Here is a 57,671-nt window from a genome sequence, read left to right on the forward strand (position 1 = left end):
CACACCGTATACGTCCACTTTCGTGTTTGCACAGTGCTGTGTTTTTAATAAACAGTTGCAGCCAGCTGGTATCTTCGACTGATTTCAGCTCCGTGAGCAAGTCACTTCACCTACCATCAGCGTGCCTTCTCCCGAAGTTACGGCACCATTTTGCCTAGTTCCTTCACCCGAGTTCTCTCAAGCGCCTTGGTATTCTCTACCTGACCACCTGTGTCGGTTTGGGGTACGATTTGATGTTACCTGATGCTTAGAGGCTTTTCCTGGAAGCAGGGCATTTGTTACTTCAGCACCGTAGTGCCTCGTCATCACACCTCAGCGTTGAATGACGTTCCGGATTTACCTGGAACATCCGCCTACATGCTTAAACCGGGACAACCGTCGCCCGGCTAACATAGCCTTCTCCGTCCCCCCTTCGCAGTAACACCGAGTACAGGAATATTAACCTGTTTCCCATCGACTACGCCTTTCGGCCTCGCCTTAGGGGTCGACTCACCCTGCCCCGATTAACGTTGGACAGGAACCCTTGGTCTTCCGGCGAGCGGGCTTTTCACCCGCTTTATCGTTACTTATGTCAGCATTCGCACTTCTGATACCTCCAGCAACCCTCACAGGCCACCTTCAACGGCTTACAGAACGCTCCCCTACCCAACAACGCATAAGCGTCGCTGCCGCAGCTTCGGTGCATGGTTTAGCCCCGTTACATCTTCCGCGCAGGCCGACTCGACCAGTGAGCTATTACGCTTTCTTTAAATGATGGCTGCTTCTAAGCCAACATCCTGGCTGTCTGTGCCTTCCCACATCGTTTCCCACTTAACCATGACTTTGGGACCTTAGCTGGCGGTCTGGGTTGTTTCCCTCTTCACGACGGACGTTAGCACCCGCCGTGTGTCTCCCGTGATAACATTCTTCGGTATTCGTAGTTTGCATCGGGTTGGTAAGTCGGGATGACCCCCTAGCCGAAACAGTGCTCTACCCCCGAAGATGAGTTCACGAGGCGCTACCTAAATAGCTTTCGGGGAGAACCAGCTATCTCCCGGTTTGATTGGCCTTTCACCCCCAGCCACAAGTCATCCGCTAATTTTTCAACATTAGTCGGTTCGGTCCTCCAGTTAGTGTTACCCAACCTTCAACCTGCCCATGGCTAGATCACCGGGTTTCGGGTCTATACCCTGCAACTTAACGCCCAGTTAAGACTCGGTTTCCCTGCGGCTCCCCTATACGGTTAACCTTGCTACAGAATATAAGTCGCTGACCCATTATACAAAAGGTACGCAGTCACCCAACAAGTGGGCTCCTACTGCTTGTACGTACACGGTTTCAGGTTCTGTTTCACTCCCCTCGCCGGGGTTCTTTTCGCCTTTCCCTCACGGTACTGGTTCACTATCGGTCAGTCAGGAGTATTTAGCCTTGGAGGATGGTCCCCCCATATTCAGACAGGATACCACGTGTCCCGCCCTACTCTTCGAGTTCACAGCCTGTGCGTTTTTGTGTACGGGAGTATCACCCTGTACCCTGCGACTTTCCAGACGCTTCCACTAACACACAAACTGATTCAGACTCTGGGCTCCTCCCCGTTCGCTCGCCGCTACTGGGGGAATCTCGGTTGATTTCTTTTCCTCGGGGTACTTAGATGTTTCAGTTCCCCCGGTTCGCTTCGTTAAGCTATGTATTCACTTAACGATAGTGTGTCGAAACACACTGGGTTTCCCCATTCGGAAATCGTCGGCTATAACGGTTCATATCACCTTACCGACGCTTATCGCAGATTAGCACGTCCTTCATCGCCTCTGACTGCCAGGGCATCCACCGTGTACGCTTAGTCGCTTAACCTCACAACCCGAAGATGTTTCGTAAAACACTTCATGATTGCAAAAATTTGAGAGACTCAAACACACCGTCATGCTGTTCTTATTACGGAGAACAGACGCAGCGTGTCGTTTCAATTTTCAGCTTGATCCAGATTTTTAAAGAGCAAATATCTCAAACATAACTCACTGAGTTAGTTTTGAGATATCGGTGGGTTGTGTCTTTCACTCACAGCCAGCAAGTGGCGTCCCCTAGGGGATTCGAACCCCTGTTGCCGCCGTGAAAGGGCGGAGTCCTAACCGCTAGACGAAGGGGACACGAGGTGTCGCGACTTCGCAGCCGTCTTGCTTCTTTACATTCATCAGACAATCTGTGTGGACACTACAAAGGCAGGTTCTTTAAGGTAAGGAGGTGATCCAACCGCAGGTTCCCCTACGGTTACCTTGTTACGACTTCACCCCAGTCATGAATCACAAAGTGGTAAGCGCCCTCCCGAAGGTTAAGCTACCTACTTCTTTTGCAACCCACTCCCATGGTGTGACGGGCGGTGTGTACAAGGCCCGGGAACGTATTCACCGTGGCATTCTGATCCACGATTACTAGCGATTCCGACTTCACGGAGTCGAGTTGCAGACTCCGATCCGGACTACGACATACTTTATGAGGTCCGCTTGCTCTCGCGAGGTCGCTTCTCTTTGTATATGCCATTGTAGCACGTGTGTAGCCCTACTCGTAAGGGCCATGATGACTTGACGTCATCCCCACCTTCCTCCAGTTTATCACTGGCAGTCTCCTTTGAGTTCCCGACCGAATCGCTGGCAACAAAGGATAAGGGTTGCGCTCGTTGCGGGACTTAACCCAACATTTCACAACACGAGCTGACGACAGCCATGCAGCACCTGTCTCAGAGTTCCCGAAGGCACCAAAGCATCTCTGCTAAGTTCTCTGGATGTCAAGAGTAGGTAAGGTTCTTCGCGTTGCATCGAATTAAACCACATGCTCCACCGCTTGTGCGGGCCCCCGTCAATTCATTTGAGTTTTAACCTTGCGGCCGTACTCCCCAGGCGGTCGACTTAACGCGTTAGCTCCGGAAGCCACTCCTCAAGGGAACAACCTCCAAGTCGACATCGTTTACAGCGTGGACTACCAGGGTATCTAATCCTGTTTGCTCCCCACGCTTTCGCACCTGAGCGTCAGTCTTTGTCCAGGGGGCCGCCTTCGCCACCGGTATTCCTCCAGATCTCTACGCATTTCACCGCTACACCTGGAATTCTACCCCCCTCTACAAGACTCTAGCCTGCCAGTTTCGAATGCAGTTCCCAGGTTGAGCCCGGGGATTTCACATCCGACTTGACAAACCGCCTGCGTGCGCTTTACGCCCAGTAATTCCGATTAACGCTTGCACCCTCCGTATTACCGCGGCTGCTGGCACGGAGTTAGCCGGTGCTTCTTCTGCGAGTAACGTCAATCACTAAGGTTATTAACCTCAATGCCTTCCTCCTCGCTGAAAGTACTTTACAACCCGAAGGCCTTCTTCATACACGCGGCATGGCTGCATCAGGCTTGCGCCCATTGTGCAATATTCCCCACTGCTGCCTCCCGTAGGAGTCTGGACCGTGTCTCAGTTCCAGTGTGGCTGGTCATCCTCTCAGACCAGCTAGGGATCGTCGCCTAGGTGAGCCATTACCCCACCTACTAGCTAATCCCATCTGGGCACATCTGATGGCAAGAGGCCCGAAGGTCCCCCTCTTTGGTCTTGCGACGTTATGCGGTATTAGCTACCGTTTCCAGTAGTTATCCCCCTCCATCAGGCAGTTTCCCAGACATTACTCACCCGTCCGCCGCTCGTCACCCAGGGAGCAAGCTCCCCTGTGCTACCGCTCGACTTGCATGTGTTAGGCCTGCCGCCAGCGTTCAATCTGAGCCATGATCAAACTCTTCAATTTAAGTTTGATGCTCGTGAATTAAACTTCGTAATGAATTACGTATGTTCACTCAGAGACTTTGGTATTCATTTAGCGTCTTGCGACGTTTAGAATCCATGTCACTTTGAGTGCCCACACAGATTGTCTGATAAATTGTTAAAGAGCAGTGCAACGCGGCTTTCGCTCACCGTTGCGAGGTCCCGTATAATACGTTTTCCTCATTCAGAGTCAAGCGTTTAATTTCGCTTTTCTCTGCCGGCGTTCATCGCTGAACCCCGCTAACCCGGCGGCCTGTAAGCCGTTGTTCCGTGTCAGTGGTGGCGCATTATAGGGAGTTATTCCGATGTGACAAGAGGAAATTTCAAATTTTCTTTTGTTCGCTCAACTTTCCATCATCAAGGTGTTTTAACACCCTATTTGCTGGTCATTTGTGCGATTTCCCGGGCAAAAAGCGTGACCTGCTGCCAGTCGGTATAGACAACCTCTTTAGTGATATCCGTTTCGCCTCCGGTCATCTTCATAATAAGACGAATCATAAAGCGGTCATACCAACGATAACGTGGGTAACGGAGTGCCCCAGCAAATACGGCACTACGTTGAGGTTGCCACGGAGAGTTGAGCAGAAACTTACGCGTGTAGCTGTTCGTCTGCGGCGTTCGCTTCTCTGGCTTACGCGCCACGAGATTGACCGAGAAAAAAGCACCCGGCAGCGCCTGCAGCGCCTGAAGGTGTTTTTTCACGAACCGCTCCAGCGCCGGATGAAAATGGCCATAACGGATTGATGCACCAATCACTACGCGATCGTATAAAGGCCAATCGATCTCATTGGTGCGATTAAGGTCAATCGTATCCGTATCAATTCCTTGCTCTTTTAATTCAGATGCCAGAAAGGAGGCGATTTCACGCGTTTGTCCGTCGCGGGTAGAGAATAGAATCAAAGTTTTCACAGGCACTCCTGTTATTCGCGCCAGAAAGTCGGAGTAAATAGCACCAGCAAGGTGAACACTTCCAGACGACCAAACAGCATGTTAGCAATCAATATCCATTTCGCGACCGGGTTCATCGTCGCAAAGTTATCCGCCACAACGCCCAGCCCAGGACCAAGGTTGTTTAACGTCGCGACAACTGAAGCAAAAGCAGAGAAGTCATCCACGCCGGTAGCGATGATCGCCAGCATACTGATGATGAATACCAACGCATAAGCGGAGAAAAATCCCCAGACGGCTTCCAGAATACGTTCCGGCAGCGCTCGGTTACCCAACTTAATACTGTATACCGCATTAGGGTGTACCAGACGTTTAAGCTCACGGTTACCCTGTTTAAAGAGCAGCAGAATACGAATAACTTTCAAGCCGCCGCCCGTCGAACCGGCGCAACCGCCGATAAAAGCCGAGCATAGCAGCAACACCGGCAAGAATAACGGCCAACGCGCAATGCTGTCGGTAGTGAAACCTGCAGTCGTCGCCATCGACACCACCTGGAAGAAGGCCTGGTTCAGCGTGGTAACCGCCGAGGCATAGACATCATGTAGCCACAGCACCAGGGTACAGATCACTACCAGCGTCAACTGCACCCCGATAAACATGCGGAATTCCGGATCGCGCCAGTAAACCTTCAGGTTGCGGCCACTAAGTAAAGAGAAGTGCAGACCATAGTTACAGCCGGAGATCAGCAGAAAGACTGCAATAATGGTGTTGATCGTCGGGCTGTCAAAATAGCCGACGCTGGCATCATGGGTAGAGAACCCCCCAATCGCGATAGTAGCGAAGCTATGTCCAATAGCGTCAAATGCCGGCATTCCGGCAAACCACAGCGCCAGCGCGCAGGCCACAGTCAGCAAGACATAGATAAGCCACAACGTTTTCGCCGTTTCCGCAATTCGCGGGCGCATCTTGTTGTCCTTCAACGGTCCCGGCATCTCCGCCCGATATAGCTGCATACCGCCGACGCCAAGGATTGGCAGTATCGCTACCGCCAGCACGATGATCCCCATACCGCCAAACCATTGCAGCATCTGACGATAAAAAAGGATGGCATGGGGTAACGAATCGAGCCCCACCAGCGTAGTCGCCCCGGTTGTTGTCAGGCCCGAGAAGGATTCAAAAAACGCATCCGTTACCGTCAGGTTCGGCTGTTCAGCGAAAATAAATGGCAGCGCACCCACGCTGCCCAATACGGTCCAGAAGAGGACGACTATCAGAAATCCTTCGCGGGATTTCAGTTCGCCCTTTTCACGACGGTTAGGCCACCACAGAAGTGAGCCGATCGCCAGCGCGACAAAAAAGGTCTGGGTAAACGCCCGCCCCGCACCATCGCGGTATATTAAGGCTACTAATCCCGGGAGGATCATAGTTCCCGAAAATAGAATGACCAGCAGTCCAACGATTCGGGTTATCGCGCGAAAATGCATCTCTGGCGCTTCCTTTGGTATGCAAAAAAATCAGGTGGGGATTATTCGTCAATCTTCAGTAATTGCAACGAACCACGACTAAAATCAGCCAGCCTTGCTGAAAATAGCGCCACTTCAGCTTGAGGAAGCGCCACGCGCAGCTGAACAGAGGCTTGATATTCGCTTTCGACAATTTTCCCTGAGAACTGAGCTAACAGCGTTTCAATCCCGGCCAACTGCCCATATTCACACTGCAAAGTATATGCGGTCAGCGGCGTCTTGCGCTGCGTTGTTAGCTGAGCAAGCGCCTGATGGACACCGCCGCCGTAAGCTTTCACCAGGCCGCCGGTGCCCAGCAGAATACCACCGTAGTAACGCACGACAACAGCGGTTATCTCCCCAACGCCGCTGCCCATAAGCTGGGCCAGCATCGGTTTCCCCGCCGTGCCAGCCGGTTCGCCATCATCAGAAAAGCCCAACTGTTGTGAGTCGTTCGGCGGCCCGGCTACCCATGCCACGCAATGGTGGCGGGCGTCCGGGTGCTCAGCTCTGACGGATTCAACAAACGCCTTTGCCGCCGCTACGCCGTTGGTATGCGCCAACAGCGTAATAAAGCGGCTTTTTTTGATCTCTTCAACAAAGGTCACCGGCGCAGCCGGTATCAACCAACTTTCCATTACGCCAGTTTCAGGTCACGCGTCATATTTTCGACATTATTCTCGTGGATAACCACGTTGTCTTCGATACGAATCCCGCCAAACGGCTTCAATGCGTCGATTTTCTGCCAGTTGAAGTGCTTGCTGAACTGCCCTTCGCGCCACGGGGCCAGCAGAGATTCGATAAAGTAGATGCCCGGCTCAATGGTCAGTACCATTCTTGGTTGCAGCACGCGCGTGCAGCGCAGGTAGGGATATTTTGACGGCGCCGCCAAATGGGTGCCAGTATCATCCTGCATAAAGCCCGCAACGTCATGAACCTGCAAGCCCAGCGGATGGCCAATGCCGTGTGGCATAAACGGCCCGGTCAGGTCGTTCTCCACCATCGCCTCTTCGCTCATATCTTTGACTATCTGATGCTTACGCAGCAGTTTGGCAATACGCTGATGGAACTGAATATGATAATCCACATAGCTGGTGCCCGCCTTCATGGTACTAATCAGCGCCAGCTGTTCGTCATTGACGTCTTTAACCAGTTGAGCATAGTCATTATCACTATGCGCCGCCCAGGTGCGCGTCAGATCGGCCGCGTAACCATTATATTCCGCACCAGCATCCAGCAGAAAACTACGCGCTTCAGCCGGCGCGCGATGATCCAGTTTGGTGTAGTGCAGCACGGAGGCATGTTCGTTCAACGCCACGATATTGCTGTATGGCACGTCGGTGTCACGATGGCCGGTCGCCGTCAGATAGGCAAGGTTAATATCAAACTCGCTCATCCCTGAAAGGAATGCTTCATGCGCTGCACGATGGCCATTAACCGCCGATTTCTGTGCTTCACGCATACAAGCCAGCTCATAATCGGTTTTATAGGAGCGATAGTAGTGCAGATAATCGATAACGCCTTTCGGGTTGATCTTATCCGCCGCAATCTCCAGACCCAGCGCACGTTCCGGAACCGGACCGATATAGCCAATATTGCCGCGGGCTGCGGGCAGTTGGCTGCCAATACCGTCAGCTTTCGGCAGGGCAATCACTTCCACCTCTTCGGTCCAGAATGAGGTCGGCAGCGGTTCTACGTTGTGCCAGTAATCAACCGGCAGATAGAACCACAGTTTCGGTTTGTTGACGCCGTCCACCAGCAGCCAGCAGTTAGGGACTTGCGTTACCGGTACCCAGGCTTTGAACTGTGGGTTGACCTTGAACGGATACGGATGATCGTCAAGAAAGACATTAACCAATTCACCAGAGTGAATCAGCAGCGCATCCAGCTTAAAACGGGCCAGAACATCGCGAGTACGTTCTTGTAGGGTAACGATATGATTTTTATAGAGACCGGCCAGTGATTCCATCTTTTATCCTTTGATTTTATTGGATCGTGATTCTTCGCATCTTAGCACATTGGCCTCAGGCGGGGTGATTTCTACCGGGTGTGATCCGACCAGCATTTATTTAAAGATTTATTTGCAATTTATTAACATAAATTCCACACTCCATCTCATCTGGTACGACCAGATCATATTGCTGGATTCAGGAGACTGACATGCTCTACAAAGGCGACACCCTGTACCTCGACTGGCGGGAAGACGGCATTGCCGAATTGGTGTTCGATGCCCCCGGTTCGGTCAATAAGCTCGATACCGCAACCGTAGCCAGCCTCGGCCAGGCGCTGGATGTGCTCGAAAAACAAAAAGATCTTAAAGGGTTGCTGCTCCGCTCTGAGAAAGCAGCCTTTATCTTCGGCGCGGATATCACCGAATTCCTTTCACTGTTCCTGGTTCCTCAAGAACAGCTCAGCCAGTGGCTGCATTTTGCCAATAGTGTCTTCAATCGTCTGGAGGATTTGCCGGTCCCTACCATTGCCGCAGTTAACGGCTATGCGTTGGGCGGCGGCTGCGAATGCGTTCTGGCAACCGATTATCGCCTGGCGACGCCTGACCTGCGTATTGGTCTGCCGGAAACGAAGCTGGGCATTATGCCGGGCTTTGGCGGCTCGGTGCGTATGCCGCGGATGCTTGGTGCGGACAGCGCACTGGAAATTATTGCCGCCGGGAAAGATGTTGGTGCCGATCAGGCGCTGAAAATCGGTCTCGTCGACGGTGTGGTAAAGCATGAGAAGCTGATCGATGGCGCGATAGCCATTCTGCACCAGGCGATTAACGGCGATCTCGACTGGAAGGCCAAGCGTCAGCCGAAGCTGGAGCCTCTTCACCTCAGTAAAATTGAAGCCACGATGAGTTTTACCATCGCCAAAGGCATGGTCGCACAAACCGCGGGTAAACATTATCCAGCTCCTGGTACCGCAGTGAAAACCATTGAAGCTGCCGCACGCTTTGGTCGTGAAGAAGCGCTGAACCTGGAAAACCAGAGTTTTGTGCCGCTGGCGCACACCAGCGAAGCTCGCGCATTGGTCGGCATCTTCCTCAACGATCAGTACGTCAAAGCGAAAGCGAAGAAGCTCACCAAAGATACCGAAACGCCAAAACACGCTGCCGTACTGGGCGCGGGTATTATGGGCGGCGGCATCGCTTACCAGTCGGCCTGGAAAGGCGTACCGGTGGTGATGAAGGATATCAACGACAAATCGCTGACGCTCGGTATGACCGAAGCCGCCAAGCTGCTGAATAAACAGCTGGAGCGCGGCAAGATCGACGGTCTGAAGATGGCTGGCGTCATTTCAACCATTCAGCCGACGCTTGACTATGCCGGTTTTGAACGCGTGGACGTGGTGGTCGAAGCGGTCGTTGAGAATCCGAAAGTGAAAAAAGCGGTGCTGGCGGAGACTGAAGATAAAGTGCGTCCGGACACCGTGCTGGCGTCAAATACTTCCACCATTCCGATTAGCGAACTGGCCAGCGTCCTGAAGCGCCCGGAGAACTTCTGCGGCATGCACTTCTTTAACCCGGTTCACCGGATGCCGCTGGTTGAGATCATTCGCGGCGAGAAAAGCTCGGATGACACTATCGCCAAAGTGGTCGCCTGGGCAAGCAAAATGGGCAAGACGCCGATTGTGGTTAACGACTGCCCCGGCTTCTTTGTTAACCGCGTGCTGTTCCCCTATTTCGCTGGTTTCAGCCAGCTGCTGCGCGACGGCGCGGACTTCCGCAAAGTCGACAAAGTGATGGAGAAGCAGTTCGGCTGGCCGATGGGCCCGGCGTATCTGCTGGATGTGGTCGGTATTGATACCGCACATCACGCCCAGGCCGTCATGGCCGCAGGCTTCCCGCAGCGGATGCAGAAAGATTATCGCGACGCGATCGACGCCCTGTTCGAGGCTAACCGTTTCGGTCAGAAAAATGGCCTCGGCTTCTGGCGTTATAAAGAAGACAACAAGGGTAAGCCGAAGAAAGAAGAAGATGCGGTTGTGGATAGCCTACTGGCAGACGTCAGCCAGCCGAAACGCGACTTCAGCGACGAAGAAATCATCGCCCGCATGATGATCCCTATGGTTAACGAAGTGGTGCGTTGTCTGGAAGAAGGCATTATTGCCAGCCCGGCGGAAGCGGATATGGCGCTGGTTTACGGCCTCGGCTTCCCTCCATTCCACGGCGGTGCATTCCGCTGGCTGGATACGCTCGGCAGCGCAAAATATCTCGATATGGCGCAGCAATATCAGCACCTCGGCCCGCTGTATGACGTGCCGGAAGGCCTGCGCAGTAAAGCACGCCATAACGAAGCGTACTATCCCCCGGTTGAACCTGCCCGCCCGGTAGGCGACCTGAAAACGGCTTAAGGAGTCACAATGGAACAGGTTGTCATTGTCGATGCAATTCGCACCCCGATGGGCCGTTCGAAGGGCGGCGCCTTTCGCCACGTGCGCGCGGAAGACCTCTCTGCGCACCTGATGCGTAGCCTGCTTTCGCGCAACCCATCGCTTGAAGCAAGCGCGATTGACGATATTTACTGGGGCTGCGTGCAGCAGACCCTGGAGCAGGGCTTTAACATTGCCCGCAATGCCGCGCTACTGGCGGAAATCCCGCACTCGGTACCGGCCACCACGGTCAATCGCCTTTGTGGTTCTTCGATGCAGGCGCTGCATGACGCAGCGCGCATGATCATGACCGGTGACGCCAGCGTATGCCTGATTGGCGGCGTGGAACATATGGGCCACGTGCCGATGAGCCACGGCGTGGATTTCCACCCGGGCCTGAGCCGTAACGTCGCTAAAGCCGCCGGTATGATGGGGCTGACAGCAGAAATGCTGGCGCGTCTGCACGGCATCAGCCGGGAAATGCAGGACCAGTTCGCCGCCCGCTCCCACGCTCGCGCCTGGGCCGCCACGCAGTCGGGTGCGTTCAAGACGGAAATCATTGCCACCGGTGGTCACGATGCTGACGGCGTGCTGAAGTCATACAATTATGATGAAGTTATTCGTCCTGAAACGACGGTAGAGGCGTTGGCTGCGCTAAGGCCCGCGTTCGATCCGGTCACGGGTACGGTAACGGCGGGAACCTCTTCCGCACTCTCCGACGGTGCTGCCGCAATGCTGTTAATGAGTGAAAGCCGCGCTCGCGAGCTGGGCCTGAAACCGCGTGCGCGAGTGCGTTCTATGGCTGTCGTCGGCTGTGATCCATCAATCATGGGTTATGGTCCGGTTCCAGCTTCAAAGCTGGCGCTGAAAAAGGCCGGACTCTCTACCAGCGATATTGACGTTTTCGAAATGAACGAGGCTTTTGCCGCGCAGATCCTGCCGTGTATTAAAGATCTGGGGCTGATGGAGCAGATAGATGAGAAGATCAACCTCAACGGCGGCGCGATCGCTCTGGGCCATCCGCTCGGCTGTTCCGGCGCGCGCATTAGCACAACGTTAATTAATCAGATGGAGCGCAAAGACGCGCAGTTCGGCCTGGCTACCATGTGTATTGGTTTAGGCCAGGGCATCGCCACCGTCTTTGAGCGGGTTTAATCGTTGCCGTTCTTCCCGCCTGTCAGGGGCGGGTTTTTTATTTCTGCTATTCAGTTATGATCACCAGGAAGGTAACGATTATTAAGGATAATAACAACTTATGAAAACACTCCCACTCATTCTTCTGCTTGCTACATTCTCTGGTGCAGCCCTCGCCGATGAGCAAGATAACGCTCAGGCATGTCTCTCCTGGGGAATGAATAAAATGGTGCAGAATCCGGAAAGCGAACAGCTAAAGAACCTGGTCATCACCAATATCAATACCGAACGCTACGATGAGAAGATAGGTAGCCAGCATATCGCGACGCAGTTAGCCGCTACGCTGGAAAAAGAGGGAAAAACCGTCGGAAAAATGCTCTGTTTGCTGGAGAACGATCGACCACTGTACGTTTACTTTAGCGATGCCAAATAAATAAAGCATCTGGGCCAAAAGCCCGGATGCTTTTATAATAACTATCAGATAAACGCAAAAGCATCGCCAAACAGACGATCTTCACGCGCGCCGCGTTCATTACAGAACAGGTCGCGGGCAATCTTAGCCATCTCGAAGCGGCCAGCAATATAGATATCATGCTCGGCCAGCGTTCCGTAATCCTGTAAAACCGCCGTAAGTACGGTCCCGGTACGACCACGCCACTCTTCTTCAGGCTGTTCAACAACCGGCTCAACGCGTAAACCAGGGTGTCTCACGCTTAACGCTTCCAGCTCGGACAGATCATAGAGATGCTTGGCTTCGCGCCCGCCCCAGTAGATAGCGATATCACGGTTCGGATTGCGCGCCAGCGCGGTGAGCAGAATGGAACGCACATAGGAGAAGCCCGTCCCCCCGGCGATCAGAATCAGCGGACGATCCTCATCATCGCGCAGCCAGGCTTCGCCATGCGGGATATCGACCTCGATTTCACGTTCTTTCAAAATGCGATCCATCACCGCCATCGCATACAAGTTGAGTTCAGATGCGCCGATATGCAGCTCGATAAACTCGTGTTCCGACGGCGTAGAGGCCATAGAGAACGGACGCTTGTCGCGCTCGTCCATCACGACCATCAGATACTGACCAGCACGGAAGGAAAACGCCGCTTCCGGCACTAATCGAACGCGATACACAGTATCGGTAATCGCCTCCACCGAGGTCACTTTACAGCTTAAGGTTGTCATGCGTCCCCTCTATCGGGTCTATTGTGCAAAACAGCGGCGTTAGCCCCGCTTACTGTTATTTGAAGATGGCCAGTTCATCCCAGATGGCGTCAATACGTGCCGTCACCTCGGGATCTTTCTTAATGGGACGACCCCACTCGCGCTGGGTCTCACCAGGCCATTTATTTGTGGCATCCAGCCCCATTTTTGAACCCAAACCGGAAACCGGTGAGGCAAAGTCCAGGTAATCAATTGGCGTGTTTTCTACCAATACCGTATCACGCGCCGGGTCCATACGGGTAGTAATCGCCCAAATCACGTCATTCCAGTCGCGCGCGTTAACATCGTCATCGCAGACAATCACGAACTTGGTGTACATGAACTGCCGCAGGAACGACCAGACGCCCATCATCACGCGCTTAGCGTGACCAGCGTACTGTTTCTTCATGGTGACCACCGCCAGGCGATAGGAACACCCTTCCGGCGGCAGGTAAAAATCGACAATTTCAGGAAACTGCTTTTGCAGAATCGGCACGAAGACTTCGTTCAGCGCGACGCCCAATACTGCTGGTTCATCCGGCGGGCGTCCGGTGTAGGTGGAGTGATAAATCGCATCTTCCCGCTGGGTGATATGTGTGACGGTAAACACCGGGAAGCTATCCACTTCATTGTAGTAGCCAGTGTGATCGCCATACGGCCCTTCGGGAGCCAGTTCCCCGGATTCGATATAACCTTCCAGCACGATCTCCGCGCTGGCCGGCACTTCCAGGTCGTTAGAAACGCACTTCACGACTTCAGTTTTTGTTCCCCGTAGCAGGCCCGCAAACGCATACTCAGAAAGGGTATCCGGAACGGGCGTCACCGCACCGAGAATGGTCGCCGGATCGGCACCCAGCGCCACGGAGACCGGGAAACGTTCGCCAGGATGCGCTGCGCACCACTCCTGGAAATCCAACGCGCCGCCGCGATGGGACAGCCAGCGCATAATCAGCTTGTTCTTGCCAATCAGCTGCTGGCGATAGATGCCCAGATTTTGCCGCTCTTTATGCGGACCACGAGTGACCGTGAGCCCCCAGGTAATAAGCGGTGCGGCATCTTCCGGCCAGCAGGTCATGATCGGGATTCGGGTCAGGTCTACATCATCGCCCTGGATAATTTTCTGCTGACATGGCGCGCCGCGCAGGCGCTTAGTCGGCATGTTCAGTACCTGTTTGAACTGCGGCAGCTTATCGAACAGATCGCGAAAGCCTTTTGGCGGTTCCGGCTCTTTCAGGAAAGCCAGAAGTTTACCCACTTCCCGTAGCGAGCTGACGTCCTCCTGACCCATCCCCAACGCAACGCGTTTCGGCGTGCCGAACAGGTTGCACAACACGGGCATGGAGTAGCCTTTCGGGTTTTCAAACAGCAGGGCTGGGCCGCCAGCACGCAAAGTGCGATCGGCAATTTCGGTAATTTCCAGGTGAGGATCGACCGGCAGGGAGATCCGTTTCAATTCCCCCTGCTGCTCCAGTAATGTCAGAAAATCGCGTAGATCGTGGTATTTCATGGAGTTGTTATTGACCTCTATACAGGCGGCTGATTATACGGCGTTCATCAGGGCGATGCTGTATTTTTGTTAAATTAGCGTGAAAGAACGCTGAAATTTCGTTTTCATCCGCAATGATTTCGCGATCGCATCGGGCTTTTGTTATGCTTGCTACCAGTAGCTGTGGAAAGAGTCATTATGCAAGCCTGGTATTTACTTTATTGCAAACGTGGGCAACTTGAACGCGCCCAGGAACATCTCGAACGGCAGGCCGTCAATTGCCTGATGCCAACGATCGAACTGGAAAAAATTGTCCGCGGTAAACGCACGACGGTCAGCGAACCCCTGTTCCCAAACTATCTGTTTATCGAGTTTGATCCAGAAATTATTCATACCACCACCATCAACGCGACTCGCGGTGTGAACAGCTTTGTGCGTTTTGGCGCACTGCCCGCTATCGTGCCATCCGCCGTCATTCATCAGCTCTCCATCTACAAGCCGGAAGGCATTACCGATCCGGAAACGCCCCATGAAGGCGACAACGTACTAATCACTGACGGTGCCTTTGAAGGTCTACAGGCAATCTTTACCGAACCGGATGGCGAAGCCCGTTCTATGCTGCTGCTAAATCTACTTAACAAGCAGGTATTGCAGAGCGTCAAAAATACGGACTTTTATAAAATCTGACGACGCGCTTAAAAGCGCACGCCAAAGAGTCTTCTGACGTTAGCATCGGTGACTTCTTCCAGCCACTTCGCGTCTTCCCCACGCCACCCTGCGATACTCGCCAAAATATGCGGCAAATAAGCAGGTTCATTACGGCGGGAAGAGGGTTTCGGGCGCATATCGCGCGGCAGTAGATAAGGCGCATCGGTCTCAACCAGCAGACGGTCGATCGGAATATCAACCAGCAACTCTCGCAGCTCCATCCCTCGACGCTCATCGCACACCCAGCCGGTGATACCAATGGATAAACCTCTATCCACACATTCACGCATCTCTTCGCGCGTACCGGTAAAACAATGCACCACTGCCCCCGGTAATTTATCGAGCCAGGGCGTCAGCAGGGCCAGGAAGCGCTCGTGCGCATCGCGGCAGTGCAAAAACACCGGCATCGACAGCTCCGCCGCCAGAGCCAGTTGAGCGCTAAACGCCGCTTCCTGCTCCTGCGGCGTCGAAAAGTTACGGTTAAAATCCAGTCCGCATTCACCAATCGCGACGACTTCCTGCTCGCGGGCCAACGCAAAGACTGCCGCCGCGACGGATTCCGTCCAGGTGCTACTGTCGTGTGGATGAACCCCGGCGGTTGACCAGCAGCCAGAGTAGCGGCGTGCCATCTGCTGCGCCTGAGCGCTTTCATGCAGGTTCGTTCCCGTCAGCAGCATGCCGGTGACTCCTGCCGCCTGCGCACGGGAAACAACCTCATCGCGATCGCGAGAAAACTGCGGGCTGGTCAGATTTACACCGATATCAAACATCACTACTCCCATATGACAACCGCCCTTGCGGGCGGCTGGTATTTATTCTTCTTTGCCCTGCGCCTCTTCGGCGGCGGCATCTTCATCACGCGTCATGCGCTTGCCTGTATAGAACCGGGCGAAGAAAACCCCGACTTCGAATAGACAGTACATCGGGATCGCCAATAGCGTTTGCGAGAATACATCCGGCGGTGTCAGCAACATCCCAACGACGAATGCGCCCACCAGCACGTAAGGCCTTTTCTTACGCAGATCGTCCGGGGTTGTTACCCCCATCCAGCACAGCAGCACGATGGCCACCGGCACTTCGAACGAGACGCCAAAAGCGATAAATAACGCCATGACAAAATCGAGATAGCTGCGAATATCGGTTGAAACCTGCACCCCTTCCGGCGCTGCGTGCGTCAGGAAACCAAACGCCAGCGGGAACACAACGAAGTAAGCAAAGGCCATACCGATGTAAAACAGCAGCGTGCTGGAGACCAGCAGCGGCATCACCAACCGACGTTCATGCTTATACAGCGCAGGCGCCACAAAGGCCCAGACCTGGTACAAAATGACCGGCACCGACAAAATGATCGACACCATAAAGGTCAGCTTGATCGGCGTAAAGAAAGGCGAGGCCACGTCCGTGGCGATCATCGTTGCGCCAACCGGCATCTGCCGAATAAGCGGCGCAGAAACCAGTTGATAGATATCGTTGGCGAAATAAACCAACGCCAGGAAAATCACCAGAATCGCGAGAATGCTGTTGATCAAGCGTTTACGCAGCTCAATCAGATGCGTAATTAGCGGTTGTGTATCGTCTACGCCCATGTTTACTGTTTATCACTCGATGCGGGAGAGGAATCGGAAGCTGTCACGGCGACTTTCTCTTTCGCAGACGGAAGTTCTACCTGCGAAACAAGGGGTTCTTCAGCAACGCTTTCTGGGGCATGCTCTGGCGCGCTGGCCTGATGTTCAGCCGTCGCTGGCGTGATGTCTTTGCGCTGCTCTTCACTACCCTGCACTACCGGGTTATGAATCGTGTTGGCTTCGTCGCTGGCTTTTTCAGGATCGTTGGCGGTATAGGAGCGCTTCATGGATTCAGCCGCTTCGCGCAGTTCGTCCATCGATGCCTTTAGCTCAGGGGTCAGATTATCCAGGCTGGCCTTTTCCACTTTCTTCAGGCTTTCCTGGAACTCCTGCAGCTTTAATTCCTGGGTTATTTCATTTTGCACGGTAGCCGCCAGAGACCGCAGCGTGCGGATCCAACTGACTACCGTTTTTACCGCGACAGGCAGTCGCTGTGGCCCCAAAACGATGAGGCCAATTACGAACACCAGCAGTAGTTCACTAAAACCGATATCGAACACGAATTACACCTGCTCTTTGTCGTGGCGTTTGGTCTCGTCTTTCTTTGCTTCATCCGGTTTTTCAGCGAGGGTTTTCGCCGCAAAATCGGCATCAGGCGCGGATTTCTCCGGTTTATCTTCGTCGCTCATGGCCTTTTTAAAGCCTTTGATCGACGCGCCTAAATCCGAACCGAGCGAGCTCAGCTTTTTTGTCCCGAAAAGCAGAACCACGATGACGACAACAATGAGTAACTGCCAAATACTGATACCACCCATACACATTCCCCTATGACAGATGATGAATTAATAGGACGCATTATACATATTATGCGCAGTGATAAAGGCGACTGCCGTCAGTTCGTCTTTCGCCAGCCGATAAGCCAGGTTACGACGCCAGCGGCCATCAGCCAGCCGGGCATCATGCCCCATTCCGGACGGTGGACGAATAGCAGCGTACCACTCAGCAGTAAAACCGCACCTATACCAAACAAGTAACGAGACTGCCCCTGGCGTACGTGCCGCACCTGGATGTCACGCACGATGGTATCGACGCTATTCTGCAACTGCTTGCTTTGTTGCAAGCTTTGGTACACCAGCTCAGGTATTTCCGGCATTCTCTCAATCCAGAACGGCGCTTTTTCTTTAAACGCGCGCACCAGCGCTGGAATGCCAACCTGATCCTTAATCCACGACTCAAGGAACGGTTTCGCCGTTTTCCACAAGTCTAACTGAGGATAGAGCTGGCGACCTACACCTTCTACGTAAAGTAATGTCTTCTGTAGCAGAACCAGCTGCGGCTGCACTTCCATATTGAAGCGTCGCGCGGTGTTAAACAGGTTCAGCAGCACATGGCCAAAGGAGATTTCCGCCAGCGGCTTTTCAAAAATAGGCTCGCAGACTGTACGGATGGCAAACTCGAACTCTTCAACGTTGGTATCCGCAGGTACCCAGCCGGAATCAACGTGCAGCTCCGCAACTTTGCGATAATCACGGTTAAAGAAGGCGATGAAGTTTTCCGCCAGGTAGCGCTTATCTTCTTTGTTCAGCGAGCCGACAATACCGCAGTCGATACCGATGTACTGCGGGTCCTCCGGGTGTTCATAGCTGACAAAAATATTGCCCGGATGCATATCGGCATGGAAGAAGCTGTCGCGGAAGACCTGAGTGAAAAAGACCTGCACGCCACGCTCGGCCAGCAGCTTCATGTTGGTATTTTGCGCTTCCAGAGCAACGACATCGGAAACCGGGATGCCGTAAATCCGCTCCATCACCATCATGCCTTCGCTGCAGTAGTCTGAATAAACCTCAGGGACATAGAGCATTGGGCTGTCTTCAAAGTTGCGGCGCAATTGAATGGCGTTGGCCGATTCACGCAGCAGGTTGAGTTCATCCAGCAGCGTTTTCTCGTATTCGCGAACCACTTCCTGTGGGCGCAGACGACGACCGTCCGGCAGCAGACGCGGTACCCAGCGCGCGAGGCGATAGATGAGTTTCATATCCGCTTTGATAACCGGCACAATATCCGGGCGGATCACCTTGATGACCACCTCTTTGCCATTCTCTTTCAGGCGCGCAGTGTGTACCTGGGCGATAGAGGCAGAAGCCAGCGGCTCGATGGAGAAATCGTCAAACCAGGCCTCCACCGGCAGGCCGCCCATCGCTTGCTCAATTTGCTTTTTGGCCTGCAGGCCGTCAAACGGCGCGACGCGATCCTGCAACATAGCAAGCTGATCGGCGATTTGCGGCGGAAACAGGTCACGACGAGTTGAGAGCATCTGACCAAACTTAATCCACACCGGTCCCAGCTCCTGCAACGCCAGACGCAAGCGCTCGCCGAGAGGTTTTTCTTTGTGGCGGTTTGGCATCCAGAACAGCATACGTCGCCAGATTCGCAGTGGCAGCGTGATGCGCATTTTGGGAATGAGCTCATCAAGCCCGTAGCTCAAAAAGGTGCGGATGATGAAATACAGGCGCCGTAGTTCTCCTGGCGTCATTTGCCCTCCAGCGTTTCCAGCCGTTTTTCCAGCGCGGCCAGGGCTCGTTCCACAGCAGCGGTTTCCTCAACAAACCAGGCCAGCTCCAGCGGTCCCGGTGCCAGACGCCACTCTTCGGTGATCGCCTCCGCGACATAACGCTGCTGGCGCTGAGTGCCCTGTAAAAGAAAGCGAGTGCCGCCGCGTAATACTTTACTGAAGCCTTCCGCAACGATATCGCCAGTATACGGGGCCAATAGTTCAGCCGGGTCGAATTCAGCCAGATCGCACAGGGTGACGGTATTTTGCACCACCTGCAAATCCCCCTGCACTTCGAGATCGCCGCTGCGAATCAGCGCCGTCAGCTGCTGGCGGTTACGTAATTGCGGGAGCACGCTTAGACGAGTAATCACGGTACAATCGGCTTCACCTTCCCATGCGCCCAGCACGTCTACCTGACGCTCGCTAAAAACCAGCACCACGGGTGCGGAAAGTTCTTGCAACTCGACGCGCAGCACTTTCCCCAGCAGCCGCTGCCGGGCGGGTTTAAGCGCCTGGTCGCGCCAGAGGAAAGTATTCAGGACCGTCTCAATACCGGCGGAAACCAGTGATTTGAAAGGCATAGCGTCCCTCCTGTCAGAACTTATAACCACGGTGCAGCGCAACGATACCGGCCGTCAGGTTGTAGTAATCGACGCTTTCGAAACCTGCGTCCTGCATCATGCCTTTCAGAGTGTCCTGATCGGGGTGCATTCGAATAGATTCAGCAAGATATCGATAGCTTTCGGCATCTTTCGCAACCAGCTCGCCCACGCGCGGCAGGATATGGAAGGAATAGGCATCGTAGGCTTTGCTCAGCGGCTCCATTATTGGCTTCGAGAACTCCAGTACCAGCAGGCGACCGCCCGGTTTGAGCACGCGATACATAGAGCGCAGCGCTTTTTCTTTATCGGTGACATTACGCAGGCCGAAAGAGATGGTGATGCAGTCAAAGGTGTTATCTGCAAAAGGTAGCGCTTCGGCGTTAGCCTGGACATATTCCACGTTACCGATAATGCCGATATTACGCAGCTTTTCGCGGCCCATCTTCAGCATAGAATCATTAATATCCGCCAGCATCACGCGGCCGGTTTCGCCCACCAGACGGGAGAATTTCGCCGTCAGGTCGCCGGTACCGCCGGCCAGATCCAACACGGTCTGCCCACGACGGACGCCGCTGCAATCGATGGTGAAACGCTTCCACAAACGATGAATACCGAACGACATCAAATCGTTCATCACATCATATTTTGCAGCTACAGAATGAAATACATGCGCCACCATGTCAGCTTTCTGTTCTTTGGCGACAGTCTGAAAGCCAAAATGCGTCGTTTCTTGTGAATCCTCAACCATCTCAATGCCTGCTTGCTTATCAAGAAAATGTTCGTCGAGTGTAACAGGTTTAGCGCGCTTCCCATACGCTTCAACGCGGCTGAGAGCGACCATCGTACACTGCAGCAGCTGCGGAATCTGATGAAAAATCGTTATCTTCCCGTGGGTTGTCTTCGTCCTCAAGACGGTATTCATCATCCTGCGCGGTTGCTTGTTCGACTAAGTCAGGGTTAATCCCACGTTTGACTTCCACGCCCAGGCCACGGAACGATTCTGCCTGAACGAGCAAATTGCCACGCCCGGAAGCGAGCTTTTTCATCGCCTGACGATAGTTATCCTGTGCTTTATCCAGGCTCTGGCCGATAGCGGACATGTCGTCGACAAACAGGCGCATTTTGTCATACAGGCGCCCCGCTCTTTCGGCAATTTTCTGCGCGTTACGGCTCTGATGCTCATAGCGCCACAGGTTGGCGATGGTACGCAGTGCGACCAGCAGCGTAGTCGGGCTAACCAACATAATGTTGTTCTTCAGCGCTTCGCTAATCAGCTCCGGCTGACGGTCAATCGCCAGCAGGAAGGCGGGTTCAACGGGGATAAACATCAGGACGTAGTCAAGTGAACGTAGCCCCGGCAGCTGTTGATAGTCCTTACGCCCCAGCAGACGCATATGATTGCGTACGGAAGCAATATGCTCCTGTAACGCCGTTTCGCGGGTGTAATCATCATCGGCATTAAAGTAGCGTTCATAGGCGACCAGAGTCATCTTGGCATCAATAACCACGTCTTTGCCCTGCGGAAGACGCACGATCACATCCGGCTGCATCCGTGAACGGTTGTCGGTTTCGATACTCACCTGCGTTTGATATTCGTGACCCTCCCGCAGCCCGGAAGCCTCCAGCACGCGGGTCAATACCACTTCCCCCCAGTTGCCCTGAGTTTTGTTATCACCCTTCAGCGCGCGCGTCAGGTTTAGCGCTTCCTGCGCCATTTGCGCATTAAGCTGCTGAAGGTTGCGGATTTCATGAGCCAAGGTATGACGCTCCCGCGCCTCCTGACCGAAGCTATCCTGAACCTGGCGGCGGAAACCATCCAGTTGCTCACGTAACGGGGTCAGCAGCCCGTGCAGACTCTGGCGATTCTGCTCATCCACCCGTCGGTTGCTGTGTTCGAATATTCGGTTTGCCAGATTCTCGAACTGCTCGCTAAGGCGCTGCTCGCTGTTGACCATCTGGCGAATTTTATCTTCCGCATGCATTTGCGTGGATTCAAGGCGGGTGGTCACTTCACGGAGATCGGCCTCCAGCGACGTATTGATATCGCGCAGGCTGCGCAATTCGTTATTGAGCAGCTCGCACTCTTTGCGCCAGTGGGACTCCTGCACCAGTTGTTGGCGGGCGGCGCTCAGCTCAATATCCAGCTCGCGACGCTCTTCGATGAGGTCGGCTCGGATTTGGTCGGCGCGCGCTTTGGTCGCCAGCCAGCCCACAATCAGCCCAGCGGCCAGCGCCACAACGGCACTAATAATAATCGAGATATCCACAACGCCCCCTGCGGCAACCACTTACGGCACAAAATAGAATTGTGCTGTACAAACGTCCAGTTGGAAAGGTTTTTCCTGCGAGGAGCAACGCAAAAAAGAAAGGCCGGAGAGCCCGGCCTTTTACAGAAAGGATAAGAACTACAGCAGGCGGCGCGCTGCTTCCACGACGATTTTCACCGCATGGCTTTCGGTTTGCTTCATGGTTTCCGCGTTTGGAATTTCCTGCTGGGTACGGTTGACGATAACCCCGGCAACCATCCCGGCACGCAGACCCTGGCTGGCGCACATGGTCAGCAGAGTGGCGGATTCCATTTCATAGTTCATCACGCCCATCGACTGCCACTCTTCCATCGAACCTTTAAAGCGGCTCACCACGCGGCCAGAGAAGGTGTCGTAACGCTCCTGGCCCGGATAGAAGGTGTCGGAAGAGGCAGTGACGCCGACATGCGTGGTCGCACCAATGGATTTCGCCGCTTCAACCAGCGCGGTAGTACATTCGAAATCGGCTACCGCCGGGAATTCCATTGGCGCGAAGTGCAGGCTTGCACCGTCGAGACGAACGGAAGCGGTGGTCACCAGAACGTCGCCCACATTAATGTGCGGCTGAATAGCGCCGGTGGTGCCAATGCGCAGGAAGGTACGGATACCCAATTGGGCCAGTTCTTCCACGGCAATAGAGGTAGATGGGCCGCCGATACCGGTAGAGCAGACAATCACTGCTTTACCATCCAGTTCAGCACGCCAGGTAGTGAATTCGCGATGAGATGCCAGTTTGACCGGCTTATCCATCAGCGCGGCGATCTTTTCCACACGCTCCGGATCGCCAGGGACGATAGCCAGCGTAGCCCCTTGTAAATCGTTCTTGGTGAGGCCGAGATGAAAAACATCAGACTTAGACATAAAAAACTCCTCTGTGGGTCGAATTATCAGCAGAAGCAAAACGGTACTTTACAGAAGCTGCTGAGACTATTTTGTGACACCAATCACTATGAATGAAGTTCATTGCAATAGATTGCCATTGAATGGTGATACAAATCACATTAATAAGTTAATCTGGAGAGTACTGAACAAAAGATAGCCTGTTTCGGGCACTGTGGTTTGTTAACGTCCGGTCTAAAACGTCTATAGTTATCGATGCGCTAATACATTAATAAGGGTACGGAGAATACCATGACCACAACTAAGCAACCCGGCTTTGCACCTGCAGCCACGCCGCATGCCTCAACTGCTGTTCACACGTCAGATGAAAATATCATCTCCGGGGAGACATCAATCCCTTCTCAGGGGGATAACATGCCAGCCTTCCATGCCCGTCCGAGCAACGTCGACGGTCCGCTACCGGTCGTCATCGTTGTACAGGAAATTTTCGGCGTGCATGAACATATCCGCGATATTTGTCGTCGTCTGGCGCAGGAAGGGTATCTGGCTATCGCACCAGAGCTGTACTTCCGCCAGGGCGATCCCAATGATTACAACGATATTCCTTCTTTATTTCAGGGGTTGGTCAAAAAGGTGCCGGATTCTCAGGTACTGGCTGACCTCGATCACGTCGCCAGCTGGGCTTCCCGCCACGGTGGCGATGCCCATCGTCTGCTTATTACCGGTTTCTGCTGGGGCGGTCGCATCACCTGGCTGTACGCCGCACATAACCCGCAGCTAAAAGCCGCCGTTGCCTGGTACGGCAAGCTGGTCGGTGAGAAAACATTAAACTCACCGAAACATCCGGTGGACATTGCCGTTGATCTGAACGCCCCGGTTTTAGGGCTTTACGGCGCGAAAGATGACAGCATCCCGCAGGATACGATTGAAACCATGCGTCAGGCGCTGCGGGCCGCCAACGCTACGGCAGAAATCGTGGTTTATCCGCAGGCCGACCACGCCTTTAACGCCGACTATCGCGCCAGCTATCATGAAGAGTCGGCGAAGGACGGCTGGCAGCGAATGCTGGCATGGTTTGCGCAATATGGCGGGAAGCGAGGTTAACCACCGTCTGCGGACTGGTAGCCCGGACAGGCGCGTCAAGCGCCGCCTCCGGGAAAATATACCGGGCCTGATACATCAATGAAGGGATTAAGCATAAATATGGCGGACGATCAGCGCCGCCAGCGTCCCATCCTGCTGCCACCGTCTCACCAAGGTTTCCATTTTTTCATAATAGTGCGGGGCCGCGCGCGGCACGCAGATTGCCTGCTGAATCTGGCTATAGCTATCAGGTAGCACACGAACGCTATCTTGCCCCAGGGCAGCGGCTTCCAGCAGCTGACGAATATTCGCCACCATATCCCCCTCACCGGCAAGGAAAGCGCTGAGCGCCTGCTGAGTGGTGGGATATTCGCAAAGTCGGGCATGTTTTAAGGTGCGGATCAATGGCAATGAATAGGCAGAACCCCTTCCGACGTTAATCGTCACACCTTCACGGTCCATCTCATGAACCGAATGGACCTCGCTATCGCGACGCACCAGAACGGTACAGTCGATAGTGAGATAGGGTGAGGTAAAACTCAGCTCATTTTCACGTGCCGGATCCACCGCCAGAAAAGCAATATCCCATTGATTATTTGAAGCATCGTCAACGATGTGTTTTGCTGCGGGGTAAGGTTTCAGCAGCTCCGGCTGCTGGCAAGAGTGCGCAATTTTTCGCGCCAGATCGACCGTCAACCCACTCAGCTCACCGTCGGCTGACTGCTCTGCCAGCAAAGCATTGCCTAAATTAATTGCAAAACGTAAAGCTGATGATGGCATGGCTCGTTCCTTATCGGCAATTCGATCGTCTTGATAGCTATGCGCAGAAAGCCGCTGAAGTGATTTTTCAAATCCACTTTTAATAACTTAATTATGGCACCCTGCCCTACATGTCAGATAACAGAGGTGGTTGTTTAATCTCTATTTATCCCGATAGGTGCTGTACTGGAATTCATATTCTTCACGATACCAGGTTTCGCCCCACAGGATCAGTTTGTCATCGCCTGCCAGGCAAGTATGTTGACGCACCATCACCGGTCGGCTGCGTTTAATATCCAGAAATTTTGCCACTTCTTGCCCCGGCAGCGCGACGCGAACCTGGTTATGAATGGTATGAATAATAATGCCCAGCTGTTGCTCAAATAGCGTCTGTAACGCCAGCGTTTCCAGCGAGGCGACGGCAATATTGGCCGCTATTTCGGCATCAAGATAGCGAATTTCGACCGCCAGCGGCTTCCCGTCGATAAGGCGTAAACGAACCAGACGGTATATTTTCGCACCGGCATTAAGCCGTAAATTTGCCAGTAAAGCAGGTGTTGACGGGACTTCGCCAAAGAAGAAAACCTGGTACTGAATAGAAAGATTACTTTCCTGCAAATCTTTCTCGAAAAAGCCAAGTTCTTGCTTTCTGACGCGCGTCACAATCGGCGCAGTCTTGACGAACGTTCCCTTGCCGCGCACGCGCTCAATAAGCCCTTCGCTTAGTAAGCCGTGCATCGCATGAACCACGGTGGCGCGGGTGGTGGAAAATTGTTGGGCCAGTTCATTCTCGGACGGCAGCTTATGACCAGGTGGATAATCCCCCCGCTTAATGCCGTTGCGAAGTTGTTCCTGGATCTGCACATAGATCGGTAAAACGTGAGCCATGTAGAAGTATCTCTATTTGCCAGGTTGTATAGTCAACTCAAAGTTGTATAGTCAACTATGCAACTCAAAGGTGGACATTCAGGCTCTCTACAGAGCCAGCAACAGCCATTTTATCGTTATCTCACTGAAAAAGGATAAAATTTAGATGCATTTTGATACTCATGCTCATGTTTTTACCACCGGTTTACCGCTGGCAGAGCATTGCCGCTATGTACCGGAGTACGATGCAGCACCAGCGCAATACCTTGCGCAACTGGATAAGCACCATATCGATAAAGCGATTCTGATCCAGCCCAGTTTTCTGGGTACCGATAATAGCTATATGCTGGACGCAATTCGCCAGTCGCCGGACCGTTTTTACGGCGTTGCGGTTATCGACCCTGATACGCCATTTGATACCATGGAAGCGCTTAAACAGCAGGGCATTATCGGCGTACGTTTGAATCTTATTGGTCAGGATCTTCCAGACTTAACAACATCGGTCTGGCAGCAGCATCTGCGTAATATAAAAGCGCTTGGCTGGCATATTGAACTTCATCGCCCAGTGGCGGATTTAGTCCCTCTACTTGGCGTACTGCTCGCCGCTGATGTAAAAATTGTAATCGACCACTTTGGTCTGCCTGCTGAAAAAGAGAAAGATCCAGGTTTCATTTATCTTCTCAATCATGCAGAAACCGGTAAAATATGGATAAAAATCTCTGCCAGCTATCGAAATGGTAGTGATAAAAAGCCGACAGATAATACGAAGATGCTAGTTCCACTACTATTAAAACACTTTGGTCCTGAACGATTAATGTGGGGTAGTGATTGGCCGCATACGCGCTACGAAGACAGTATGACCTATACGAAAGCAATAGATGAAATATATAACTGGGAATTAACAAATACTCAACGCGATAATATTTTTTGCCAAAGCGTTATAGAACTTATTAATGGTTGAGTATTAACCCAAAACAACACAGCATATATCATTACAATAATATATATTTTGGTAAGGGTTGAACTCCCATTCACAAAATATATGAATAAAAACCGATATCAAAGCCGTTATTTTCGGTTGCTGCCCCATTTCCGATAACACGGTAAAAGGACTTATCATGAACATCAGCATGATAGTAATACTCTCTATTGTGATCTCTATTGCGTTAGGTTACCGCACAAAAATAAACACCGGTTTATTCGCAATTGTATTCGCGTACCTTATAGGTTGTTTCCTGCTGGATATGAAGGCCGGGGAAGTTATCAAAACATGGCCGATCAGTATTTTCTTTGTTATTTTTGCCGTTTCACTTTTTTATAACTTCGCGTTAATTAACGGTACCTTAGAAAAGCTGGCCATGCATTTGCTCTACTTATGCCGCCACTTTCCTAAATTTTTGCCATTGGTCATTTACTTTGCCGCTACTTTTGTCGCCAGCCTGGGGGCGGGTTTCTTCACCGTTCTCGCTTTCTTCGCACCGTTGACGCTGCTGCTGTGCCGTAAAACGGGGATGAATAAGCTGGTCGCCGCCGTCGCCGTCAACTATGGCGCCCTGGGCGGGGCGAATTTTATGACCAGCGCCAGCGGCGTCGTATTCCGTGGGCTTATCGATACCGCAGGCTACAGCGCAAACTCCTTTGTTTACGCGTCATCTATTTTCCTGGTTTCCTTCCTCTTACCGATAGTCGTTATTTTACTATTAATCTTCTTGACCAACCGCGGAAATCAAGGCATTACCGGCTCATTACAGGTTGAAAAGCCGGACGCGTTCGATAGCAAACAGAAGCTAAACCTGCTGCTTATCTTTGCCATGCTGGTGGTGGTTCTGGCGTTCCCGGTGATGCATCTCATCATGCCTGATTCCGCAAACATCAAATTTATCAATGCCAGAGTGGATGTCGGCCTGGTCTCGATTGTGTTTGCCGTGATCTCTCTGTTCCTCAAGCTTGGCGATGAGAAAAAAGCCATTGCCCTGGTGCCATGGAATACGCTGATCATGATCTGCGGCGTCGGGATGCTGATTCAGATCGCCATCAAAGCCGGGACCATCGATATGCTGGCGAGCTGGGTAGGTTCAAGCCTGCCTGCGACCGTTGTTCCCTTCGCGTTGGCAATTATCGGCGGCATGATGTCTTTCTTCAGCAGTACCCTCGGCGTCGTCTGTCCGGCCCTGTTCCCGATTATTCCGTCAATTGCGGCCTCCACCGGTATTAACGCCATGGTGCTGTTTACTGCCACGGTTATTGGCGCGCAGGCAACGGCAATATCACCGTTCTCTTCCGGCGGCAGTTTGCTGCTGGGTTCATGCTCAGAGGACAAGGAGCGTAATGAACTGTTTCCCACGCTTTTATTTAAAGCGGTACCGATGTGCGTCATTTTCGCGCTTATCAGCGTCGCCATCATGATGATGTTTTTTTAATTAAGGCAAAAGAGGGTTGATAATGGACGCCACCACGATAATGAGCAGAGTGAACAGCAAGAACGCTGCCAAAATAGCCGAAGTGGCTCATTTTCTTCAGGCTAATAATCTGGATATCGACCCTCATGTTGCCGATTTCGTGGTACTTCGCCAACAGGGGAATATCGTCGCCTGCGGCGGGGTAGATGGCGAAATCATTAAATGCGTCGCTATTTCCCCGCAGCTCCGCGGCCAGGGCGTATTGCTTAAACTGGTCACCGAACTGATTAATATCGCCATAGAAGGCGGCAACAGCGCATTATTCGTTTATACCCGCAGCCATAACGAGCATCTATTTCGCCATTGCGGTTTCACCACGTTGGTTTCTATTCCTGACTGCATGGTGTTAATGGAAAATAGCGGCTCGCACCTGACACGTTATTTACAACAACTGGCGCAATGGCGTAAGCCCGGCAAGCGTATTGCCGCCATCGTGATGAACGCCAATCCATTTACCAACGGGCATCTGCATCTTATTCGCTATGCCGCGACGCATTTTGACTGGCTACATCTGTTTCTGGTCAACGAAGATGCCGCCCAGTTTCCGTTCGCCGACCGCCTCGCGCTGGTGCGTGACGCGACGCAGGGTATCGCGAAACTGACGGTGCATCCCGGCTCGCAATATATGATTTCGCGCGCCACTTTTCCGGCCTACTTCCTGAAAGAGCAGGCGCTGGTTGAACGCTGCTACACGCAAATCGATATCACACTTTTTCGCCAATATATCGCCCCGGTATTGGGTATCACGCACCGCATCGTCGGGAACGAACCTTTCTGCCCAATCACCGCGCGCTATAACCAGGACATGCGCCATTGGTTAAGCACGCCAGAGCTCCCCTTCGCGCCGGTCGAGCTCGTTGAGATTTCGCGGCTGCAATGGCAAGGCACGCCCGTTTCCGCATCCCGGGTTCGCCGCCTGCTACAGCAAAATCGTTTAGCTGAGGTCGCCCCTCTGGTACCTGACGCCACCCTACGTTATCTGAAACGCCAGCAGAACACTGCCCAGGCGAACACGACCAAGACCCCCACAGGAGCATTATGAAACAGATAGTCCCCGCCGTTGCCGGGACTCTGGAGTCCAGCGATGTGATGATTCGCATCGAACCATTGACCCCGGAGCAACCGCCGGAAATTGAAATATCCAGCTCGGTTCAGAAGCAGTTTGGCGATGCCATTCGCGCCACCCTGGCTGCGGTACTGCAACAACACGCAATCCGCGGCGTCGCCGTGATCGTTGATGACAAAGGCGCGCTGGACTGCGTGCTGCGCGCACGGCTGGAAACTGCCCTGATGCGCGCGGGCGCGCTGACGCTGTGTTGGGGGGAAAAATAATGACGCCAGAACGTAAAAATCGCCTGCGCCGCAGCATGTTGTTCGTCCCCGGCGCTAACGCCGCCATGCTGAGCAACGCCTTTATTTACCCAGCCGACGCGCTGATGTTTGATCTTGAAGACGCCGTTGCCGTGCGTGAGAAAGACGCTGCCCGCCGCCTGGTTTACCACGCGTTGCAGCACCCGTTGTACCGCGATATCGAGACCATTGTTCGCGTTAACGCCCTGGATTCGCAGTGGGGTATCGATGACCTGGAGGCCGTGGTGCGCGCCGGGGTCGATATCGTCCGTCTGCCGAAAACCGACACCGCAGATGATGTTATTGCGATGGAAAAAGAGATTGCCCGCATCGAACAGGAATGCGGACGCAAGCCCGGCAGCACCGGGATGCTGGCGGCGATTGAATCGGCAAAAGGCATTCTGCAGGCTCCGGCCATCGCTCTGGCTTCTCCGCGCTTAATCGGCATCGCGCTGGGGGCGGAAGATTACGTGCGCGATATCCGTACCGAACGCTCTGCTGACGGTATCGAGCTGCTGTTTGCCCGCTGCACCATCCTGCAAGCGGCGCGCGCGGCGGGCATTCAGGCATTTGATACGGTCTACAGCGACGCCAACAACGAAGAGGGCTTCCTGCACGAAGCCGCGCATATCAAACAGCTCGGCTTTGACGGCAAATCGCTGGTCAACCCGCGGCAAATTACCCTGCTGCATAACCTCTACGCTCCGACGCAAAAAGATGTCGATCACGCACGGCGTGTGGTTGAAGCGGCAGAAGCCGCTGAACGCGAAGGCCTGGGCGTCGTCTCTCTCAACGGCAAGATGATCGACAGTCCGATTATCGCTCGCGCCCACCTGGTGCTGTCCCGTGCTGAACTTTCCGGCGTCCGTGAGGAGTAAACCGCCATGAACCACACTCAAGACTTATCCCAGATCATCGGCGAACTGACGCCATTTGCCGATACCGACAAACGGACCCAGCGCCAGCAGCGCCGGGCTAAAACCTGCGCCTCGCTGGAAGAGGCCGTGCGCCGCAGCGGGCTGCGCGACGGCATGACTATCTCCTTCCATCACGCCTTTCGCGGCGGTGACTTGACGCTGAACCTGGTGATGGACCAGCTGGCGGCAATGGGCTTTAAAAACCTGACCCTGGCCTCCAGCTCTCTGAGCGCCTGCCACGCGCCGCTAGTCGGCCACATCCGCAATGGCGTAGTCAGCCACATTTATACCTCCGGGCTACGCGGGCCGCTGGCGGAAGAGATTTCCCGTGGGCTAATGGCGCATCCGGTGCAAATTCACTCCCACGGCGGTCGCGCCCACCTGGTGAAAAGCGGTGAGCTGAACATTGATGTCGCCTTCCTCGGCGTCCCGGCCTGCGATGATATGGGCAATGCCAACGGCTATACCGGTAGCGCCACCTGCGGCTCGCTGGGCTACGCGATGGTCGATGCACAGCATGCGGACCAAGTCATACTGCTGACGGAAGATATCCTGCCCTACCCGCACCACCCGGCCAGCATCAGGCAGGATCAGGTCGACCTGGTCGTACAGGTAGAGTGCGTTGGCGATGCGGAAAAAATTGGTGCCGATGCGACCCGCATGACCTCCAACCCCCGCGAGCTGCAAATTGCACAGAATGCCGCGCAGGTCATTGAGGCTTCAGGTTATTTCCGCGAAGGATTCTCGCTGCAAACCGGTACCGGCGGCGCGGCGCTGGCGGTGACGCGCTTCCTCGGCGAGAAAATGCGCCGCAAGAATATCCGTGCCGATTTCGCCCTCGGCGGCATTACCGCCACCATCGTTGGTCTGCACGAAGAGGGCTACATCCGTCGCCTGCTTGACGTACAGGGTTTTGACAGCGTCGCCACGCGCTCGCTGGCGCGTAACCCGAATCATATTGAAATCAGCGCCAACGAATACGCCAACTTCAGCTCCAAAGGCGCGTCGGTCAACAAACTGGACGTGGTGGTGCTGAGCGCGCTGGAAATCGACACCGGCTTTAACGTCAACGTGCTGACCGGCTCGGACGGCGTGCTGCGCGGCGCATCAGGCGGGCACTGCGACACGGCGGTCGGCTCGGCGCTGTCGATTATCGTCGCTCCGCTGGTTCGCGGGCGCATTCCGACCGTCGTCGATAAGGTGCTGACCCGCATCACCCCCGGCTCCAGCGTAGATGTGCTGGTGACCGACCACGGCGTGGCGGTCAACCCGGCGCGGCCCGAACTGGCACAGCGTCTCCAGGCGGCAGGACTAAAAACCGTTACCGTGGAATGGCTCTGTGACCGCGCGCGCCAACTGACGGATGAACCGCAGCCGATCGCCTTTACCGATAAACCCATCGCCATCGTGCGCTATCGGGACGGCTCGGTGATCGACGTCGTTTATCAGGTCCGCGATTAATGATGCAAACGATGCCTCTCGAATCCTGGGGCGCGCCCGTCGTGCATCAGGAAAAGCTGCCGCAGGCTTACCTCAGCCACTATTACGCCAGGCTCGCCTGCCGGGCGATGCAGACGGAAGCCCGGCTGACGCCGAAACCCGGTCTGGTTGACGGGCGAAATACCGGTGCCCATCAGGACATGGCGCTGCCTGATTTTCTGTGCAGCGCTAACGCCATCGCCAACGAGCTACACCTGTTTGTCGAAGAGGGGAGCGCCAGCGCGGCGCTCGATACCGATGGCGTTCTGGCTCGCCTGAAGCCCATCGGTTTACATTGCGAAACGGCAATGCTGCGCGCCACGGGAGGCGTCAACACCCATAAAGGCGCCATCTTTACGCTCGGGCTGTTCTGCGCGGCGCTGGGGCGTCATGAAGCAAACGGGCAACCGCTCGCGCCCGCCGCGCTGGCCGCCACCGTGAGCGAATTTTGCCACGGTATTGTCGAGCGCGAACTGGTTGAGCTTCACGGGCGGACGCCGCTGACCGCCGGACAGCGGCTGTTTATCACCCTCGGCTTAACCGGCGCACGCGGTGAGGCACAGGCAGGATACCCGCTGGTTATTGATCACGCCCTACCCCGCTATCGTCAGCTGCGCCGCGAAGGGCTAAGCGAGGAGCTGGCGCTGCTCAATACCCTGCTGCTCATTATGTCGCGCAACGACGATACCTGTGTTGCGTCGCGTGGCGGGAGCAAGGGACTGCGCTGGCTACAGCGTCAGGCGCAGCAGTTGCTCAACGTCGGCGGGATCCGCTCGCCCGAGAACCTCTCTCTGTTGCAGCAGCTCGATGACCTCTGTATTTCCCGCAACCTTAGCCCAGGCGGCAGCGCTGATTTACTCATCCTGACCTGGTTTTTATCTCATTTTACTCAAGAATAAGGATTATCACTGTGCAGGAAGAATACCGTAAGCACGTCGCTGAGCGTGCAGCCGTTGGGATTGTTGCAAAACCCTTAGATGCAACCCAAATGGCCGGCCTGGTTGAGCTGCTGAAGAATCCGCCTGCTGGCGAAGAAGAATTCCTGTTAGATCTGTTAATTAACCGCGTACCGCCGGGCGTCGACGAAGCCGCCTGGGTTAAAGCCGGATTCCTTGCCGCCATCGCCAAAGGCGAAGCGACTTCCCCGCTGGTTACCCCTGAAAAAGCCATCGAACTGCTGGGCACCATGCAGGGCGGTTACAACATTCATCCGCTGATTGACGCGCTGGACGACGCAAAGCTGGCGCCGATTGCCGCGAAAGCGCTGTCCCATACCCTGCTGATGTTCGATAACTTCTACGACGTAGAAGAGAAAGCCAAAGCGGGCAATGAATATGCACAGCAGGTCATGCAATCCTGGGCCGACGCCGAGTGGTTCCTGAACCGCCCGCAGCTGGCTGACAAAATCACCGTCACCGTTTTTAAAGTCACCGGCGAAACCAACACTGATGACCTGTCTCCGGCCCCTGATGCCTGGTCCCGCCCGGATATCCCGCTGCACGCTCTGGCGATGCTGAAAAACGCCCGTGAAGGAATCGACCCGGATCAGCCGGGCGTTGTTGGCCCGATCAAACAGATCGAAGCGTTACAGCAGAAAGGTTTTCCGCTGGCCTACGTTGGCGACGTGGTGGGGACCGGTTCTTCCCGCAAATCGGCCACCAACTCGGTGCTGTGGTTTATGGGCGATGACATTCCGAACGTGCCGAACAAGCGCGGCGGCGGTCTGTGCCTCGGTGGTAAAATTGCCCCTATCTTCTTCAACACCATGGAAGATGCGGGCGCGCTGCCGATTGAAGTGGACGTCAACAAACTGAACATGGGTGACGTGATTGACGTTTATCCGTTCAAAGGTGAAGTGCGTAACCACGAAACCAACGAACTGCTGGCTAACTTCGAACTGAAAACCGACGTGCTGGTTGACGAAGTGCGTGCCGGTGGCCGTATTCCGCTGATTATCGGTCGCGGCCTGACCACCAAAGCGCGTGAGGCGCTGGGTCTGCCGCACAGCGACGTTTTCCGTCAGGCGAAAGACGTTGCGGAAAGTAGCCGTGGTTACTCTCTGGCGCAGAAAATGGTCGGTCGTGCCTGCGGCGTGGCCGGTATTCGTCCGGGTGCTTACTGCGAGCCGAAGATGACCTCCGTCGGCTCTCAGGACACCACCGGTCCAATGACCCGTGATGAACTGAAAGATCTGGCGTGCCTGGGCTTCTCGTCTGACCTGGTGATGCAGTCCTTCTGCCACACGGCGGCGTATCCGAAGCCGGTTGACGTGACCACGCACCACACGCTGCCAGACTTCATTATGAACCGTGGCGGTGTCTCCCTGCGTCCGGGCGACGGCGTTATCCACTCCTGGCTGAACCGTATGCTGCTGCCGGATACCGTCGGTACCGGCGGTGACTCCCATACCCGTTTCCCGATTGGCATTTCCTTCCCGGCGGGCTCGGGTCTGGTGGCGTTTGCTGCCGCGACCGGCGTGATGCCGCTGGATATGCCGGAATCCGTTTTAGTTCGTTTCAAAGGCAAGATGCAGCCGGGTATCACCCTGCGTGACCTCGTTCATGCGATCCCGCTGTACGCGATTCGCCAGGGCCTGCTGACCGTTGAGAAGAAAGGCAAGAAAAACATCTTCTCCGGCCGCATCCTGGAAATCGAAGGTCTGCCGGATCTGAAAGTCGAGCAGGCGTTTGAACTGACCGATGCTTCCGCCGAACGTTCTGCTGCTGGCTGTACTATCAAGCTGAACAAAGAGCCGATCGTTGAGTACCTGACTTCAAACATCGTCCTGCTGAAGTGGATGATCGCGGAAGGCTACGGCGATCGTCGTACCCTGGAACGTCGCGTGCAGGGCATGGAAAAATGGCTGGCGGAACCTGAACTGCTGGAAGGTGATGCGGATGCCGAATATGCGGCAGTGATCGACATCGATCTGGCTGATATTAAAGAGCCCATCCTGTGCGCGCCTAACGATCCGGACGATGCGCGTCTGCTGTCCGATGTGCAGGGCGAGAAGATCGACGAAGTGTTTATCGGTTCCTGCATGACCAACATCGGCCACTTCCGTGCTGCCGGTAAGCTGCTGGACAGCCACAAAGGGCAGCTGCCAACCCGCCTGTGGGTGGCGCCGCCAACCCGTATGGACGCAGCGCAGCTGACCGAAGAAGGCTACTACAGCGTGTTTGGTAAGAGCGGTGCGCGTATTGAAATCCCGGGTTGTTCCCTGTGTATGGGTAACCAGGCGCGCGTAGCGGACGGTGCGACGGTCGTTTCGACCTCTACCCGTAACTTCCCGAACCGTTTAGGTACCGGTGCGAACGTCTTCCTGGCCTCAGCTGAGCTGGCGGCAGTAGCGGCGCTTATCGGTAAGCTGCCGACGCCGGAAGAGTACCAGACCTATGTTGCGCAGGTAGAGAAGACGGCGGCAGACACCTACCGCTATCTGAACTTCGATCAGCTGGGTCAGTACAAGGAAAAAGCAAATAACACCCTTTTCCAGATAACTCTTTAATTCTGTATCTGCGCGGCAGCGCCGGCGGAAGAGTGGGCAATGGTCATCACCTGCGAGGGTGAAGGGAAATCCAAAATGCCAACGACTGTTCTCCCTCTGACGCGACGCTGCTGCGCATCCAGGAAAATACAATGACTGATAACGCACTATTACTAAAAGAAGGCTTCACCCTGATGTTCCTCGGCATGGGATTCGTGCTGGCGTTTCTGTTCCTGCTGATTTTCGCCATCCAGGGCATGTCCGTCGCCGTCAACCGCTTCTTCCCTGAACCGGCCCCGGCGCCCAAAGCGGCTCCTGCCGCCGCCGCGCCCGCTGACGACTTCGCCCGCTTAAAGCCGGTGATTGCCGCCGCTATCCACCACCATCGCCGCCTTAACCCTTAATTCACGGAGCATTCCATGACCGTTGCCATTACCGATGTCGTCCTGCGCGACGCCCACCAGTCCCTTTTCGCCACCCGCCTGCGTCTTGACGATATGCTGCCCATCGCCGCTCAGCTCGATGACGTCGGCTACGGCTCCCTTGAATGCTGGGGCGGCGCCACCTATGACGCCTGCATCCGCTTTCTCGGCGAAGACCCGTGGGTCCGCCTGCGCGAGCTGAAAAAAGCCATGCCGAAGACCCCGCTGCAGATGCTGCTGCGCGGCCAGAACCTGCTCGGCTACCGCCACTACGCCGATGACGTGGTGGAGCGCTTCGTTGAGCGCGCCGTCAAAAACGGCATGGACGTGTTCCGCGTCTTCGACGCCATGAACGACCCGCGCAATATGAAGGCGGCTTTACAGGCCGTGCGCAGCCACGGCGCGCACGCCCAGGGGACCCTGAGTTACACCACCAGCCCGGCGCACACCCTGCAGACCTGGCTGGACCTGACCGAACAGCTGCTGGAAACCGGCGTCGATTCCATCGCCATCAAGGACATGTCCGGCATCCTCACCCCATCGGCGGCCTTTGAGCTGGTGAGCGAAATCAAAAAACGCCACGACGTGCGCCTGCATCTGCACTGCCACGCCACCACCGGGATGGCGGAGATGGCCCTGCTGAAGGCCATCGAAGCGGGCGTTGACGGCGTCGACACCGCCATCTCCTCGATGAGCGCCACCTACGGTCATCCTGCCACCGAGGCGCTGGTCGCCACTCTCGCCGGAACACAGTATGACACCGGGCTGGATATCCTCAAGCTGGAGAGCATCGCGGCGTACTTCCGTGAGGTGCGCAAGAAGTACCACGCCTTTGAAGGCCAGCTGAAGGGCTACGACAGCCGCATTCTGGTGGCCCAGGTGCCGGGCGGGATGCTCACCAACCTCGAGGGCCAGCTGAAGCAGCAGAACGCCGCCGACAGGCTGGATGAGGTACTGGCGGAAATCCCCCGCGTGCGCGAGGACCTCGGCTTTATCCCGCTGGTCACCCCGACCTCGCAGATTGTCGGCACCCAGGCGGTGCTCAACGTCCTGACCGGCGAGCGCTACAAAACCATCGCCAAAGAAACGGCGGGCATTCTGAAGGGCGAATACGGCCACACCCCGGTGCCGGTGAATGCGGCATTGCAGGCCCGTGTGCTGGAAGGGGCTGCCCCGGTGACCTGCCGCCCGGCGGATTTACTCAAACCGGAGCTGGCGCAGCTTGAGGCCGATGTTAAACGTCAGGCGCAGGAGAAGGGCATTACGCTTGCGGAAAACGCCATCGACGACGTGCTGACCGTGGCGCTGTTCCCGCAAATCGGCCTGAAGTTCCTTGAGAACCGCCACAACCCGGCGGCCTTTGAGCCGGTGCCACAGGCGGAAGCCGCGCAGCCTGCCGCTGCCCCGGTAAAAGCCGCTGCCTCCGGCGTCTACACCGTGGAAGTGGAAGGTAAAGCCTTTGTGGTGAAGGTCAGCGACGGCGGCGATATCAGCCAGCTGACGGCGGCTGTACCGGCTGCCTCTTCCTCTCTGGCGGCGGCTCCGGCAGGCGCAGGCACCCCGGTGACCGCCCCGCTGGCGGGCACCCTCTGGAAGGTGATTGCCACCGAGGGCCAGGCGGTGGCGGAAGGCGACGTGCTGCTGATTCTGGAAGCCATGAAGATGGAAACCGAAATCCGCGCCGCGCAGGCCGGGACCGTGCGCGGTATCGCGGTGAAGTCCGGGGACGCGGTCGCCGTGGGCGACACCCTGATGACGCTTGCGTAAGGAAGAGGAACGGAAATGGAAAGTCTGAACGCCCTGATTCAGGGCATGGGCCTGATGCACCTTAGCATCGGCCAGGCGCTGATGCTGCTGGTGAGCCTGCTGCTGCTGTGGCTGGCGATTGCGAAGAAGTTCGAGCCGCTACTGCTGCTGCCGATTGGCTTTGGCGGCCTGCTGTCGAATATCCCGGAGGCCGGGCTGGCGCTGACCGCGCTGGAGAGCCTGCTGGCCCACCACGACGCCGGGCAGCTGGCGGTGATTGCCGCGAAGCTCAACTGCCTGCCGGACGTGCATGCCATCAAGGAGGCATTAGCGCTGGCGCTGCCGTCGGTGCAACACCAGATGGAGAGTCTGGCTACCGATATGGGCTACACGCCGGGCGTACTGGCGATTTTCTATCAGGTGGCGATAGGCTCAGGGGTTGCTCCGCTGGTGATTTTTATGGGCGTGGGAGCGATGACCGACTTCGGCCCGCTGCTGGCTAACCCGCGCACCCTGCCGCAGGCGGCGGCGATAGGCATCATCGGCGGGGCGGACGGCCCGACGGCGATTTACCTCGCCAGCAAGCTGGCACCAGAGCTGCTGGGGGCCATCGCGGTGGCGGCGTACTCGTATATGGCGCTGGTGCCGTTAATCCAGCCGCCGATTATGAAGCTGCTGACCACAGAGAAGGAGCGGAAAATCCGCATGGTGCAGCTGCGCACAGTGAGTAAGCGGGAAAAAATCCTCTTCCCGGCGGTACTGTTGCTGCTGGTGGCGCTGCTGCTGCCGGACGCGGCCCCGCTGCTGGGGATGTTCTGCTTCGGTAACCTGATGCGCGAGAGCGGCGTGGTGGAGCGTCTGAGCGACACAGTGCAGAACGGGCTGATTAATATCGTGACCATTTTCCTCGGGCTGTCGGTGGGCGCGAAGCTGGTGGCGGACAAGTTCCTGCAGCCGCAGACGCTGGGCATTCTGGTGCTGGGGGTGATTGCATTCGGTATCGGGACGGCGGCCGGAGTGCTGATGGCGAAGCTGCTGAACCTGTTCAGTAAAAACAAAATCAACCCGCTGATTGGTTCTGCCGGGGTCTCGGCGGTGCCGATGGCGGCAAGGGTGTCGAACAAAGTGGGCCTGGAGTCGGATGCGCAGAACTTCCTGCTGATGCACGCGATGGGCCCGAACGTGGCCGGAGTGATTGGCTCGGCGATTGCCGCCGGGGTGATGCTCAAATATATCGTATCGCTGTAACACCGCGTTATTCCCGGAGGCGGCGCGTTGCGCCTGTCCGGGCTACCGGATTGCATGGATCTGTAGCCCGGACAGATGCGCAGCATCGCCTCCGGGAAATATGTTCTCCCGGCTCGCGCTGCGCTGAGCCGGGCTACGGGTTCACAGCCGTCTGCAAGCCGGAATACCCTACAAGGAGAAAGAGATGTCTGAAACAGCAATACCTGAATATACCGCCGCCCGGATAAGCAGAACCACGCTGGCCGGCTATCTTCATCAGTCACTGGAACTGGCCAGCAAACTGGCCTCCGGTCTAAAAATACTCCAGCTACCGGTGGACGACACCCGCCGGGCCGCAACGGTGCTGACGGAGCCGGTCTACGCCGCCGCCGGGCTACGTCTTGCCCGCCAGCAGCCTCTGGCGCAGAACCCGCTCTGCGACGACGTATTGCGGCGCTTTCGCCAGGCTCCCGGCCTGACGGCTGACCTACCCGATCTGGTTGAGACCGTACGCAGCGTAGCGCTGCCGGTCTGGTCACGCCTGCACCGCGACGGACACGGCGACGATATCGCCATTCGCCAGACGTTGCTGCACATCCTCGCCTGGCGAAGCGATTCCCCATGGCTACAGGATCAGGCGCAGCGAATACTCTGGCAGGGCGGCGTGTTGGGTGAAAAAGGAGAGGCCGTGTTAACATCCCTCGACGATGAAGCCGCCCTCCGATGCATCGTGTTCCGCGGGCTGAGTGAACTACTGACCACCACCGGTTTTTTAGTCCACTTCCCGGCGGGACCTCTGTTTTGTGATGAAAATACTGAGAGTTATTAATGAAGTTAATCAGTTTTTGCGTAAGCAATATCCCCCGCTATGGTCTGCTGCGGGAGGGCGGCGTTGTCGATTTAACCCGGCATTTTCTGCAATATCCGTCGCTGAAGTCTTTTCTGGCGGCCATGGACAACATTCCAGCAGAAATGCTGTCGCATATGGCGATCGATTACGCCCTCGATGAGATCGAATTTTTGCCGCTGATCCCCGACCCGCAAAAGATCCTCTGCGTCGGGATGAACTACCAGGCCAAACGACTGGAATTTGACGAGCAGGATCCCGACCCGACGCTGTTTATCCGCTTTCCGGATTCCCAGTGCGGGCACCTGGGCGACATCATTAAACCGGCTGCCAGCCACGAGTTTGATTATGAAGGTGAACTGGCGCTGGTGATCGGTAAACGCGGGCGCAATATTCCCGCGGAGCGGGCGCTGGAGCACGTTGCCGGGTACAGCTGCTATATGGACGGCTCGGCCCGCGACTGGCAGCACGCCTGGTTTACTGCCGGAAAAAACTGGCCATCGACCGGTGGTTTCGGCCCCTGGCTGGTGACGCGGGATGAAATCGCCGACCCTAACGCGCTGGCGATCAAAACCCGGCTCAACGGTATGGAAGTACAGAACGACAATACCGCCAGCATGATCCACAGCGTTCCGGAGCTGATTGCCTATATCAGCACCTTCTGCGTTCTAACGCCGGGGGACGTTATCCTGACCGGCTCACCAGGCGGCGTGGGGAAAAAACGCACCCCGCCGCTGTTCTTGCAGGATGGCGATACGATTGAAGTGGAAATTGAAAATATCGGCTGCCTGCGTAACCGCATCGTTGATGAGGTGCCGGAAGCGTAACGCTGGCCTCCGGCAACAAACACCACCACAGAGCCCCGGTCAGCGTCGTAAGACCGGGGAAACTGACGGCGTAATAGCGTCATTATTCCTCTGAGCCGACGGCGTAGTTTTTATAATAAAATATTTTATCTCTTTCATTAATACTTCTGATCACCTTACAAGGAACACCGACGGCAACGACATCCGGCGGGATATCTTTGGTGACAACGCTACCCGCGCCAATAACCGAATTGTCTCCAATCGTTATACCTGGATTGATAACTACATTGCTGCCAATCCATACGTTATTGCCGATGGTGACCGGAAAGGAGAACATCTCTCCGGCTTTTCTCAACTCGTGATGAACGGGATACCCTGTGACAGAGATCGTCACATTTGGCGCAATTAAAACGTTATCGCCAATGGTGACCGTGTAATCGTCCACAATGGTAAAATTAAAGTTCGCGTAAAAATTATCGCCAATATGGATATTAGTTCCGTAAGAGAAATAAACCGGCGGTTCTACCCACACATGCTTTCCCACTTTTCCAAACATCTCACGAATCAGTTTATCTCTTTTTTCAACCTCTGATGGGCGCGTGTGATTAAATTCGTACATGAGTTCTTTGCCACGTAATCTCTCTTCTGGCAGGCCCTCGCACATATCGGTAAACAGTTCTCCTGCTTTTATTCTGTCTCTCATAGAAATGTTCATCGATGATATTCCCTCTTTATTTTTTGTATTCATGCCTGTTTACCCGATTGTGCGAAAGAGCGGGAAAAAGGTCCCGGCCCGCTAAGGGTAAATACAGAAATCAGCGTAAAGCTCAGCGCAATCATCCCTAACACCAGATAAGCCCCCTGGAAGCCAATACTCTCGTACATGTTCCCGGCCAGAACGGACATGAAAATCATCGCTAACTGCTTGAAGAAGCAGAAACAGACCAGATAAATCGTGGCGGAGAAACGGACTTCAAACTGGCTGGTGATGTATTTGAAGCAGCCGACGATCAGGAACGGTATTTCAAACATATGCAGCGTTTTGAGGATCACGACCTCCAGTGCGGAGGAGGCGAAAGACGAGCCGATAATCCTTACCGACATGATCGCGCCTGCCAGCAGCAAAGCGTTCTTCCCGCCAATGCGATTCACAATCAGCGGCGCAAAGAACATGATGCTGGCATTCAGTAACTCACCCATGGTGGTGACGTAGCCGAATACGCGGGTACCTTGTTCACCGGTAGCAAAAAAAGAGGTGAAGAAGTTAGCAAACTGCTGGTCAAATACATCGTAAGTACAGGAGACGCCGACCACGTACAACGAGAGGAACCAGAGTTTAGGCTGTTTAAATAACTCCAGCGCTAGCTTCAGGCTGAAAGCTGAGTTGTTGGCCCCCACCGCATCGGCGACCTTCGCAGAAGAAGGCGCATCTGTTTTTGAAAAGAACAGCAGCAAGGCCAGAATAACGGCGCAACCGGAACCCAGCCAGAAGACAAACTGGTTATTGATGGTGAACATAATTCCGGCAATCGAGGCGCATAGCGCCCAGCCTACGCAACCAAACATGCGGGCGCGGCCAAATTCAAAGTTGCTCCGGCGGCTGGCTTTTTCAATATAGGCTTCAATCGCCGGTGCGCCGGCATTGTAAATAAAGCCAAGGTAGATCCCGCCAACAATCGACCCCAGTAAAATATTTACCTGTAATAAGGGACCAAAAACGTAAATAAAGAACGGGGCGAACATCACCAGCATCCCGGTGATGATCCACAGCAGATGTTTTCGCAGGCCAAGCTTATCGGATAGCAAACCGAAGGCTGGCTGGAACAGAAGCGAAAATAGTGAAATACAGGCGAAAATGATCCCCGTATCTCCTTTGCTTATATGGTTTACATCGTGTAACCAGATAGGAAAGAAGGGGAAATAAGCACCCATGATAAAAAAGTAGAAGAAGAAGAAAAAGCCGAACATCCAAAAGTTAGTATTTTTTAAATAGTACATATGGACTTCCTTACCCTGAATGCGGGCAGGCGTGAACCTGCCCGAGTGTTTTTACTTTTGACCCCAGACCAGCTGGTAGTGGTAGCGTCCGGCGCTAAGTAGGAATTCCGGCGAAACCGAAGGACTCCACGAGTCATCGCCGCCGACGCCCATATGGAAACCATCAATATTGAGCCAGGTTCCAGCTTCCGGCTGTAGCAGATGGCGGTGGCTGGTCTCCATCAACTGTTTCTGACCATAGCGGCTGATGTTGAACAGGAAATCACCACGCCAGCAGTGCGGGCCGTATTTGAGTTCACGGGTTCCACAGCGCAGACCATTTTCAGTCGGGAAAACATACGGGGTATACATCTCCTCCAGCGACAGATCCCAGCGGTCAAAGCAGGCAGCGGAAAGCCTGTCCGGATAGTTTTCATGTGGCCCTAATCCCAGCCAGCTAACCCGCTCAGCCACCTGCGAGAGCTGACAGCTCAGACCGATACGTGCCGGGTGAGGCGTGCCGCTGGCAACGTCAACGTCGACCTCTATTCGCATCTCGCTGTTGCCGTCGATACGGTACGTTTTACGGCTGACGAACAGCGTTTCCCCCTGATACTGCCAGGCATGTGCGGTGGTTATCTGTACTGCATTGGCCAGTGCGTCGGCATCGCATTGCAGCAATGTGGCTTCAGCCTGGTAGTGACCGGCGACCTTCCAGCGCTCCACCCAGGCGTTAGGATCAATGCGGGTTGACTCGCTCACGCCGATGTCGTTATCCAACGGCGCGCGCGTAAACTGGTCAATAAGCGGCGTCAACAGTTGTGCTTCTTCGCCAATCCAGTACTGCGTCAATACGCCCTGCTGGCGGCTAAACTCCCAACGCTTCTCGTTCACTGTGATGCTGAATGTGCTCTCGCTGGCATCGAGCTTTGGCGCGTGGTTGGCGGGCTGCGGCAGCTGCGTACAGAGTTTCTCGTCGAGCTTCCATTGTTGCCAGGCGCAAATATGTCCGGCCTGCGACCATGCGGTTGCTTGAGGCTGTTCAACGCGAACGGTCAGCCACAGCTGGCCTGCGGTTTCCGGTTTCGGGAAGTCAGGTAGCGCGATGACCTGACGCCCCTGCGGCGGGATATCCAGCGTCACCACGCCTGAAGCCAGTGGATTACCATCCAGCGCCAGCGACCAGTGCAGAACCTCGTTATCACTGTGGCGGAACAGGTATTCGCTGGTGACTTCAATCTTACGTTCGGCCCCCGGCAGCAGCGCAAACTGGAAAAATTGCTGTTCATGTTTGGCTTCATACAATGCCGGATGCGGCGTGCGATCGGCAAATACCAGGCCATTCATGCAGAACTGGCGATCGTTAGGCGTGTCGCCAAAATCACCGCCATACGCAGACCACGGCTTGCCATCAGCATCGTGTTTGATAAGCGACTGATCCACCCAGTCCCAAACGAAGCCCCCCTGCAGACGCGGATACTGGCGGAATGCCTGCCAGTATTTGGCGAAGCCGCCGAAACTGTTACCCATCGCGTGAGCATATTCGCAGAGGATCAGCGGGCGCTGCTCTCCGGGTAGCGACAGCCACTTTTTGATTGACCATTTCGGCACGGCAGGAAAAGGCTGATCCTGATCGACGCGGGCGTACATCGGGCAAATAATATCGGTGGCGGCAGTGTTGGCTCCGCCGCCTTCATACTGCACCGGGCGGGACGGATCTTCTGATTTCAACCAACGATACAGCGCGTCATGATTTATACCGTGACCCGATTCGTTACCCAATGACCAGATAATAATGCTCGGATGGTTGCGATCGCGCTGCACCATCCGCGTCACGCGCTGGCTCATGGCGGGCAGCCAGTCGGGATCGTCGGTCAGGCGATTCATCGGCACCATTCCGTGAGTTTCGATGTTGGCTTCATCCACCACATACAGGCCATAGCGATCGCACAATGTGTACCACATCGGGTGGTTCGGGTAATGAGAGCAGCGCACGGCGTTAAAGTTGTTCTGCTTCATCAGGAGAATGTCCTGCACCATCGTCGCCTCGTCCATCACCTGACCGTTCTCCGGGTGATGTTCATGACGGTTGGTGCCGCGAATCAGCAATGGCTTGCCGTTCAACAGCAGCAGGCCGTTTTCAATGCTGACCTGACGGAAGCCAACGTCACAGGCTTCAGCTTCCAGCAGCGTACCGTCGGCGGTATGCAGTTGCACCACGGCACGATACAGATTCGGCGTCTCGGCGCTCCATAATGCTGGGTTTTCGACGTTCAGACGCAGGGTGATTCGGTCATGGTAAGCGCCGCGCTCATCAATGATGTCACTGCCTAATGGGGCGTTTTTTTCGCCGACTAACGTTTCGCCATCCCACAGCTGTACCGTCACGCGTAAATTATCGCGCAGCTCGCCCTTCACCCGGACTTCCGCTTCCAGAACCGCGCGGCTAAAGTCATCGTTGAAACGGGTGTTGATCCGCAGGTCGCTGATTTGCGTGGTGGGTTTATGCAGCAAAGCAACATCGCGGAAAATCCCGCTCATCCGCCACATGTCCTGGTCTTCCAGATAGCTACCATCGCTCCAGCGCAGCACCATGACCGCCAGACGGTTTTCGCCACTGTGCAAATAATCGCTAAGATCAAATTCAGACGGCAGGCGGCTGTCCTGCCCATAGCCCACCCAGCGCCCGTTGCACCACAGATGGAACGCGGAATTCACACCATCAAAGATAATTCGCGTTTGTCCTTCCTGAAGCCAGGCCTCGTCAATACAAAATGTGAGCGAGTAACAGCCAGTAGGATTGTCAGTCGGTACAAATGGCGGGTTAACCGGAATGGGATAGGTGACGTTGGTATAAATCGGTGCATCATAACCGTCCATCTGCCAGTTGGACGGTACGTTGATGGTATCCGCCTGCGGCAGATCGCTTGTCAGCCAACTTTCCGGCACCGCTTCAGGCGAGGCAAACCAGGCAAATTGCCACTGTCCGTTCAGACTGAATTTCTGCGCAGATTTCCGATTAGCGCGAGCGTCATCAGCATTTTGCCAACCGTAAAAAGGAGGGTGCGCCTCCAGGCGGTTGAGTTGCGTTACGCCTGGGTTTTCCCAGTCGCGTCGAGCCAGCACCGCGACGAGTGAATCTGTATTCAGGGACATATCTGTATCCTTATAGAAATTGTTATCCGCTCACAATTTAAATCAAAATAGGCGTATAACGTTATTTCTGTAAAGGATGAGATGAGCAATGAGTGAACTCACTCACACAATTTTACCCGTTCATATTTTGGGCGATAGCTGGGAAATCTGACGAGCAAGCTGAATCAGTGAATCGGCGAGGACCTCAGGGGAGGTCGTGTGGTTGTTGGGAGGCCGAACGGTTTTACGTTGAATCAATGACACGGGCAGTAGCTGGTTGTTAGTCGCGGGTTCTCCGCCAGAGAGTTGCAGCAGTTTGTCTACACTCGTTTTGCCGAGCAGCGAAAAATCCTGCCTGATGGTCGTCAGCGGTGGGATATAGCAGGCGCTATCCTCAGTATCGTCATAACCAATAACGGAAATGTCGCTCGCCACGCGTAGACCAAATTCGCTAATCGCCCGCATCGCGCCCAGCGCCATCTGATCGTTAGCCACCAGTATGGCGGAGGGGATCGTCCCGTCATTAAGCATTTGCTGAGTTTGCTGAAAACCGGACATCGCGCTCCAGTCGCCTTCTGTTTCAGCAACCGGCTGTAGCTGATAGTGCGCCAGATATTTATGCCAGCCTGCGAGTCTCAGCCGCGCGGAAACCGAAGAATGCGGCCCGGCCAGTAGCGCAATGCGCTGATGCCCATGCTCTACCAGATGTTCAACACCCAGACGCGCGCCGTCATCGTGAGAAAAAATAATGCTGTTAATGGGGGACTGGTCGGAAACGTCGAGAAAGAGTACCGGCACGTTGCCGCAGCTTGCCGCCACCGCAATAGCGTCATTTTCATCGAGCGGATAGTTAACGATCAAACCGGTTACCCGTTGCGTCAGCAGGTTATGTACCGCCGCTTTGCAGGCTTCAACACCGTTGCGCTCCACCATGGCAATCACGACGCTGGCGCCTGATCTGTCGGCGCGAGATTTGATGGCCGCGACAATCTGTGACGGCGCGTGCAGCGCAAGGTTGGCAGTCGCTACGCCAATAAGCGGCGTCTGTTTTCCCGCCAGCTGCTGCGCAACGCGATTGGGAATGTAATTCAGCTCCGCCATCGCGGCTTCAACTTTTTCACGGGTTTTAGCGGAAACATGGTCAGCCTGATTCACCACACGGGAAACGGTCTGGTAGGAGACCCCCGCGTGATCTGCGACATCGTATAGCGTTACCTGTTTCACATTCATCACCCTGATTTTACTGTTGTCTGCACGCTATGATGCCATACTCCACCAGGCTTTCACTATGTCGCTGGCGAGTGAATTGCATGATACATAGGGGTTTCTATAGACCTTCTGGCAACCTCAATGCTGCGCTCCGCAGCATTTTTTATATTTACGCCCGCTGCCGCACGGACAAGGGTCGTTGCGGGTAGCCGATTTCGGCTGCTGCTGCGCCTCTTTCGCCAGCCACTGCATAATCGCCGGAAGCGGATAGCCACTGTCCAGAAGCTGCCGCCAGACGTTCATATAAGGCGTCACGTGCTTGAAAAAGTGCTTATAGCCCGCGCACAGATAGTTGTGGCCAGGACGCCCGCTCGGCGAAACGGCAAAACGGTGCTTCGGACAGCCGCCATGGCAGGCAAAGCGGAACTCGCAGCTGCGGCAATCCGCCGTCAGCGTCTCTTTTTTGGCCTGACCAAAGGCGATGGCCTGTTCGCTATTGTTTAACTCACGAATGCTCTGCTGGTGAATATTACCCAGCTTATGTTCTGGATAAACAAAGTGATCGCAGTTATACAAATCGCCGTTCGATTCCAGCGCGAAAGCATGTCCGCAGGTTTGGGAATGCACGCACAGTACCGGCGGCTGACCGGTCCACGCCGCTAATGCAACGTCAAACATCTGCACGTAGACGCTATCGACGTCGCGTCGTACCCAGATATCGAAAATTTGGTTCAGGAATTCACCGAACTGCCAGGAGGGCACCGTCCAGGGCGCGAGCCTTGCCGCGCTCTCTCCCGGCAGCACCAGCTGCAGCGGCGACGAGGCGTCGCTGCTCATGCGCTCGACCAGCGGAATAAACTGCATATAGCGTGAGCCCGCCGCCAGCAGGAAGTCATAGACCTCTCGGGCGTGATCGACGTTATGCTTGCCGACCACCGTCAGGGTGTTGAACTCGACGTTATGCGCCTTCAGCAGCGCCATTGCCTCAACGACCTTATCGTGAGTTCCCTTTCCGGCGCGGTTGACGCGGTACTGGTTATGCAGATGCGCAGGGCCGTCTATCGACAAGCCCACCAGAAAACGCTGCTCGGCAAAAAATTGCGCCCACTCATCGTCCACCAGCACGCCGTTGGTTTGCAGGGCATGATCGATCTTTTTGCCGTTGGCGTACTTACCACAAAGCTCAACGACGCGGCGAAAGAACGGCAGCCCCATCATCGTCGGCTCCCCGCCTTGCCAGGCAAAGGTCACCGCATCGCCAGACTGGGCCTCGATATGCTGGCGAATATAGTTTTCCAGTGTCTCGTCGGACATGCGCCAGTTTTTATTGCGTTCTGGATAAAGCGCTTCTTTTTCCAGATAAAAGCAGTAGGTGCAATCGATGTTACACACCGAGCCGCTTGGTTTTGCCATCACGTGGCAGCCATTGATCATGCTGATTTTCCCTGATTCGATGGCCCGGTATACTCTGCCATTAGTTATTCTCGACAACGTACTGATAGCAGCTGGCTATATGGCGGGCGATGGTGTATTCCACCAGCTCGCCACGATCGTTAAAGCCCAGACGGGTCTTCACCAACAGCGGCTCCCCTGCGGCAACCTGCAAAATATCGCAGTCCTGCGCGGTGGGCAGCTCGGCGGTAATCGTATCTTTATAGCCTTCGATGTTCTCGCCGCGCAGCTCCAGCGCGCTGTACAACCCTTCTTTAAACGCTTCTAACGTCAATTCGCCCAGACGCGGCGTTAGCCAGATGTAGTTTACCTGCGCGGGGAGTTCATTTTGCCGATAAATCGTGCGGGTGAGACGCTGAATTTTCTGCTCCGCCGGGAGAGCGAATACCTGCGCCACGTCCGGCGGCGGCAAAAGATGTTCCAGTGTCAGATTATGTCGCGAAATAGAGTGCTGCTGCTGGCCGTCGACCAGCCGGATGCGGGTCTTTACTCCCTGTTTCTCGGAGGTGCTGATGACCATCGTGCCGATACCGGCCTGGCGTTTTACCAGCCCTTTGGCAGCCAGTTCAGCCAGCGCGCGCCGCGCCGTAATGCGGCTGACGCCAAAAAGCTCTTCAAACTCGGCTTCGGTAGGCAGGACATCATTCTTCTTGTAGGCCCCACTTCTCAGCTTCTCGAGCAGAATGTCGTAAAGCTGAGCGTATAAAGGCTTCGCACCGCGAGAATAGTCCAGTTCTTCTTTCATTAACTTGGCACTCCTGTTCCCCGGCCGCAGCCGGGGCTACCCCTTAATCAAGTCGCATTTCTAGCGCCATCTTATAGTACACGCTCTGATGCTGCTCCTCTGGAACATCGTTCTGCACGAAAGCCCACAAATTTTCCCTATCCCATGTTGGCTGGCAGGATGACTGAAGCTTCTCTGCGAGCGCATGCTGACCGCTACCTTCCAAATGCTGCAGCAGCGCAAACAGGCCGTAGCGCACCTGCGGCGCAAAGGCGGCCAGCTCCGGCAGCAGATGCGGATCCAGCCCCAGCAGCGGACTTTGCGCATCATCCAGACCATAGCGCGCGTACAGCTCAGCGGGCGCATCGTTTTCCTGCATCATGCGAATCATCTGCTCCACTAGCCGCCGCGCGACCTGTTCATCACGGCACTGGGTTTGCTGCGTCGGGTCGGACTCTAAGTCATACAAACGATGACCAAAGCGATCGGCGCCGCGGGTCATCACCGACTCGGCGGGGATTTTCATCACCGGGCAGCCTTTGGTAAAGCTAAATGGCGGATGCAGCGTCGTCTCCCGCAGCTCCTGCGGCGTAAAACGGCGATTAATGCGCGTCGGCATCAGCGTGTATTCGTACAGGCCATCGATGCCTTGTTCAATGGGCGAGCGCATATAAATATAGCGACCATCGGTAATATTGATATGGCAGCCGTGATAGCCAAACAGGGCATAGTCACGCACTGGCGTATCGTCGCACAGCGCGGGAAGCAGCGACATGCCCTGCATATCCGCCGGTTTATCCAGACCGAAGCAGTCCAGCAGCGTCGCCGGGATATCAATTGTTTGCGCCAGCGCCTGGCGGGATTCGCCCGCACCGCCGTACTGCGGGTGCCAGATAAATAAAGGAATATTCGCCACTTCGTTATACAGCGGCATGATATTTTTTCCCCACCACTCGTGCTCACCGAGCAGAAAACCGTGGTCGGTATTGACGATCAGCATCGTATCACGCCACAGGTCGTAGCGATCCATATGATCCAGCACCTTGCCAACATACGCATCGACCATGGTTAACAGCGCCATATAATACTTCTGGATCATGCTCTTACGTTCTGCGCTTTCGGTAACAAAGTAGTACGGCGGCCAGCCGTCGAACTGCGAAGGATCGTCAATGCCGTACATCTTCAGGTACTTTTCCGGCACGAAAAACGGCTCATGCGGATCGAAACACTCCAGTTGTAAAAACCAGTTATCGCTGGCGTGGTTGGTATCAATAAACTCCAGCCCTTTGCCGATCGTCCGCGCCAGATGATGATCTTCTTCGTTGTGCATAAACTGCACGTTGATCTGATGCTGTACCCGGCTGGCGATCTTCCGCTGTTTGATCTCCTCCGGCTCGCCGGATTCGTAGCGATATTCTGGCTTATCAACGACGCCTTTCCAGGCGTCGCCCTCCTGACCACGCACAAATTCGTAGGTGCTGTAGCGCGAATGATAGGTCGCCCCGCCGTCGCGCCAGTAGTGCTTGTGGTCCGTCACCAGATGAGTGTGAATGCCGTTTTTCTTCAGCAGCTCCGGAACCGAATCATCGAACGGCTCGATCGGCGACCAGCCGCGGTGTAAAAAATTATAGCGTCCGGTATGCAGTTCCCGGCGGGCGGGCATACAGGGCATGCTGCCGACGTAGCCGTTATCGAAACGGACCGTGCGTTCCTTCAGACGCTGAAAATTCGGCGTAATCGCCCGATCGCTGCCGTAGGCCGACAGCAGGCGCTTATTCAGCGAATCAAACATCAACATAATCGCTTTCATGCTTTACTCCTTAATCCTTCCTTCACGCCGTTTCTTTATCGTAACCGCGCATTTTGCCAACGATGTAAGTCAGTACAAAAGCCGCGGCGCAGCCGACCAGCCAGGAAATGATGTACTGCAAATATTTACCGTCAGCGATGAGCGGCAGCGCGGATAGCCCGGCTGCGCCAACGCCGTTGGTCGAGACGCCCAGCAGCACCACCATCATTCCGCCAAAACCGGCACCGATGGAGCCGGTAATAAAGGCGAATCCGGCCGGAATATTGACGCCGAAAATGGTGGGTTCGCCTACTGCCAGAATGGAGGTTGGGATTGCGCCTCTGGCGATTTTCTTCATCACCGGATCGCGGGTCAGCAGCAGTACCGCCGTCGCCGCCCCGACCATTCCGGCATTGGACATGATCTGGATGGCGAACAGCGGCGCGTGTCCGGTGGCGTTGATCATCTCCAGGTGAATAGGGAACAAGCCGTGGTGCAGGCCGAGCGAAATCAAGAACGGGAACAGCGCCGAGAGCACAAAGCCCGCTGCGATGCCGCCGGTAGAAAGCAGGCCGTTCAGCCCATGCAGAATGCCGTTAGAAACCACGCCCGCCACGGGCATAATCACCAGCAGCAGCGCCGCAGCCATCACCACCAGCACGATAGTCGGCGTCACCACCACATCCACAATATCCGGCACAAAGCGCCGAACCTGTTTTTCCAGCAGGCACATTAGCCAGGCGCAGAGAATGACGCCAATCAGCCCGCCCTGCCCCGGGATCAGCCCCAGCGCGGTAATCTGCGGCACAATAGTGATCGCCCCCAGCAGGCCTCCCATCACCGCGTTGCCGTCAAACTCCTTCGCCGCCGTCACCCCGGTATAGATGGCGAGGAAACCGAACAGCGCCTTCGAGACGATATCGAGAAACTGGCTCACGCCCAGCATGTGCCGCTGGTCGAGTACTACCTGAGTCGGCGACAGATCCCCCAGCGCCGCGACGTGATGCGCCAGCGCCCAGGAAGCAGCGGAGTTGACCAGCACGTTGTTAATGCCCATCAGGATACCGGCCGCAATCAGCGACGGTAGAATTGGTACAAAGATATTGGCGATATGTTTGAGGATAACTTTAGTGCGGGTCTGCTTTTTCGCTTTCTCCCGCGCGAGCTTTGCTTTTTGCTCTACGCTGCTGAGCGGCGCGTCACCCGCAGGCTGGTCTTTCAGCAGCGCGTTAATCACATTCGCAACTTTGGTCGATTTCCCCGGCCCGACGATCACCTGCAAGGTATCGTCCTCCACTATGCCGAGCACGCCGTCGATACTTTTGAGCGCGGCGATATCCACCTGTGATTGCTCACCGATGGTCATTCGGACGCGGGTCATACAGTTGGTGACATGCAGCAAATTCGACAGGCCACCGCAGTGCTTCACAATCGCATTTCCCACCTGGTTGTAGTCCATACAGAGGTTCCTTTATTATTTTGGCGGCAATTGTTATAACAATATAATGTTATCATGTTTGTGAGGGCGATCATAAAGGCGAATTAACGATCGTTTTTGGCGGGGGAATAATGAGAACAGGAGGCCGAAGCCTCCCACAGTTTGATTTATAGCGTGTGCCGCATTTTGTCGGGTGGCGGCTAGCGCCTTACCCGACGGTAGCTACGGGTTCACCATCGTCTGCGAGCCGGGTAATTCTACATTACCCCTGACGCAGGTTCTGCGCGGCTTTGACCATGTTGGCCAGCGCGGCACGGGTTTCCGGCCAGCCGCGGGTTTTCAGGCCGCAGTCCGGGTTCACCCACAGGCGCTCTGCTGGGATACGCTGCTCCGCTTTCTTCAGCAGGGCTTCAATCCACTCCACGCTTGGGACGTTCGGCGAGTGAATATCGTAGACGCCCGGCCCGATTTCGTTCGGATAGTCGAACTCTTCGAACGACTCCAGCAGCTCCATGTCGGAACGCGAGGTCTCGATGGTGATGACGTCGGCATCCAGCGCGGCAATGGAATCCATAATGTCGTTAAACTCGCAATAACACATATGGGTGTGGATCTGGGTGTCATCCTGCGCCACGGCGGCGTTGATGCGGAAAGCCTCGACGCCCCACGCCAGGTACGCATCCCAGTCGCTACGCTTCAGCGGCAGACCTTCGCGCAGCGCCGGTTCGTCAATCTGAATGATGCCGATACCGGCCGCTTCCAGATCCACCACTTCGTCACGCAGCGCCAGCGCAATCTGCTTAGCAATGGTTTCACGGGTCACGTCTTCGCGCGGGAATGACCAGCAAAGAATGGTCACCGGACCGGTCAGCATTCCTTTTACCGGTTTGTCGGTCAGCGACTGGGCGTATTTTGCCCACTCAACGGTGATCGCTTGCGGGCGGCTAACATCGCCGATCACTACTGGCGGTTTAACGCAGCGGGAGCCGTAGCTTTGCACCCAGCCGTTCTGGGTGAAGATAAAACCGTCCAGGTGTTCACCGAAATATTCCACCATGTCGTTACGTTCGGCTTCACCGTGCACCAGCACGTCCAGCCCCAGGCGCTCCTGCTCCACAATCGCCTGCTTGATGTGCTCTGCTATGCCGGTACGATAGTTATTCGCATCGAGATTGCCCTTTTTGAAGTCCAGACGCAGGCCGCGAATTTCCGTGGTTTGCGGGAAAGAGCCGATGGTGGTGGTCGGCCAGGCCGGGAGCTTAAAGCGCGCCCGCTGCGCTTCGGCACGCACTTCATAGACGCTTGCGCGCTGGCTGTCCTCGGTGGTAATCGCCGCCAGGCGTTTTTCGACCGCCGTGTTATGCACGCGAGTCGAGTGACGACGGGCCTGAATCGGCGCGCTCCATTCGGTAATTGCGGCAGTATCACCGCTGTTCAGGGCATCACGCAGCAGCGCCAGCTCGGCGCATTTTTGCAAGGCGAAGGCAAACCAGCTCTTCACTTCCGCATCCAGACGAGTTTCCACGCTCAGGTCGATCGGGCTGTGCAGCAGAGAGCAGGAAGAAGCCACCCACAGATCGCGTTTACCGACGATGTCTTTAATCTGTGCGTATTTCTCGGTGAGATCGGCGCGCCAAACGTTGCGACCGTTGATCAGCCCCGCAGAGAGCAGCCAGTCGGCAGGCAGACGTTGATGCAGCTCTGCTACGTCATCTTTACCGTGAACAAAATCAACGTGCAGACCCTGCACCGGCAGCGCGGTGATGGTCTCAAGGTTCGCCGTAATGCCTTCAAAATAGGTGGTCAGCAGCAGCTTAACCTGGCCTCTAAGCGCCTCATAAGCCGGTTGGAAGGCCGCCAGCCATTCCTGCGGCAGCTCGAGCACCAGCGCTGGTTCATCAATCTGTACCCACTCAATGCCGCGTTTTGCCAGCTCAGCCAGCACCTGCTGGTAGACCGGCAGAATATCGTTCAGCAGGCTCAGGCGGTCGAACTGCTCGCCTTTCACCTTACCGAGCCACAGGTAAGTGACTGGCCCCAGCAGAACGGGTTTGACCTTGTGGCCCAGCGCCAACGCTTCGTCCACTTCATCCAGCAGCTGAGTCCAGGTCAGTTTGAACTGCTGGCCCTTCACGAATTCCGGCACCATGTAGTGGTAGTTGGTGTTAAACCATTTGGTCATTTCCGCTGCGGCAGCCGGTTCACCGGTCGGTGCGCGACCTCGGCCAATGCGGAACAGGGTATCAATATCGACGGAACCGTCTTTGTTCTGATGACGAGCCGGCACGTTGCCGAGCAGCAGGCTGGTGGTCAGAACATGGTCGTACCAGGCGAAATCACCCACCGGCAGCAGATCAACGCCTGCCTGCTTCTGCTGATCCCAATGGCGAGCACGCAGCTCACGCCCAACCGCCAGCAGTTCTTCACGGGAGCTATTGCCCGCCCAGTAGCTCTCTTGCGCTTTTTTCAGCTCGCGACGCAGGCCAACGCGAGGGAAACCGAGGGTGTGATTCAGGATTGTCATGTTATGCCCCTTATGGAATTTTTTGTATTTAGCCATCCAGATGTTTACACATCCATAATTGGCAGTTACTGTATATTCCTCAAGCGCAAATTATTCATGCCGAAGTGAAGGACTTTCATGATCGAAATTAAACACCTGAAAACGCTCCAGGCGTTGCGGAATAGCGGTTCTCTGGCAGGCGCGGCAGCGGCCCTGCACCAGACCCAATCCGCCTTGTCCCACCAGTTCAGCGATCTGGAACAGCGCCTTGGCTTTCGTCTATTTGTGCGTAAAAGCCAGCCGCTGCGCTTTACCCCACAGGGAGAGATTCTGCTACAGCTAGCCAATCAGGTACTGCCGCAAATTAGCCGCGCCTTGCAGGATTGCAATGAGCCGCAGCAAACCCGTCTGCGTATCGCCATCGAATGCCATAGCTGTATTCAATGGCTCACCCCGGCTCTGGAGAATTTCCGCGCCCGCTGGCCGCATGTGGAAGTGGATTTTCAGTCCGGAGTCACCTTTGACCCGCAGCCAGGGTTGCAGCAGGGTGAGCTGGATCTGGTGATGACCTCTGATATTCTGCCGCGCAGCGGTCTGCACTATTCACCGATGTTTGATTTTGAAGTGCGTCTGGTGTTGGCGCCGGATCATCCGCTGGCGGCAAAAACGCGGATTGCGCCTGAGGATTTAGCCACCGAGCTGCTGCTGATTTACCCGGTGCAGCGCGCGCGCCTGGATATCTGGCGTCACTTTTTACAGCCTGCAGGGATCAGCCCGCAGCTGAAGAGCGTCGACAATACGTTGCTGTTAATTCAGATGGTGGCCGCACGGATGGGTATCGCTGCCCTGCCGCACTGGGTAGTAGAAAACTTTGAACGCCAGGGCCTGGTGGTGACCAAAACCCTGGGCGAGGGACTGTGGAGCCGGCTGTACGCCGCAGTGCGCGATGGCGAGCAGCGGCAGCCGGCCACCGAGGCGTTTATTCGCTCAGCGCGGAACCACGCTTGCGACCACTTACCGTTTGTGAGGAGTGCGGAGCGACCCAACGCCGATGGACCCACAGCGAGGCCAGGATCACCAGAGCTCCAATAATAAAGCTCGGCCAGCGGGGCTGCTCCTGCCAGATGGCAAGGTTCACCAGCAGCCCGGCGGGCACGTGCATATTGTTCATGATGCCGAGCGTACCAGCATCCACCTGGGTGGCGCCGTAGTTCCACATAAAATAGCCGATTCCCGACGCCGCCACGCCAAGAAAGACCAGAATGCCCCACTGTAGCGACGTTTCCGGCATTTTCTGCGCGTTACCCATCAGAGTCCAGGCAACTATCGCCACCAGAAACGCCCCGATATAGAACCAGGCGAAAGCGTTATGCTGCGGCATCGGGCGCGTTTCCATCAGGCGCTTATAGCCCACCATCCCGATAGCGAAGCTGATGTTGGAGAGCTGTACCAGGATCAGACCGGTCCAGAAATGGTTGGTCACCTGGTCATAACGAATAATTCCTGCGCCAATAACCGCCAGCAGCGCGCTGCAGGCATAGCCCCAGCGCAGGCGACGTCGGCTCATGAGATCGTAGATTAGGGTGATGTAGAGCGGCGTCAGAACGGTAAATAGCAGGAGCTCAGAGACCGTCAAATAGAGGTAGGCGTGGAAGCTCAACATATACATGATGCCAAGCTGCATCGCGCCCACCAGCATATACAAGCCAATAGTTGTCAGGCTTTGTCCACGCGTACGCAGGAAGGGTGAAAACACCAGCGCCGCCAGGCCAACGCGCGCCAGCACCGCGAAATAGCTATCGACATGACCCGCCAAATATTCGCCGTACAGGCTAAAGGAAAAGGCCCACAGAATGGTGGTGATAATCAGTAGCGCCACAATGAATGTCTCGTAGATTAAAGAACACTCATTGTAGCGAAGAGGTCAGTTGACAACTGCTCAATTATAGAGCAGTTGTCAATCTTTTTTAGTCGAGATACAGTTTACGCAGATAGTGCGGTACGGCGTCATCGGCGTTGCTGCCGATCACTTCCAGCTCAGGATGCAGGTCCTTCAGGCGCTGGTGCGCGTTAACCATAATGCAGCCCTTACCCGCCATCGACAGCATTTCCGCATCGTTCATGCCGTCGCCGAAGGCGATGCACTCTTTCAGGCTATAGCCGAGCATTTTCGCCACCGCTTCCAGCGCATGACCCTTCGATACGCCGCCTGCCATCACTTCCAGGCAGGTCACGGTAGAGAAACTCACGTTTACGCGGTCACCCCAGCGCGCGTTGATCGCCTGCTCCAGCGGCAGTAGCTGCTCATGCTTATCACAGGTGAAAAAGACCTTGCTGATCCCCTCAGGGTCCAGCTCGCCCGACTCATACAGCTTGTAGTTGAACACTGCCTCTTTGAAGAAACGCATCTCTTCAGGACGATGGCGGTTCATAAACCACTCATCTTCACGGTAAACGTTGGTCACAATCGCCGGATCGTTGCGCATCATCTCAAACAGGTCGGTGGCGATATCGCGGTCAAGGTTGTGAGCAAAGATCTGATTCCCTTCGCTATCGTGCACCCGCGCACCATTGGAGGTGATCATGTAGGATTTAATGCCGAGATTATCGCGAATTTGCCCAACATCAATGTAATGGCGGCCGGTCGCGAACACAAAGTTGATACCGCGTGCGGTAAGCAGCTTCAGCGTCTCTTTAGCGTAGGGAGTTAAGCAGTGATCGGGGGAAAGCAGCGTGCCATCTAAGTCAGACGCAACAACCTGGTACATAAAAATTTTAACCTCTAAGCAGGGCGACTAGCGTTTCGCCAGATTAATTATGTCGACGGAAAAAATCGACGATAGCATTCAGCGCGACTGAGCGCAGGGCGTCCTTTTCAAAAAGGATCTCATGGTATGCCCCTTCTATGACAAACGGCTTATTCCCTTCACAGGGATGACCGGCAGCGGCACGGAGTTCACAGTAGCGATCGTGCATACGGTTATCAACCACCCGCTCTTCTTCAGCCTGGAGCAACAAAGTTGGCGTGACGTCTTTTTCTACCCCAGCCAACACCTCTTCGCCCGCGAGGATCCCC

At 55.2% G+C, this 57,671-nt stretch carries 48 protein-coding genes, 1 tRNA gene and 2 rRNA genes (2 of these 51 cut by a window edge); 19 read left to right on the plus strand and 32 right to left on the minus strand.

The annotated features are described in order from the left end of the window. The 7 genes from AC07P6_RS28880 to pepQ form a co-directional block, all read right to left on the minus strand. Window positions 1-1,830 (minus strand): 23S ribosomal RNA (locus tag AC07P6_RS28880) (it extends 1,078 nt beyond the left edge of the window). A gap of 218 nt (window positions 1,831-2,048) precedes the next feature. Then, a tRNA-Glu gene (locus AC07P6_RS28885) sits at window positions 2,049-2,123 on the minus strand. Between the two features lie 87 nt (window positions 2,124-2,210). After that, window positions 2,211-3,752: ribosomal RNA gene (locus AC07P6_RS28890) — 16S ribosomal RNA — on the minus strand. The 16S and 23S rRNA genes sit together here with 1 tRNA gene alongside, the layout of an rRNA operon. Before the next feature lie 392 nt (window positions 3,753-4,144). After that, window positions 4,145-4,678 carry a menaquinone-dependent protoporphyrinogen IX dehydrogenase gene (hemG, locus tag AC07P6_RS28895; RefSeq protein ID WP_182235590.1) on the minus strand — a complete coding sequence of 178 codons (534 nt, stop codon included), beginning with the start codon at window positions 4,676-4,678 and terminating at the stop codon, window positions 4,145-4,147. A gap of 11 nt (window positions 4,679-4,689) precedes the next feature. After that, on the minus strand, window positions 4,690-6,141 hold the full coding sequence (trkH, locus tag AC07P6_RS28900) for a Trk system potassium transporter TrkH (protein WP_112217112.1): 1,452 nt from the start codon (window positions 6,139-6,141) through the stop codon (window positions 4,690-4,692). Between the two features lie 41 nt (window positions 6,142-6,182). After that, window positions 6,183-6,797 (minus strand): IMPACT family protein, encoded by a 615-nt coding sequence (locus tag AC07P6_RS28905; RefSeq protein WP_478315237.1) that lies wholly within the window; start codon window positions 6,795-6,797, stop codon window positions 6,183-6,185. Next, entirely contained in the window at window positions 6,797-8,128 is a 1,332-nt protein-coding gene (gene pepQ / locus AC07P6_RS28910) for a Xaa-Pro dipeptidase (RefSeq protein ID WP_182235588.1), read from the minus strand. Before pepQ ends, AC07P6_RS28905 begins: the two co-directional genes overlap by 1 nt. Before the next feature lie 191 nt (window positions 8,129-8,319). On the opposite strand from pepQ, the gene fadB reads away from it, so the two are divergent. From fadB to AC07P6_RS28925, 3 genes are all read left to right on the plus strand, one after another. Further along, window positions 8,320-10,509, plus strand: a complete 2,190-nt coding sequence (gene fadB, locus AC07P6_RS28915) for a fatty acid oxidation complex subunit alpha FadB (protein WP_478315238.1) — start codon at window positions 8,320-8,322, stop codon at window positions 10,507-10,509. 9 nt (window positions 10,510-10,518) lie between these two features. Continuing rightward, window positions 10,519-11,682, plus strand: a complete 1,164-nt coding sequence (gene fadA, locus AC07P6_RS28920; protein ID WP_181484091.1) for an acetyl-CoA C-acyltransferase FadA — start codon at window positions 10,519-10,521, stop codon at window positions 11,680-11,682. A gap of 100 nt (window positions 11,683-11,782) precedes the next feature. Continuing rightward, window positions 11,783-12,094, plus strand: a complete 312-nt coding sequence (locus tag AC07P6_RS28925) for a hypothetical protein (RefSeq protein WP_304255037.1) — start codon at window positions 11,783-11,785, stop codon at window positions 12,092-12,094. Window positions 12,095-12,138: 44 nt separating this feature from the next. Here AC07P6_RS28925 and fre read toward each other — a convergent pair whose 3' ends face one another. Next, complete coding sequence (gene fre / locus AC07P6_RS28930) at window positions 12,139-12,840, minus strand: NAD(P)H-flavin reductase (RefSeq protein WP_181484096.1); 702 nt, start codon at window positions 12,838-12,840, stop codon at window positions 12,139-12,141. Between the two features lie 55 nt (window positions 12,841-12,895). Then, on the minus strand, window positions 12,896-14,365 hold the full coding sequence (gene ubiD, locus AC07P6_RS28935; RefSeq protein ID WP_434660748.1) for a 4-hydroxy-3-polyprenylbenzoate decarboxylase: 1,470 nt from the start codon (window positions 14,363-14,365) through the stop codon (window positions 12,896-12,898). 177 nt (window positions 14,366-14,542) lie between these two features. On the opposite strand from ubiD, the gene rfaH reads away from it, so the two are divergent. After that, the gene (gene rfaH, locus AC07P6_RS28940; protein ID WP_110277484.1) at window positions 14,543-15,031 is read left to right on the plus strand and encodes a transcription/translation regulatory transformer protein RfaH; all 489 of its coding nucleotides are present in this window, start codon (window positions 14,543-14,545) and stop codon (window positions 15,029-15,031) included. An 8-nt stretch (window positions 15,032-15,039) separates the two neighbouring features. Here the strand turns inward: rfaH and tatD are convergent, their stop codons facing one another. The 9 genes from tatD to udp all read right to left on the minus strand — a co-directional run bounded on the left by tatD (window position 15,040) and on the right by udp (window position 22,940). After that, window positions 15,040-15,834, minus strand: a complete 795-nt coding sequence (tatD, locus tag AC07P6_RS28945; protein WP_478315239.1) for a 3'-5' ssDNA/RNA exonuclease TatD — start codon at window positions 15,832-15,834, stop codon at window positions 15,040-15,042. 30 nt (window positions 15,835-15,864) lie between these two features. Then, window positions 15,865-16,638, minus strand: coding sequence for a Sec-independent protein translocase subunit TatC (gene tatC, locus AC07P6_RS28950; RefSeq protein WP_181484099.1), 774 nt, complete (start codon window positions 16,636-16,638; stop codon window positions 15,865-15,867). A 2-nt stretch (window positions 16,639-16,640) separates the two neighbouring features. Beyond that, window positions 16,641-17,177 (minus strand): Sec-independent protein translocase protein TatB, encoded by a 537-nt coding sequence (gene tatB / locus AC07P6_RS28955; protein WP_182235582.1) that lies wholly within the window; start codon window positions 17,175-17,177, stop codon window positions 16,641-16,643. 3 nt (window positions 17,178-17,180) lie between these two features. Next, window positions 17,181-17,432 (minus strand): Sec-independent protein translocase subunit TatA, encoded by a 252-nt coding sequence (gene tatA / locus AC07P6_RS28960; RefSeq protein WP_181484101.1) that lies wholly within the window; start codon window positions 17,430-17,432, stop codon window positions 17,181-17,183. Between the two features lie 77 nt (window positions 17,433-17,509). Further along, window positions 17,510-19,150: a ubiquinone biosynthesis regulatory protein kinase UbiB gene (ubiB, locus tag AC07P6_RS28965; RefSeq protein WP_478315240.1), complete on the minus strand. Its 1,641-nt coding sequence runs from the start codon at window positions 19,148-19,150 to the stop codon at window positions 17,510-17,512. Then, window positions 19,147-19,752, minus strand: a complete 606-nt coding sequence (gene ubiJ, locus AC07P6_RS28970) for a ubiquinone biosynthesis protein UbiJ (RefSeq protein WP_478315241.1) — start codon at window positions 19,750-19,752, stop codon at window positions 19,147-19,149. Before ubiJ ends, ubiB begins: the two co-directional genes overlap by 4 nt. A 13-nt stretch (window positions 19,753-19,765) precedes the next feature. Beyond that, the gene (gene ubiE / locus AC07P6_RS28975) at window positions 19,766-20,521 is read right to left on the minus strand and encodes a bifunctional demethylmenaquinone methyltransferase/2-methoxy-6-polyprenyl-1,4-benzoquinol methylase UbiE (RefSeq protein ID WP_110277498.1); all 756 of its coding nucleotides are present in this window, start codon (window positions 20,519-20,521) and stop codon (window positions 19,766-19,768) included. Window positions 20,522-20,591: 70 nt separating this feature from the next. After that, the gene (gene rmuC, locus AC07P6_RS28980) at window positions 20,592-22,040 is read right to left on the minus strand and encodes a DNA recombination protein RmuC (protein ID WP_478315242.1); all 1,449 of its coding nucleotides are present in this window, start codon (window positions 22,038-22,040) and stop codon (window positions 20,592-20,594) included. Window positions 22,041-22,178: 138 nt separating this feature from the next. Continuing rightward, a complete protein-coding gene (udp, locus tag AC07P6_RS28985) occupies window positions 22,179-22,940 on the minus strand; it encodes a uridine phosphorylase (RefSeq protein WP_003828923.1) in 762 nt (253 codons plus the stop codon). Window positions 22,941-23,210: 270 nt separating this feature from the next. Between udp and AC07P6_RS28990 the strand changes: the two genes are divergently transcribed. Further along, window positions 23,211-24,023 carry a dienelactone hydrolase family protein gene (locus AC07P6_RS28990; RefSeq protein WP_478315243.1) on the plus strand — a complete coding sequence of 271 codons (813 nt, stop codon included), beginning with the start codon at window positions 23,211-23,213 and terminating at the stop codon, window positions 24,021-24,023. A gap of 87 nt (window positions 24,024-24,110) precedes the next feature. Here AC07P6_RS28990 and AC07P6_RS28995 read toward each other — a convergent pair whose 3' ends face one another. Together AC07P6_RS28995 and AC07P6_RS29000 are read right to left on the minus strand one after the other, a co-directional pair. After that, entirely contained in the window at window positions 24,111-24,782 is a 672-nt protein-coding gene (locus AC07P6_RS28995; protein ID WP_478315244.1) for a transporter substrate-binding domain-containing protein, read from the minus strand. Between the two features lie 141 nt (window positions 24,783-24,923). After that, window positions 24,924-25,649 carry a GntR family transcriptional regulator gene (locus tag AC07P6_RS29000; protein ID WP_478315245.1) on the minus strand — a complete coding sequence of 242 codons (726 nt, stop codon included), beginning with the start codon at window positions 25,647-25,649 and terminating at the stop codon, window positions 24,924-24,926. Window positions 25,650-25,794: 145 nt separating this feature from the next. Here AC07P6_RS29000 and AC07P6_RS29005 point away from each other — a divergent pair, with 145 nt between their 5' ends. From AC07P6_RS29005 to AC07P6_RS29065, 13 genes are all read left to right on the plus strand, one after another. Beyond that, window positions 25,795-26,589: an amidohydrolase family protein gene (locus tag AC07P6_RS29005; protein WP_478315246.1), complete on the plus strand. Its 795-nt coding sequence runs from the start codon at window positions 25,795-25,797 to the stop codon at window positions 26,587-26,589. 157 nt (window positions 26,590-26,746) lie between these two features. Further along, the gene (locus tag AC07P6_RS29010) at window positions 26,747-28,048 is read left to right on the plus strand and encodes an SLC13 family permease (RefSeq protein WP_434660770.1); all 1,302 of its coding nucleotides are present in this window, start codon (window positions 26,747-26,749) and stop codon (window positions 28,046-28,048) included. 22 nt (window positions 28,049-28,070) lie between these two features. Beyond that, window positions 28,071-29,129, plus strand: a complete 1,059-nt coding sequence (citC, locus tag AC07P6_RS29015) for a [citrate (pro-3S)-lyase] ligase (protein ID WP_478315247.1) — start codon at window positions 28,071-28,073, stop codon at window positions 29,127-29,129. Beyond that, window positions 29,126-29,419, plus strand: a complete 294-nt coding sequence (gene citD / locus AC07P6_RS29020; protein ID WP_181484115.1) for a citrate lyase acyl carrier protein — start codon at window positions 29,126-29,128, stop codon at window positions 29,417-29,419. Before citC ends, citD begins: the two co-directional genes overlap by 4 nt. Further along, window positions 29,419-30,315 (plus strand): citrate (pro-3S)-lyase subunit beta, encoded by an 897-nt coding sequence (gene citE / locus AC07P6_RS29025; protein WP_112217086.1) that lies wholly within the window; start codon window positions 29,419-29,421, stop codon window positions 30,313-30,315. Before citD ends, citE begins: the two co-directional genes overlap by 1 nt. A 6-nt stretch (window positions 30,316-30,321) precedes the next feature. Beyond that, window positions 30,322-31,815 carry a citrate lyase subunit alpha gene (gene citF / locus AC07P6_RS29030; RefSeq protein WP_478315248.1) on the plus strand — a complete coding sequence of 498 codons (1,494 nt, stop codon included), beginning with the start codon at window positions 30,322-30,324 and terminating at the stop codon, window positions 31,813-31,815. Beyond that, a complete protein-coding gene (gene citG / locus AC07P6_RS29035; protein ID WP_478315249.1) occupies window positions 31,815-32,732 on the plus strand; it encodes a triphosphoribosyl-dephospho-CoA synthase CitG in 918 nt (305 codons plus the stop codon). Before citF ends, citG begins: the two co-directional genes overlap by 1 nt. Before the next feature lie 11 nt (window positions 32,733-32,743). Next, entirely contained in the window at window positions 32,744-35,341 is a 2,598-nt protein-coding gene (acnB, locus tag AC07P6_RS29040) for a bifunctional aconitate hydratase 2/2-methylisocitrate dehydratase (RefSeq protein WP_478315250.1), read from the plus strand. Window positions 35,342-35,472: 131 nt separating this feature from the next. Beyond that, window positions 35,473-35,724 carry an oxaloacetate decarboxylase subunit gamma gene (locus tag AC07P6_RS29045; protein ID WP_434660779.1) on the plus strand — a complete coding sequence of 84 codons (252 nt, stop codon included), beginning with the start codon at window positions 35,473-35,475 and terminating at the stop codon, window positions 35,722-35,724. A 15-nt stretch (window positions 35,725-35,739) separates the two neighbouring features. Further along, entirely contained in the window at window positions 35,740-37,509 is a 1,770-nt protein-coding gene (oadA, locus tag AC07P6_RS29050; protein WP_478315251.1) for a sodium-extruding oxaloacetate decarboxylase subunit alpha, read from the plus strand. 15 nt (window positions 37,510-37,524) lie between these two features. Then, window positions 37,525-38,736, plus strand: a complete 1,212-nt coding sequence (locus tag AC07P6_RS29055) for a sodium ion-translocating decarboxylase subunit beta (protein ID WP_478315252.1) — start codon at window positions 37,525-37,527, stop codon at window positions 38,734-38,736. A 184-nt stretch (window positions 38,737-38,920) separates the two neighbouring features. Beyond that, window positions 38,921-39,544: a hypothetical protein gene (locus AC07P6_RS29060; protein WP_434660785.1), complete on the plus strand. Its 624-nt coding sequence runs from the start codon at window positions 38,921-38,923 to the stop codon at window positions 39,542-39,544. Next, entirely contained in the window at window positions 39,544-40,389 is an 846-nt protein-coding gene (locus tag AC07P6_RS29065) for a fumarylacetoacetate hydrolase family protein (protein WP_181484123.1), read from the plus strand. The genes AC07P6_RS29060 and AC07P6_RS29065 overlap by 1 nt, the downstream gene beginning before the upstream one ends. 82 nt (window positions 40,390-40,471) lie before the next feature. On the opposite strand, the gene lacA is transcribed toward AC07P6_RS29065, so the two are convergent. The 9 genes from lacA to metE form a co-directional block, all read right to left on the minus strand. Further along, window positions 40,472-41,083 (minus strand): galactoside O-acetyltransferase, encoded by a 612-nt coding sequence (gene lacA / locus AC07P6_RS29070; protein ID WP_478317110.1) that lies wholly within the window; start codon window positions 41,081-41,083, stop codon window positions 40,472-40,474. Window positions 41,084-41,112: 29 nt separating this feature from the next. Then, the gene (locus AC07P6_RS29075; protein WP_478315253.1) at window positions 41,113-42,366 is read right to left on the minus strand and encodes an oligosaccharide MFS transporter; all 1,254 of its coding nucleotides are present in this window, start codon (window positions 42,364-42,366) and stop codon (window positions 41,113-41,115) included. 51 nt (window positions 42,367-42,417) lie between these two features. Then, the gene (locus tag AC07P6_RS29080) at window positions 42,418-45,501 is read right to left on the minus strand and encodes a beta-galactosidase (protein WP_478315254.1); all 3,084 of its coding nucleotides are present in this window, start codon (window positions 45,499-45,501) and stop codon (window positions 42,418-42,420) included. A 120-nt stretch (window positions 45,502-45,621) separates the two neighbouring features. Beyond that, window positions 45,622-46,704 carry a LacI family DNA-binding transcriptional regulator gene (locus AC07P6_RS29085; protein WP_434660790.1) on the minus strand — a complete coding sequence of 361 codons (1,083 nt, stop codon included), beginning with the start codon at window positions 46,702-46,704 and terminating at the stop codon, window positions 45,622-45,624. 123 nt (window positions 46,705-46,827) lie between these two features. After that, the gene (locus AC07P6_RS29090) at window positions 46,828-48,123 is read right to left on the minus strand and encodes an anaerobic sulfatase maturase (protein WP_478315255.1); all 1,296 of its coding nucleotides are present in this window, start codon (window positions 48,121-48,123) and stop codon (window positions 46,828-46,830) included. A 40-nt stretch (window positions 48,124-48,163) separates the two neighbouring features. Then, window positions 48,164-48,886 carry a GntR family transcriptional regulator gene (locus AC07P6_RS29095; protein ID WP_478315256.1) on the minus strand — a complete coding sequence of 241 codons (723 nt, stop codon included), beginning with the start codon at window positions 48,884-48,886 and terminating at the stop codon, window positions 48,164-48,166. Between the two features lie 43 nt (window positions 48,887-48,929). Beyond that, entirely contained in the window at window positions 48,930-50,675 is a 1,746-nt protein-coding gene (locus tag AC07P6_RS29100) for a sulfatase (RefSeq protein ID WP_478315257.1), read from the minus strand. Window positions 50,676-50,697: 22 nt separating this feature from the next. Further along, window positions 50,698-52,113, minus strand: a complete 1,416-nt coding sequence (locus AC07P6_RS29105; RefSeq protein ID WP_478315258.1) for a PTS transporter subunit EIIC — start codon at window positions 52,111-52,113, stop codon at window positions 50,698-50,700. A 241-nt stretch (window positions 52,114-52,354) separates the two neighbouring features. Then, a complete protein-coding gene (gene metE / locus AC07P6_RS29110) occupies window positions 52,355-54,616 on the minus strand; it encodes a 5-methyltetrahydropteroyltriglutamate--homocysteine S-methyltransferase (RefSeq protein WP_478315259.1) in 2,262 nt (753 codons plus the stop codon). A 117-nt stretch (window positions 54,617-54,733) separates the two neighbouring features. Here metE and metR point away from each other — a divergent pair, with 117 nt between their 5' ends. Beyond that, window positions 54,734-55,687: an HTH-type transcriptional regulator MetR gene (gene metR, locus AC07P6_RS29115; protein WP_181484131.1), complete on the plus strand. Its 954-nt coding sequence runs from the start codon at window positions 54,734-54,736 to the stop codon at window positions 55,685-55,687. Here metR and AC07P6_RS29120 read toward each other — a convergent pair. The 3 genes from AC07P6_RS29120 to pldB all read right to left on the minus strand — a co-directional run. Next, window positions 55,575-56,474 (minus strand): carboxylate/amino acid/amine transporter, encoded by a 900-nt coding sequence (locus AC07P6_RS29120; protein WP_478315260.1) that lies wholly within the window; start codon window positions 56,472-56,474, stop codon window positions 55,575-55,577. The genes metR and AC07P6_RS29120 overlap by 113 nt on opposite strands. 88 nt (window positions 56,475-56,562) lie before the next feature. Further along, entirely contained in the window at window positions 56,563-57,363 is an 801-nt protein-coding gene (gene yigL, locus AC07P6_RS29125; protein WP_478315261.1) for a sugar/pyridoxal phosphate phosphatase YigL, read from the minus strand. A gap of 43 nt (window positions 57,364-57,406) precedes the next feature. Then, window positions 57,407-57,671, minus strand: partial view of a lysophospholipase L2 gene (gene pldB, locus AC07P6_RS29130; RefSeq protein WP_110276854.1) — the final stretch only. The gene runs 728 nt beyond the window's last position; only the last 265 of its 993 coding nucleotides appear in the window; its start codon lies beyond the right edge, outside the window — the gene reads right to left on this strand; it ends in the stop codon at window positions 57,407-57,409.

The sequence above is a fragment of the Klebsiella sp. GFKo11 genome, assembly GCF_056490265.1.

Coding starts and splice junctions, on each gene's coding strand:
- lacA (WP_478317110.1), bottom strand. CDS start 41,083: ATGAACATTTCTATGAGAGACAGAATAAAAGCAGGAGAACTGTTTACC.
- citC (WP_478315247.1), top strand. CDS start 28,071: ATGGACGCCACCACGATAATGAGCAGAGTGAACAGCAAGAACGCTGCC.
- ubiE (WP_110277498.1), bottom strand. CDS start 20,521: ATGGTTGAGGATTCACAAGAAACGACGCATTTTGGCTTTCAGACTGTC.
- AC07P6_RS28990 (WP_478315243.1), top strand. CDS start 23,211: ATGACCACAACTAAGCAACCCGGCTTTGCACCTGCAGCCACGCCGCAT.
- ubiB (WP_478315240.1), bottom strand. CDS start 19,150: ATGACGCCAGGAGAACTACGGCGCCTGTATTTCATCATCCGCACCTTT.
- AC07P6_RS29010 (WP_434660770.1), top strand. CDS start 26,747: ATGAACATCAGCATGATAGTAATACTCTCTATTGTGATCTCTATTGCG.
- AC07P6_RS29075 (WP_478315253.1), bottom strand. CDS start 42,366: ATGTACTATTTAAAAAATACTAACTTTTGGATGTTCGGCTTTTTCTTC.
- AC07P6_RS28995 (WP_478315244.1), bottom strand. CDS start 24,782: ATGCCATCATCAGCTTTACGTTTTGCAATTAATTTAGGCAATGCTTTG.
- AC07P6_RS29100 (WP_478315257.1), bottom strand. CDS start 50,675: ATGAAAGCGATTATGTTGATGTTTGATTCGCTGAATAAGCGCCTGCTG.
- ubiD (WP_434660748.1), bottom strand. CDS start 14,365: ATGAAATACCACGATCTACGCGATTTTCTGACATTACTGGAGCAGCAG.
- AC07P6_RS29055 (WP_478315252.1), top strand. CDS start 37,525: ATGGAAAGTCTGAACGCCCTGATTCAGGGCATGGGCCTGATGCACCTT.
- tatC (WP_181484099.1), bottom strand. CDS start 16,638: ATGGGCGTAGACGATACACAACCGCTAATTACGCATCTGATTGAGCTG.
- AC07P6_RS29095 (WP_478315256.1), bottom strand. CDS start 48,886: ATGAAAGAAGAACTGGACTATTCTCGCGGTGCGAAGCCTTTATACGCT.
- tatA (WP_181484101.1), bottom strand. CDS start 17,432: ATGGGTGGTATCAGTATTTGGCAGTTACTCATTGTTGTCGTCATCGTG.
- yigL (WP_478315261.1), bottom strand. CDS start 57,363: ATGTACCAGGTTGTTGCGTCTGACTTAGATGGCACGCTGCTTTCCCCC.
- AC07P6_RS29105 (WP_478315258.1), bottom strand. CDS start 52,113: ATGGACTACAACCAGGTGGGAAATGCGATTGTGAAGCACTGCGGTGGC.
- AC07P6_RS29065 (WP_181484123.1), top strand. CDS start 39,544: ATGAAGTTAATCAGTTTTTGCGTAAGCAATATCCCCCGCTATGGTCTG.
- rfaH (WP_110277484.1), top strand. CDS start 14,543: ATGCAAGCCTGGTATTTACTTTATTGCAAACGTGGGCAACTTGAACGC.
- trkH (WP_112217112.1), bottom strand. CDS start 6,141: ATGCATTTTCGCGCGATAACCCGAATCGTTGGACTGCTGGTCATTCTA.
- fre (WP_181484096.1), bottom strand. CDS start 12,840: ATGACAACCTTAAGCTGTAAAGTGACCTCGGTGGAGGCGATTACCGAT.
- metR (WP_181484131.1), top strand. CDS start 54,734: ATGATCGAAATTAAACACCTGAAAACGCTCCAGGCGTTGCGGAATAGC.
- oadA (WP_478315251.1), top strand. CDS start 35,740: ATGACCGTTGCCATTACCGATGTCGTCCTGCGCGACGCCCACCAGTCC.
- AC07P6_RS29045 (WP_434660779.1), top strand. CDS start 35,473: ATGACTGATAACGCACTATTACTAAAAGAAGGCTTCACCCTGATGTTC.
- citG (WP_478315249.1), top strand. CDS start 31,815: ATGATGCAAACGATGCCTCTCGAATCCTGGGGCGCGCCCGTCGTGCAT.
- AC07P6_RS29090 (WP_478315255.1), bottom strand. CDS start 48,123: ATGATCAATGGCTGCCACGTGATGGCAAAACCAAGCGGCTCGGTGTGT.
- citD (WP_181484115.1), top strand. CDS start 29,126: ATGAAACAGATAGTCCCCGCCGTTGCCGGGACTCTGGAGTCCAGCGAT.
- pepQ (WP_182235588.1), bottom strand. CDS start 8,128: ATGGAATCACTGGCCGGTCTCTATAAAAATCATATCGTTACCCTACAA.
- AC07P6_RS29000 (WP_478315245.1), bottom strand. CDS start 25,649: ATGGCTCACGTTTTACCGATCTATGTGCAGATCCAGGAACAACTTCGC.
- tatD (WP_478315239.1), bottom strand. CDS start 15,834: ATGGGAGTAGTGATGTTTGATATCGGTGTAAATCTGACCAGCCCGCAG.
- AC07P6_RS29060 (WP_434660785.1), top strand. CDS start 38,921: ATGTCTGAAACAGCAATACCTGAATATACCGCCGCCCGGATAAGCAGA.
- fadA (WP_181484091.1), top strand. CDS start 10,519: ATGGAACAGGTTGTCATTGTCGATGCAATTCGCACCCCGATGGGCCGT.
- udp (WP_003828923.1), bottom strand. CDS start 22,940: ATGTCTAAGTCTGATGTTTTTCATCTCGGCCTCACCAAGAACGATTTA.
- AC07P6_RS28905 (WP_478315237.1), bottom strand. CDS start 6,797: ATGGAAAGTTGGTTGATACCGGCTGCGCCGGTGACCTTTGTTGAAGAG.
- AC07P6_RS29005 (WP_478315246.1), top strand. CDS start 25,795: ATGCATTTTGATACTCATGCTCATGTTTTTACCACCGGTTTACCGCTG.
- AC07P6_RS29080 (WP_478315254.1), bottom strand. CDS start 45,501: ATGTCCCTGAATACAGATTCACTCGTCGCGGTGCTGGCTCGACGCGAC.
- citF (WP_478315248.1), top strand. CDS start 30,322: ATGAACCACACTCAAGACTTATCCCAGATCATCGGCGAACTGACGCCA.
- AC07P6_RS28925 (WP_304255037.1), top strand. CDS start 11,783: ATGAAAACACTCCCACTCATTCTTCTGCTTGCTACATTCTCTGGTGCA.
- fadB (WP_478315238.1), top strand. CDS start 8,320: ATGCTCTACAAAGGCGACACCCTGTACCTCGACTGGCGGGAAGACGGC.
- citE (WP_112217086.1), top strand. CDS start 29,419: ATGACGCCAGAACGTAAAAATCGCCTGCGCCGCAGCATGTTGTTCGTC.
- metE (WP_478315259.1), bottom strand. CDS start 54,616: ATGACAATCCTGAATCACACCCTCGGTTTCCCTCGCGTTGGCCTGCGT.
- ubiJ (WP_478315241.1), bottom strand. CDS start 19,752: ATGCCTTTCAAATCACTGGTTTCCGCCGGTATTGAGACGGTCCTGAAT.